This window comes from Cytobacillus firmus DS1 (assembly GCF_000565285.1).
Taxonomy (GTDB): Bacteria; Bacillota; Bacilli; order Bacillales; family Cytobacillaceae; genus Cytobacillus; species Cytobacillus firmus_A.
Genome location: NZ_APVL01000003.1, coordinates 173015 through 230685, shown reverse-complemented (window position 1 = coordinate 230685; position 57671 = coordinate 173015). Strand labels below are relative to the sequence as shown.

58 protein-coding genes (2 of these 58 running past the window's edge) are annotated in these 57671 nt (G+C 45.6%); 41 read left to right on the top strand and 17 right to left on the bottom strand.

Annotation, left to right across the window (positions count from 1 at the left end; genetic code table 11):
* Positions 1–35, bottom strand: the beginning of a protein-coding gene (locus PBF_RS05560; RefSeq protein ID WP_035328125.1) for a BCCT family transporter. It extends 1480 nt beyond the left edge of the window; the window shows 35 of its 1515 coding nt (coding positions 1–35); the start codon lies at positions 33–35; the stop codon falls past the left edge of the window.
* A gap of 210 nt (positions 36–245) precedes the next feature.
* Between PBF_RS05560 and PBF_RS05555 the strand changes: the two genes are divergently transcribed.
* The 3 genes from PBF_RS05555 to PBF_RS05545 all read left to right on the top strand — a co-directional run bounded on the left by PBF_RS05555 (position 246) and on the right by PBF_RS05545 (position 2966).
* Positions 246–908 carry a DNA alkylation repair protein gene (locus tag PBF_RS05555; protein WP_035328123.1) on the top strand — a complete coding sequence of 221 codons (663 nt, stop codon included), beginning with the start codon at positions 246–248 and terminating at the stop codon, positions 906–908.
* 89 nt (positions 909–997) lie between these two features.
* On the top strand, positions 998–1855 hold the full coding sequence (locus tag PBF_RS05550) for a Cof-type HAD-IIB family hydrolase (RefSeq protein ID WP_035328121.1): 858 nt from the start codon (positions 998–1000) through the stop codon (positions 1853–1855).
* A 25-nt stretch (positions 1856–1880) separates the two neighbouring features.
* Positions 1881–2966: a PQQ-dependent sugar dehydrogenase gene (locus PBF_RS05545; protein WP_035328113.1), complete on the top strand. Its 1086-nt coding sequence runs from the start codon at positions 1881–1883 to the stop codon at positions 2964–2966.
* Positions 2967–2990: 24 nt separating this feature from the next.
* On the opposite strand, the gene PBF_RS05540 is transcribed toward PBF_RS05545, so the two are convergent.
* The 3 genes from PBF_RS05540 to PBF_RS05530 form a co-directional block, all read right to left on the bottom strand.
* Positions 2991–3641, bottom strand: coding sequence for a TetR/AcrR family transcriptional regulator (locus PBF_RS05540; protein WP_035328111.1), 651 nt, complete (start codon positions 3639–3641; stop codon positions 2991–2993).
* A gap of 68 nt (positions 3642–3709) precedes the next feature.
* Complete coding sequence (locus tag PBF_RS05535) at positions 3710–4738, bottom strand: ABC transporter permease (RefSeq protein WP_035328109.1); 1029 nt, start codon at positions 4736–4738, stop codon at positions 3710–3712.
* Between the two features lies 1 nt (position 4739).
* On the bottom strand, positions 4740–5459 hold the full coding sequence (locus tag PBF_RS05530) for an ABC transporter ATP-binding protein (RefSeq protein ID WP_035328107.1): 720 nt from the start codon (positions 5457–5459) through the stop codon (positions 4740–4742).
* Positions 5460–5658: 199 nt separating this feature from the next.
* Between PBF_RS05530 and PBF_RS05525 the strand changes: the two genes are divergently transcribed.
* On the top strand, positions 5659–6375 hold the full coding sequence (locus tag PBF_RS05525; RefSeq protein ID WP_035328105.1) for a Crp/Fnr family transcriptional regulator: 717 nt from the start codon (positions 5659–5661) through the stop codon (positions 6373–6375).
* An 81-nt stretch (positions 6376–6456) separates the two neighbouring features.
* The gene (locus tag PBF_RS05520; protein WP_035328102.1) at positions 6457–6891 is read left to right on the top strand and encodes an SRPBCC family protein; all 435 of its coding nucleotides are present in this window, start codon (positions 6457–6459) and stop codon (positions 6889–6891) included.
* A 29-nt stretch (positions 6892–6920) separates the two neighbouring features.
* On the opposite strand, the gene bshB2 is transcribed toward PBF_RS05520, so the two are convergent.
* The 4 genes from bshB2 to PBF_RS05500 all read right to left on the bottom strand — a co-directional run bounded on the left by bshB2 (position 6921) and on the right by PBF_RS05500 (position 11306).
* Complete coding sequence (bshB2, locus tag PBF_RS05515; RefSeq protein ID WP_035328394.1) at positions 6921–7586, bottom strand: bacillithiol biosynthesis deacetylase BshB2; 666 nt, start codon at positions 7584–7586, stop codon at positions 6921–6923.
* Between the two features lie 31 nt (positions 7587–7617).
* Positions 7618–7965, bottom strand: a complete 348-nt coding sequence (locus PBF_RS05510) for a YojF family protein (protein ID WP_035328100.1) — start codon at positions 7963–7965, stop codon at positions 7618–7620.
* Positions 7966–8140: 175 nt separating this feature from the next.
* Entirely contained in the window at positions 8141–8968 is an 828-nt protein-coding gene (gene pdxK, locus PBF_RS05505; RefSeq protein ID WP_035328098.1) for a pyridoxine/pyridoxal/pyridoxamine kinase, read from the bottom strand.
* Between the two features lie 439 nt (positions 8969–9407).
* Complete coding sequence (locus PBF_RS05500; protein ID WP_235192201.1) at positions 9408–11306, bottom strand: N-acetylmuramoyl-L-alanine amidase; 1899 nt, start codon at positions 11304–11306, stop codon at positions 9408–9410.
* A gap of 277 nt (positions 11307–11583) precedes the next feature.
* Between PBF_RS05500 and mobA the strand changes: the two genes are divergently transcribed.
* The 5 genes from mobA to PBF_RS05475 all read left to right on the top strand — a co-directional run bounded on the left by mobA (position 11584) and on the right by PBF_RS05475 (position 14491).
* A complete protein-coding gene (gene mobA / locus PBF_RS05495; protein ID WP_035328094.1) occupies positions 11584–12195 on the top strand; it encodes a molybdenum cofactor guanylyltransferase in 612 nt (203 codons plus the stop codon).
* 89 nt (positions 12196–12284) lie between these two features.
* A complete protein-coding gene (locus tag PBF_RS05490) occupies positions 12285–12749 on the top strand; it encodes a molybdenum cofactor biosynthesis protein MoaE (RefSeq protein ID WP_035328092.1) in 465 nt (154 codons plus the stop codon).
* On the top strand, positions 12742–12972 hold the full coding sequence (gene moaD / locus PBF_RS05485; RefSeq protein ID WP_035328090.1) for a molybdopterin converting factor subunit 1: 231 nt from the start codon (positions 12742–12744) through the stop codon (positions 12970–12972). Before PBF_RS05490 ends, moaD begins: the two co-directional genes overlap by 8 nt.
* 22 nt (positions 12973–12994) lie before the next feature.
* Entirely contained in the window at positions 12995–14014 is a 1020-nt protein-coding gene (locus PBF_RS05480; protein ID WP_035328088.1) for a thiazole biosynthesis adenylyltransferase ThiF, read from the top strand.
* Positions 14015–14092: 78 nt separating this feature from the next.
* Positions 14093–14491: a hypothetical protein gene (locus PBF_RS05475; protein WP_035328086.1), complete on the top strand. Its 399-nt coding sequence runs from the start codon at positions 14093–14095 to the stop codon at positions 14489–14491.
* A 42-nt stretch (positions 14492–14533) separates the two neighbouring features.
* Here the strand turns inward: PBF_RS05475 and PBF_RS05470 are convergent, their stop codons facing one another.
* On the bottom strand, positions 14534–14863 hold the full coding sequence (locus PBF_RS05470) for a general stress protein (protein WP_035328084.1): 330 nt from the start codon (positions 14861–14863) through the stop codon (positions 14534–14536).
* Positions 14864–15045: 182 nt separating this feature from the next.
* On the opposite strand from PBF_RS05470, the gene PBF_RS05465 reads away from it, so the two are divergent.
* The 3 genes from PBF_RS05465 to PBF_RS05450 all read left to right on the top strand — a co-directional run bounded on the left by PBF_RS05465 (position 15046) and on the right by PBF_RS05450 (position 16755).
* Entirely contained in the window at positions 15046–15723 is a 678-nt protein-coding gene (locus PBF_RS05465; protein ID WP_035328082.1) for a uracil-DNA glycosylase, read from the top strand.
* Positions 15724–16081: 358 nt separating this feature from the next.
* Positions 16082–16357: a YwdI family protein gene (locus PBF_RS05455; RefSeq protein WP_035328077.1), complete on the top strand. Its 276-nt coding sequence runs from the start codon at positions 16082–16084 to the stop codon at positions 16355–16357.
* 26 nt (positions 16358–16383) lie between these two features.
* Complete coding sequence (locus PBF_RS05450; RefSeq protein WP_035328075.1) at positions 16384–16755, top strand: DUF423 domain-containing protein; 372 nt, start codon at positions 16384–16386, stop codon at positions 16753–16755.
* Between the two features lie 97 nt (positions 16756–16852).
* Here PBF_RS05450 and gerQ read toward each other — a convergent pair whose 3' ends face one another.
* Together gerQ and hemQ are read right to left on the bottom strand one after the other, a co-directional pair.
* Positions 16853–17350, bottom strand: a complete 498-nt coding sequence (gene gerQ / locus PBF_RS05445) for a spore coat protein GerQ (RefSeq protein WP_035328072.1) — start codon at positions 17348–17350, stop codon at positions 16853–16855.
* Between the two features lie 173 nt (positions 17351–17523).
* Positions 17524–18267 (bottom strand): hydrogen peroxide-dependent heme synthase, encoded by a 744-nt coding sequence (hemQ, locus tag PBF_RS05440; RefSeq protein WP_035328069.1) that lies wholly within the window; start codon positions 18265–18267, stop codon positions 17524–17526.
* A gap of 384 nt (positions 18268–18651) precedes the next feature.
* Between hemQ and pta the strand changes: the two genes are divergently transcribed.
* Together pta and PBF_RS05430 are read left to right on the top strand one after the other, a co-directional pair.
* Positions 18652–19629 carry a phosphate acetyltransferase gene (gene pta, locus PBF_RS05435; protein WP_035328064.1) on the top strand — a complete coding sequence of 326 codons (978 nt, stop codon included), beginning with the start codon at positions 18652–18654 and terminating at the stop codon, positions 19627–19629.
* 207 nt (positions 19630–19836) lie between these two features.
* Complete coding sequence (locus PBF_RS05430; RefSeq protein WP_035328062.1) at positions 19837–20679, top strand: lipoate--protein ligase family protein; 843 nt, start codon at positions 19837–19839, stop codon at positions 20677–20679.
* Positions 20680–20966: 287 nt separating this feature from the next.
* Here the strand turns inward: PBF_RS05430 and PBF_RS05425 are convergent, their stop codons facing one another.
* Positions 20967–21719 carry an RsfA family transcriptional regulator gene (locus PBF_RS05425; RefSeq protein WP_035328059.1) on the bottom strand — a complete coding sequence of 251 codons (753 nt, stop codon included), beginning with the start codon at positions 21717–21719 and terminating at the stop codon, positions 20967–20969.
* Positions 21720–22078: 359 nt separating this feature from the next.
* Here PBF_RS05425 and PBF_RS05420 point away from each other — a divergent pair, with 359 nt between their 5' ends.
* The 3 genes from PBF_RS05420 (at position 22079) to PBF_RS05410 (ending at position 24658) form a co-directional block, all read left to right on the top strand.
* A complete protein-coding gene (locus tag PBF_RS05420; protein ID WP_035328057.1) occupies positions 22079–22300 on the top strand; it encodes a DUF1450 domain-containing protein in 222 nt (73 codons plus the stop codon).
* A gap of 504 nt (positions 22301–22804) precedes the next feature.
* Positions 22805–24106: an HD domain-containing protein gene (locus PBF_RS05415; protein WP_035328055.1), complete on the top strand. Its 1302-nt coding sequence runs from the start codon at positions 22805–22807 to the stop codon at positions 24104–24106.
* Positions 24107–24148: 42 nt separating this feature from the next.
* Positions 24149–24658: a YwgA family protein gene (locus tag PBF_RS05410; protein ID WP_035328052.1), complete on the top strand. Its 510-nt coding sequence runs from the start codon at positions 24149–24151 to the stop codon at positions 24656–24658.
* Between the two features lie 221 nt (positions 24659–24879).
* On the opposite strand, the gene PBF_RS05405 is transcribed toward PBF_RS05410, so the two are convergent.
* Positions 24880–25065 carry a 2-hydroxymuconate tautomerase gene (locus tag PBF_RS05405; protein WP_009332324.1) on the bottom strand — a complete coding sequence of 62 codons (186 nt, stop codon included), beginning with the start codon at positions 25063–25065 and terminating at the stop codon, positions 24880–24882.
* A 184-nt stretch (positions 25066–25249) separates the two neighbouring features.
* Between PBF_RS05405 and PBF_RS05400 the strand changes: the two genes are divergently transcribed.
* Together PBF_RS05400 and PBF_RS05395 are read left to right on the top strand one after the other, a co-directional pair.
* A complete protein-coding gene (locus PBF_RS05400; RefSeq protein WP_035328049.1) occupies positions 25250–25909 on the top strand; it encodes a site-2 protease family protein in 660 nt (219 codons plus the stop codon).
* 37 nt (positions 25910–25946) lie between these two features.
* Positions 25947–26459 (top strand): YwhD family protein, encoded by a 513-nt coding sequence (locus PBF_RS05395; protein ID WP_035328046.1) that lies wholly within the window; start codon positions 25947–25949, stop codon positions 26457–26459.
* 222 nt (positions 26460–26681) lie between these two features.
* Here PBF_RS05395 and PBF_RS05390 read toward each other — a convergent pair whose 3' ends face one another.
* Positions 26682–28745 carry a transglycosylase domain-containing protein gene (locus PBF_RS05390; RefSeq protein ID WP_035328041.1) on the bottom strand — a complete coding sequence of 688 codons (2064 nt, stop codon included), beginning with the start codon at positions 28743–28745 and terminating at the stop codon, positions 26682–26684.
* A gap of 260 nt (positions 28746–29005) precedes the next feature.
* Here PBF_RS05390 and speE point away from each other — a divergent pair, with 260 nt between their 5' ends.
* The 7 genes from speE to PBF_RS05350 all read left to right on the top strand — a co-directional run bounded on the left by speE (position 29006) and on the right by PBF_RS05350 (position 35184).
* Positions 29006–29833, top strand: coding sequence for a spermidine synthase (speE, locus tag PBF_RS05385; protein WP_009332318.1), 828 nt, complete (start codon positions 29006–29008; stop codon positions 29831–29833).
* Between the two features lie 60 nt (positions 29834–29893).
* On the top strand, positions 29894–30772 hold the full coding sequence (gene speB, locus PBF_RS05380; protein WP_035328392.1) for an agmatinase: 879 nt from the start codon (positions 29894–29896) through the stop codon (positions 30770–30772).
* 105 nt (positions 30773–30877) lie between these two features.
* The gene (locus PBF_RS05375) at positions 30878–31330 is read left to right on the top strand and encodes a DUF1934 domain-containing protein (protein WP_035328037.1); all 453 of its coding nucleotides are present in this window, start codon (positions 30878–30880) and stop codon (positions 31328–31330) included.
* A complete protein-coding gene (gene argS / locus PBF_RS05370; protein ID WP_035328034.1) occupies positions 31317–32984 on the top strand; it encodes an arginine--tRNA ligase in 1668 nt (555 codons plus the stop codon). Before PBF_RS05375 ends, argS begins: the two co-directional genes overlap by 14 nt.
* 128 nt (positions 32985–33112) lie before the next feature.
* Positions 33113–33292, top strand: coding sequence for a XapX domain-containing protein (locus PBF_RS05365; protein WP_035328032.1), 180 nt, complete (start codon positions 33113–33115; stop codon positions 33290–33292).
* Between the two features lie 415 nt (positions 33293–33707).
* A complete protein-coding gene (locus tag PBF_RS05355) occupies positions 33708–34610 on the top strand; it encodes a DMT family transporter (RefSeq protein ID WP_035328390.1) in 903 nt (300 codons plus the stop codon).
* Between the two features lie 25 nt (positions 34611–34635).
* Entirely contained in the window at positions 34636–35184 is a 549-nt protein-coding gene (locus tag PBF_RS05350; RefSeq protein WP_035328028.1) for a cysteine dioxygenase, read from the top strand.
* A 29-nt stretch (positions 35185–35213) separates the two neighbouring features.
* Here PBF_RS05350 and uvsE read toward each other — a convergent pair whose 3' ends face one another.
* Both uvsE and cls read right to left on the bottom strand, forming a co-directional pair.
* Complete coding sequence (gene uvsE / locus PBF_RS05345) at positions 35214–36170, bottom strand: UV DNA damage repair endonuclease UvsE (protein ID WP_035328026.1); 957 nt, start codon at positions 36168–36170, stop codon at positions 35214–35216.
* A 248-nt stretch (positions 36171–36418) separates the two neighbouring features.
* The gene (gene cls / locus PBF_RS05335; protein ID WP_035328022.1) at positions 36419–37621 is read right to left on the bottom strand and encodes a cardiolipin synthase; all 1203 of its coding nucleotides are present in this window, start codon (positions 37619–37621) and stop codon (positions 36419–36421) included.
* 257 nt (positions 37622–37878) lie between these two features.
* Between cls and PBF_RS05330 the strand changes: the two genes are divergently transcribed.
* The 10 genes from PBF_RS05330 to PBF_RS05285 all read left to right on the top strand — a co-directional run bounded on the left by PBF_RS05330 (position 37879) and on the right by PBF_RS05285 (position 52603).
* On the top strand, positions 37879–39990 hold the full coding sequence (locus PBF_RS05330) for a heterodisulfide reductase-related iron-sulfur binding cluster (protein ID WP_035328020.1): 2112 nt from the start codon (positions 37879–37881) through the stop codon (positions 39988–39990).
* A gap of 324 nt (positions 39991–40314) precedes the next feature.
* Entirely contained in the window at positions 40315–41502 is a 1188-nt protein-coding gene (locus PBF_RS05325) for an acetyl-CoA C-acetyltransferase (protein WP_035328018.1), read from the top strand.
* A gap of 293 nt (positions 41503–41795) precedes the next feature.
* Entirely contained in the window at positions 41796–42647 is an 852-nt protein-coding gene (locus tag PBF_RS05320) for a 3-hydroxybutyryl-CoA dehydrogenase (protein WP_035328015.1), read from the top strand.
* Positions 42648–42695: 48 nt separating this feature from the next.
* Complete coding sequence (locus PBF_RS05315) at positions 42696–43826, top strand: acyl-CoA dehydrogenase (RefSeq protein ID WP_035328012.1); 1131 nt, start codon at positions 42696–42698, stop codon at positions 43824–43826.
* A 278-nt stretch (positions 43827–44104) separates the two neighbouring features.
* On the top strand, positions 44105–45244 hold the full coding sequence (locus tag PBF_RS05310) for an acyl-CoA dehydrogenase (protein WP_035328011.1): 1140 nt from the start codon (positions 44105–44107) through the stop codon (positions 45242–45244).
* Positions 45245–45276: 32 nt separating this feature from the next.
* Entirely contained in the window at positions 45277–45921 is a 645-nt protein-coding gene (locus tag PBF_RS05305) for a TetR/AcrR family transcriptional regulator (RefSeq protein WP_035328010.1), read from the top strand.
* A gap of 49 nt (positions 45922–45970) precedes the next feature.
* Positions 45971–49237, top strand: a complete 3267-nt coding sequence (gene icmF, locus PBF_RS05300) for a fused isobutyryl-CoA mutase/GTPase IcmF (RefSeq protein WP_035328009.1) — start codon at positions 45971–45973, stop codon at positions 49235–49237.
* A 489-nt stretch (positions 49238–49726) separates the two neighbouring features.
* A complete protein-coding gene (locus tag PBF_RS26400; protein WP_200870016.1) occupies positions 49727–49903 on the top strand; it encodes a hypothetical protein in 177 nt (58 codons plus the stop codon).
* 247 nt (positions 49904–50150) lie between these two features.
* Entirely contained in the window at positions 50151–50723 is a 573-nt protein-coding gene (gene rpoE / locus PBF_RS05290) for a DNA-directed RNA polymerase subunit delta (RefSeq protein ID WP_035328003.1), read from the top strand.
* Positions 50724–50995: 272 nt separating this feature from the next.
* Positions 50996–52603, top strand: coding sequence for a CTP synthase (locus PBF_RS05285; protein WP_035327999.1), 1608 nt, complete (start codon positions 50996–50998; stop codon positions 52601–52603).
* A gap of 126 nt (positions 52604–52729) precedes the next feature.
* Here PBF_RS05285 and PBF_RS05280 read toward each other — a convergent pair whose 3' ends face one another.
* The gene (locus PBF_RS05280; RefSeq protein ID WP_035327998.1) at positions 52730–53251 is read right to left on the bottom strand and encodes a DUF2529 domain-containing protein; all 522 of its coding nucleotides are present in this window, start codon (positions 53249–53251) and stop codon (positions 52730–52732) included.
* Between the two features lie 211 nt (positions 53252–53462).
* Between PBF_RS05280 and PBF_RS05275 the strand changes: the two genes are divergently transcribed.
* The 4 genes from PBF_RS05275 to PBF_RS05260 form a co-directional block, all read left to right on the top strand.
* Positions 53463–53837 carry a response regulator gene (locus PBF_RS05275; protein ID WP_172581936.1) on the top strand — a complete coding sequence of 125 codons (375 nt, stop codon included), beginning with the start codon at positions 53463–53465 and terminating at the stop codon, positions 53835–53837.
* 257 nt (positions 53838–54094) lie between these two features.
* On the top strand, positions 54095–54952 hold the full coding sequence (locus PBF_RS05270; protein ID WP_019380596.1) for a class II fructose-bisphosphate aldolase: 858 nt from the start codon (positions 54095–54097) through the stop codon (positions 54950–54952).
* A gap of 146 nt (positions 54953–55098) precedes the next feature.
* Positions 55099–55743, top strand: coding sequence for a fructose-6-phosphate aldolase (gene fsa, locus PBF_RS05265; protein WP_009332284.1), 645 nt, complete (start codon positions 55099–55101; stop codon positions 55741–55743).
* An 857-nt stretch (positions 55744–56600) separates the two neighbouring features.
* On the top strand, positions 56601–57671 hold the 5' portion of the coding sequence (locus PBF_RS05260) for a UDP-N-acetylglucosamine 1-carboxyvinyltransferase (protein WP_035327994.1). 216 nt of this gene lie beyond the right edge of the window; the window shows 1071 of its 1287 coding nt (coding positions 1–1071); the start codon lies at positions 56601–56603; the stop codon falls past the right edge of the window.

The window sequence follows — 57671 nt, the reverse complement described above, 5'->3', positions numbered from 1 at the left end:
AATACACTGTTTATACTGCCGGATTTATCATTCAATAAAAATCCCCCCCTAAATTTGTGAATCACATTTGTATTTTGGCCTTCTTTTCTGTCTAATCATTCATTGGGATTTGTAAAATGCAGGTAAAATGGGATTAAATAGAAGAGGAAAAGCTGTCCGAAAACGCAGAAAGCAACAAATCTCTACAATACCTTACCCTTAACATGATGACATAAACCCGTTTTGATGTAAAAAGGAGTGCTCATATGGATATCCAATTATTAATCGAGCTTTTTGAAGAAAACCGGGACACAGAAAAAGCGATCCCCATGCAAAACTATATGAAAAACCACTTTTCCTTCCTGGGAATTAAGGCACCTGAAAGAAGAGCCCTGCTAAAAGAATACTTCAATAAAACAGACCTGCTGAAGCAGGAGTTTAATCCGGCATTTGTGGAAGCCTTATGGGATATGGAAGAGCGTGAATACCAGGCTGCTGCCCTTGACTACATCGGGAAATTTACCAGGAAGCTGGACAAAAGCCATCTGGCATTAATCGAGAAGCTGATTACCTCAAAATCCTGGTGGGATACTGTTGACATGTTGGCCAGTCATGCAGTGGGAGCCATCGCCGCCAAAAACCCGGAAGTCATCCCCGAAAAGATAATGGGATGGGCGACAAGCGAAAACATGTGGCTCCGCAGAACCGCCATCCTATTCCAGCTGAAATACAAAACCAGCACAGACGAAGAGCTGCTATACCGCTGCATCCTTTTAAACAATGACAGCAAAGAATTTTTCATCCAAAAAGCCATCGGCTGGGCTCTCAGGGAATACTCGAAAACAAATCCCGAGTCAGTAAAAAGGTTTATTGAATCAAACACACTTGCAAAACTGAGCATCAGGGAAGGGAGCAAGTATGTTGGCTGAGAAAAGCAATTATTTAAAATAACCCTTAGAACATGATAGAATGGCAAATAAGTTTTTCAGAAAAATACTAATGCCAGAAGGTGAATTTAATGATCAAATGCATTGCCAGTGATATGGACGGAACGCTTTTAACCGCTACACAGAAAATAACGCCTGAAAATTTAGAAGCCATTAAAGCCGCACAGGAAAAAGGAGTTGAAGTGGTCATCGCGACCGGGCGCTCCTATTTCGAAGCAAGCTTTGTCCTCGATGAAGCCGGCATTTCCTGCCCGATTATTTGCGCAAATGGGGCAGAAGTAAGAGCCTCAGACGGGAAAGTCGTATCCTCCAGCCCGCTCGATAAGGACCTGGCCAAAAAAGCAGCCTATATCCTTGTTCAGAACAATGTGTATTTCGAGGTATACACCAACCAGGGTACATATACCATTGATGAAGACCGCGGCGTCTCCATTATTGTTGATATCTTTTTAAGCGGAAATCCGGAAGCGGATATTGATGAAGTGACCAAAGCGGCGGAAGAGCGCTTTACAAAAGGGCTTGTCCATAAAGTGAACAGCTATGATGAGCTTTTCAACAGTGACGAGCATCAAATTTACAAGCTGCTGGCCTTCTCGTTTGAACCGGATTTTCTTGTTTCCGCGAAAGAAGACCTGCTGAAGCTTGAAGGCATGGCCGTAAGTTCATCAGGGGATGAGAACCTGGAGCTGACCAGTGTGAACGCCCAAAAGGGAATTGCCCTTGAAGCATTTGTGAATGAAAAAGGAATCTCGCTTTTGGAAACCATGGCCATTGGCGATAATTATAATGATTTGTCCATGTTCAAACGCGCAGGAAGATCGGTTGCCATGGGAAATGCCGATGACATCATTAAAGCACAGTGTGATCTGGTGACATCCGCAAATGAAGACAGCGGTGTAGCCAAGGCAATCTGGGAAGTCCTGAAATAAAATTTTTAAGGGGGATGAAGGCTGGATGAAAAAGGTGTTAGGCTTAGGGCTGCTCGTTTTGGGCCTGCTGGCCGGGTGTTCTAGTGCAGGAGAGAATGGTAACGGGAAGCAAATCGAGGATCAGGAGGCCAGCCTTCCTGCCGGTGCTGAGCCGGAAATACTGGCAGATGAGCTCGATATTCCCTGGTCCATTGCCAAAACGGGCGAAACCTTTTACATGACCGAAAGACAAGGAAGCATTGTGAAGGTCGAGGACGGCAAGAAAGAACGCCAGAAGGTGGAGCTTGCAAAAAAGCTTTCTACCGCCTCTGAAGCAGGCTTGCTCGGCTTTGTGCCGGCACCCGATTTTTCACAATCAAACGAAGCGTATGCCTATTATACCTACGAAAACACCTCAGGACAGTTTAACCGAATTGTCATCCTCCAGCATCAGGATGGAACCTGGAAAGAAGAAAAGCTTCTGCTTGATAAAATTCCGAGCGGGCAGTACCATCATGGCGGCCGGCTTGAAATAGGCCCTGACGGAAAGCTTTATGCGACTGCAGGCGATGCTGCGACCGATCCCGAAATTGCTCAGGATGTGAATTCTCTCGGAGGAAAGATCCTAAGAATGAATCCCGATGGCAGCGTACCGGCGGATAATCCGTTCAGCGGCTCTTATGTCTATAGCTACGGCCACCGCAATCCGCAGGGACTTGCCTGGGCTGAGGATGGGACTTTGTATGAAAGTGAGCACGGCCCGTCTGCCAATGATGAAATCAATAAGATCCTTCCCGGGAAAAATTATGGGTGGCCCGTTATAAAAGGGACCGAGAAGAAGGAAGGCATGGAATCGCCGCTGTTTACCTCCGGTGATGATGAAACCTGGGCTCCGTCCGGGATGGCCTATTATAAAGGCAAGCTTTACACTGCCGCCTTAAGAGGCACTGCCGTTTTGGAGTTTGATCTGGAAACGAAGAATGTCAGAAAGGTTGTGTCGAATTTAGGCAGAATCCGTGACGTCTTCATTGAAGGGGATGTGCTTTATTTCATCAGCAACAATACAGATGGACGAGGCAATCCGCTTGAGAAGGATGATAAGCTCTATCAACTTCAGCTTTCCGAAATATAAAAAGCCTGGCAGCAGTGCCAGGCTTTAGTTTTTAGCTGAAAGTCCATGCATGATGAATTGAATGGTCAGCTCGATTTCTTTTTCATCATCCCAGTCGGCTTCGGGCAAAATTAAATACCTGGCGATAAGAAAGCCGAATATCGATGTAAAGGTCATTCGGACGGCACTGTAGGGCGGGATATCAATAATCTGCCCTTTTTTCTGATAGTATTCAGCCAAACTGGCAAAACGATCGAAGACTTTCATGGCAATATGCTCTTTAAACTGTTCCTTGAGTTCAGGGTGAAACGGAATTTCCTGGATCAGGATCTTGATAAGAGGCATATTGTTTTTAAGGAACTCAATCCGGTTTTCCATCATGGCTCTTAAAAAATCTTCAAAGTGTTCATATTCATGATTGATGACTTTATATAAGTCTTTAATGACAAATGGAGCAATCAGCTTCGCCATCATCGGCGAAACGATCCCCATCAGCAAATCCTTTTTTGTTTTATAGTGCCTGAAGATGGTTCCTTCGGCTACTCCTGCCTTCTTGGCGATTTCGCTTGTCGAAGTGGCTGCATAGCCCTTTTCAGAAAACGATTCAATCGCAGCCATGATAATTTTCTTCTGCTTCTCCGTAAGCTTTTCTTCTTCCTGAAATAACTCTTCTAAAATGGAATCCTGCTCTGGCATGGTAAACTCCTTTATACGTGCAAAATCTATAGCTTTATTATAAAGGAATGAAATTATAAAAAGAAATTTTATATTTTCCGGTACCTTCTTAAAGCAGCGATATTCAGAACCATAAAGAGCAGGGAGAAAGCGAGCAGCATCAGCAGATCTTTATATATCATATCCCATCCAAAGCCTCTCACCATTACATTTCGTAATGCTTCAGCCGCGTAGTATAAAGGTGTGAAAGGGCCGACCCAGCTGAGCCACTCTGAAATGGTCTCAAGATTGAACAGCCCCGAGAAAAAGATCTGCGGAACCACAATAAGCGGAATGAATTGGATCATCTGCAGCTCATTGTTGGCAAACGAAGACAGCAGGATTCCCAGAGTCAGTGCTGTCAGCGAAAGGAGCAGTGTGATCAGAAGGACATAGCCAAAAGCCCCCTCCATCAGCATGCCGAGCACATAGATCGCATACCAGGCAATGATGGCTGCCTGGATCATCGTGAAAATTCCAAATCCCATGATATACCCCGCAACGATTTCCCACTTCCTGAGCGGACTGGTCAAAAGCCGTTCGAGTGTTCCGGTGGTCCGTTCCCTTAAAAAGGATACGCCGGCAATCAGGAATACAAAGAAAAAGACAAAGAATCCAAGCAGCACCGGCCCGAAATAATCAAACTGCCCCATGTCCCCGGAGCCGAATAAGTAATCGGTTTTTATTTCCTGATTCCCGCCATTTGGCTGCAATGGCTTCAATGCACCCTGAATCCATCTCATCACAGCTCCGTTTACACTTGGATCGCTGCCTTCGAGAACCACTGACGGCGGCATTTGATCAAACACCAGATACGCATCCAGCTTCTTGGCTGATAAGTCCTTTTTCGCGAGCTTCTCTGTTTCATAGTGTTCGAGTTTGGCATTTTCCAGGTAAAGCTGAGTCTCTATTTTTTCAGACAGATCCACGAGGCCGACTTTTGGCGTATATTCATCTCCGTTAAACACAAGATGAAGCATGCTCATGACCAGGATCGGAGCAAGGATCAACAGAGCCATCGTCCGTTTATCTCTTACAATCTGGCGCAGTATTCGAATAACCAGTGCTGTAATCCTCATATTAAGCACCTCCATATGCCAGGAAGGCATCTTCTATATTGGCCGCGCCGGTTTGCTTCATTAATTCTTCCGGTGTTCCTGCTGCAATGAGCTGTCCGTCTCTAATCATTCCCAGCCTGTCGCACTTTCCTGCTTCATCCATGACATGAGTTGTCACAAGGATGGTGGTCCCATTCTCCTTCAGGCTTTTAAAAGATTCCCAGATGCTTTTTCTGAGGACTGGATCAATTCCAACAGTAGGTTCATCGAGAATGAGGAGGCCGGGATTATGAAGAAGGGAAATGGCAAGGGAAAGTCTTCTCTTCATTCCTCCTGAATAGTCGGAAACCATTTTATGCATGTGGTCTGTTAATGAAACCAATTCCATCACCTCAATCATCCGCTGCCTTTTTTCTTTGCCGCTTAACCCATACAGCGCCGCAAAGAATTCCAGATTTTCCTTTGCTGTTAAGTCGGTATACAGAGCATCGGATTGTGCCATGTAGCCGATTCGTTTGATCAGGTCCAGTCTGGGCATTTTTTCGCTGAAAATATAATTTTCGCCCTGTGCTGGCTCCTCCAGGCCTGCCAGCTGTTTAACAAGCGTCGTTTTGCCTGCTCCGGATGGGCCGAGCAGGCCGAAAATCTCACCTTCATAAATTTCAAGGCTGATGTCTTTTAGAACTTGCTGCTTTCCGTAATTTTTGGATACATGTTGAATGGAAACGATTGGACTATTCATTTGTTCACTCCCCTTTTATAAAAGTGAGTAATCACTCATTTATTATATTAAATGATTGCTGGGTTATTTGTAAAGTGAGTAATCACTCATTACGTGCTAGTATTCTGCGTGAGATGATCGTTTTGTGAGGTAAGTCACTTCATCCTAATCCGCACTTAGCTAAAATATTTCTTAAGAATGGTAAAAGCGGGGGATGGGAATGGAATATGAAAAGCAGGATCATAGGCCGTTAATCAATGAATTTTTAGGAAAGATTGAGATATTTAAAGAGCTCCCCATTGAATCTCTAGAGCGGATCGATAATCGGATTATTAAGAAAGCTTATTTAAAAGGCGAAAGAATTATGTCTGAATATGAGGTTGCCAAAGGAGTTTACTTTGTGCGCTCCGGCATTGTGAAGCTGACGAAGCAGGATGAACATGGAAATGAACTGATTGTCTGCATTAAGAAAAAGGGGGAGATTTTTGCTGAGGCAAACCTTTTTAATCAGGAGGGGCATACGTATCCTGCGACAGGTACAATGGTGCAGGATGGTGAAATCTTTTTTCTGAATACCGATGAACTGGAGCAGGAGCTTCTGTATTCGCCGGAAATGGCCGTACAGATTATCCGCTATATGAGTGAATCTCTGCGTGATATGACCTCCATTATGAGGGATATTGCGCTGCTTGATGTGTATACGAAAACAGTCCGGACTTTGGAAAGGCTCGCGGAAAAGTTCGGCGCCAACTACTGCAACCGGATGCATCTAGAGCTCCCCATAACCGTACAGGAATTCTCCACCCTTGTTGGAACATCCCGGGAAAGTGTCAGCCGTGTTTTTTCCAGGCTGAAAAAAGAAGGAATCATCGAAATTACAGGAAGGAAAATCGTCATTGTGGACTGGTGCAAATTTTGCTCCCTTTACCGCCAGTAGCTGTAGGGGACGCACCTTTACTCCGGCCTGCTTTTTTGTTATATAATAGAGTCATAGACTTATGATTCTGAGGTGCAAAGCATGGCTGATTTTCGTTCGAGTGAGATTATCAATAAACCTGTACATGAAGTATTTGATTATATGATTAAGATGGAAAATGTCCCTGAACTTATGCCGTTTGTCGTGAAAGTGGAAAAGCAGACCGAGGGTGAGACCGGCAAAGGAACAAAGTTTGTTGAAACACGTATGGTCAGAGGGAAAAAGATCAGCGCGGATGTTGAAATCATTGATTTTGAACAGGACAGAACCTATACCACCCGCAGCAATGCCAATGGACTGATAACCGAATATAAATATGATTTTCATGAAATAGAAGAAGGAACCCAGGTGGAGATGGAAGCAACCGTTAAAACCAGCGGGCTCGTTGCCAGATTGACGAAGCGTTTCATCGTGAATATTGTGAAGCGGGAAGACGGAAGCCAGCTTCAGTATTTGAAGGAAATGATGGAGAAGTAACAAAAAAGGGAGCGGGAGGCTCCCTTTTACTATATTTTGTAAGTCCAAAAGCGCTCTTTATACATTCTTGCCAGTACTTCCGGGTCCTGGTTTTTAATGCTTTCTTCCATGCTCGCTGCCATCAGCTGTGTCTGGGAGGCATGAGCCTTAATGGCTGCGATTTTCCGGTCGATAACCGCACTTACATCATTGACCACATCGGCCTGGCCGATTTCTTCCTCACAGTTATTCGAGAATGCGACACAGTGAACCTTCGGACGCTTGTCAGCAGGCAGCTCTCTTACCGCCCGGATGACGGCGGCTCCTGTCGCGTCATGGTCAGGGTGCACAGCGTAGCCCGGGTAGAACGTGATGATGAGGGAAGGGTTTGTCTCACCGATGATGACTCCCAGTCTGTTCGCGAGCTTTTCTTCATCCTCAAACTCCACGGTTTTATCCCGATACCCCAGCATTCTTAAGTCCTGGATGCCCAGAACCCTGGCTGCTTCCTCCAGCTCTTCCTTGCGGATTTTCGGCAGGGTTTCTCTGGTGGCAAAAGGGGGATTACCCATATTGCGCCCCATTTCTCCTAGCGTCAGGCATGCGTAGGTGACAGGTGTGCCATTATCGATATGTAAGGAAATCGTTCCTGATACGCCAAATGCTTCATCATCCGGATGAGGGAAGATGACGAGTACATGTCTTTCCTTTTCCATCATGGTCGTGCTCCTTTCATTTCATGTCCTCTTATTCAAAAGGAGATTCACTAATTTGCAGGGCGACTGCCAGCTTGCCGCTGAAATCATGGCCGGCTAAAAGGAGCCTGTTTTCTTCATCCACTTCAAAGTGGGTAATTCCTTCAGCATACACCCAGCCAAAATTCATTTTCAATCCAACCCGGTAAGGGCCTTTGCCGGTAACCTTTCCGTGTTCATAAACCAATTGGGCATTGCGGATATAGGCGCCTGAAGAAAAGAAGGTTTCATCAAAATGGGAAGCATACGCCCCATTCGTTGTTTCCAGATGAATAAAGACCTCTTTATTGGCAAGGCGGTCGATTTCTTTTTGCACATGTTCCTTCACTGCTGGTTCCACTCTATAGTCCCCCTTTCATGATATCTTTCTGTTTATCTTACTAAAAAAAGAAATGAAAAGCGAAAAAGTAATCTCAGCGAGGACCGCTAAGTTAATATCCCGAGAATTTATTTTTATCTGCTAAACCGCCCATAGCCAAAAGAACAGAGCCCGCCCGGACTCTGTTCCCTCATTTTTATTCTGATTCAGTACGGCCTGCGCCATATTTGCGGTATGCACCCGGCATGGTCGGGCCAACATACTCATTCAGCTTGAAGCCATGGTTAATGGCGGCAGTAATGAAGTCCTTCGCGGTTTGGACCGCTTCTTTGACAGGCTTGCCTTTTGCAATTTCTGCTGTGATGGCAGAAGAGTAGGTGCAGCCTGCGCCATGAGTGTAAGTCGTTTCAACACGTTCGCTCTCATAAAGAGTGAACTCTTGTCCATCATATAGAAGGTCGACGGCTTTTTCGTGCTGAAGCTTGCTGCCGCCCTTGATTAATACATACTTTGCACCAAGTTCATGAATTTTAACAGCTGCTTCCTTCATGTCTTCAACCGTCTTGATCGGACCGGTTTTAGCCAGCTGCCATGCTTCAAACAGGTTTGGTGTTACCACTGTTGCAAGAGGTACAAGCAAATCTCTTAATGCTTCGTTCAATTCAGGGTGAATCGGCTCATCTTCGCCCTTGCAGACCATAACCGGGTCGATGACAACGTGATCCAGGCTGTTCTCTTTAATGGTCTTTGCGGCAATCTTGATCACTTCTTCAGAACCGAGCATGCCTGTTTTCATTGCATCGATTCCCGTCGAGATAATCGTTTCGATCTGTGTTTCCAGAATATCTGTAGAAATCGGGAACACATTGTGGCTCCAGTTATTTTTGGGATCCATCGTCACGATCGTAGTCAGCGCGGTCATCCCATAAACGCCAAGCTCCTGGAATGTCTTAAGGTCAGCCTGGATGCCGGCGCCGCCGCTCGTATCCGAACCTGCGATAGTCATTACTTTTTTCATTGTCATATGCCTAATTCCTCCTTGCAGATATCTTTTACTAATTATAACAATAATTGAAAAGGGGAAAAACTATAACGGACCGATTAGATGATTTCTCAGCATTAAGTTGTCCGCTATTGTTTTCAAAAATACAAAAGAGATCAATGAAACAAAAAAGGAGCTATTCCTCAAAGAAGAATAACTCCAGGTCAGTCTTTTAATTAGGCTCTTTTCGTATAAATTGTTGTTTTTAACCTATTAATCTTGTCCGTTGATTTCCGCTACAGGATGCTCGCTTTCCGCGGGGTCTCACCTGTCCCGCTACTCCCGCAGGACGTTGAATAAGCTTTCCCGAAAAAACATCGCACGAAGAAAATGCGATAGCATTTTCGAGGATCTCGCACCTTCCGCTCCAATCAACTCAGTAAATATATACAAATAGCAACAAACCTTGCGAAAACAGCCTTTAATTTACAACTTCTACATCGCTTTTCTTCACGAATCCCAGGCGATGGTTGTAAAAAATCTGATAGTATTCATCATTTCCCTTTACAACCTTATTCGTAGCCGGGTCATTATAATACTTCGCATGATAGTAATCGGACTGAATTGGTTCTGTTGCTGTATAGATTTGGCCAGCCGGCATCTGATATAGAACCTGTGCTTTTCCTCTTGCCGATTCTGCAATTCCGGCCTCATCGTAAGCTGCGTCGTCAGGATAGGCGGCACCATATACAGGTATGGAATCAAGCCCTTCTTTTGGCGTAATGAGGGTCCCGCTGCCTGGGACGCTATTTCTATTGTTCGGATTATAGAACCAGGCTTCTTGGCCGCCGTAGTAAATAGCTGTCCAATCGCCTTCCTGCCCGGCTTTATAGAAACTCTGTCCAATGGCAGCTTTATTGCCCCAGTCATTAATATTTTTTGTGCTGGTGCCGCCAGGATGAAGCAGGGGATCACTGACCAATGGTGCCTCAAAGCTGGGTTCGCTGTATAAATGAATCAGGCTTGAAGACTCAGGTTCCTGTTTAATTCCTCTATACGTAAAGTCTGGCTGATTTGTATTGAAATTTGGGCGGATTGTGAGAATATTACTGTCTTTGTCTCCGCTGCTTGGATTAAAGGAAGCCCCAAGAAGGTCGAAAAAGTGTCCCCAATCCCAATAAGCGCCCGGGTCCCAGTGCATGCTCCTATGTTTTGCTGTTGTTAAGCCAGGTATCTCATCATGGCCGATAATGTGCTGTCTGTCCAAAGGAATGTTAAATCGGTCTGAAAGGTATCTTACAAGTTTTGCAGTAGAGCGGTACATTTGCTCACTGTACCAGTCTGCGCCTTCTGCAGCATACCCTTCATGCTCCAATCCGATCGAATGCATATTAAAATACCAGTTTCCTGCATGCCATGGCACATCTTCAGGACGTACCATCTGGGTGATTTTTCCGGTCTCTGAATCTATGACATAGTGTGCACTAACGTAGGACGGATTCTGGAAGTGGCTGATGGCGGATTCAGCCGTGCCCTCAATATCATGAATAATAATATAGCGAATATCTAAATCGTCCTTTGGCCGATTGGCGATATCGTAGTTGCCGTAATTACTTGTGCTGCTCGAAAATTGCTTATAAGCAGCAGGAATGAAAGTACAATCAAGGCCATTGGGACAGTCGGTATTTGTGTATTTGGTGTTGCGAAGAGGGATAGTGCCAGCTGTAGTCTTATTTGGTGTAATTTCCTTGGCGTTTAATACGACTCTTTGTCCATCAAGGTTTTTTCTGGCAGCACCTTGCTGAATGGTCTCAAAGACTTGATCTGCAAAGTCCTTAGCAATGACTTCCTGATCTGTTCCGCTGTATTTAACGACGGCACCGTACCAGTCTGCTGCATCGGAAGGGAGTTCCCCTGTCGTTTGGCGTGCAAACTCTGCTAAAAGAGCTGCTCCGGCCCGGATATTTTGTTCAGGGTCTTTTTTTAAGGCTTCCGGATTTTCATTTAGAAGGTTTGCGGCTGTTTTAAGCGTGCTATTCTCATTATCTGAAGCCTCAATGATTCCATCATCGTGCTTGCCCCTTGCGCTCATGTCGGCTGGCAAGTCTGCAAGATTCATAATGCCATAGCCTCCGACCTCACTATGGCCTTCATGGTGCTCCCAGCGTGACTGGTTATAAGCGACGGCGAGAAGGACAGATTCAGGTACTCCAAATTCCTTCGCCGCTTTTTCAAATGCCTTTTGCAAGTGGTGCGATTCAATGCTGTTTTCTGTTGATGCTGCAGAAGTTGCGCTTGGTGTAAAGTCAGCGGGGATAGCCAAGAGGCTTGCGGTTAAGGACAACGTTAAAATGGCTGATGATAGCTTTTTAAATCTCAATGTATTCCCTCCCGTATATAGAAATATAGGAAGTTCTTTCTAATAGCTGAAGGGTTATACCTGCACAATACATGTCAAATGATTCCATCGGTTTATAGGTTTTTCTAAAAAAAGGTAATTGGTAGCAGAATAGAGATAAGAAGAAAGTAGGAGGGATCCAAAGCGATCCGCACAACCAGCAGGCCTTTATCAAAGAAACACTTTGGATTAGATGGTAAAATAAAACGATAAGGATAGAATGACGCTGTTCCACATCACACAAAGTCAGGTGAAGAATATGAGTACAACAGGCATTATTTTGGCAGGAGGGCATTCGAGCCGTATGGGGGAGAATAAGGCTCTGCTAAAAATACAGGGAAAAACAGTGATTGAACGCATCGCAGATTCATTGGCTTCATATACATCCCAGGTGATCATCGTTGCGAATAAACAGGATGAATACCGGTTTCTTGGGCTTCCGATAGTCAGTGACAAATGGATAGAAAAAGGTCCGCTTGCAGGAATTCAAGCAGGGCTGTCAGCGTCATCAACCCAAAAAAATCTGATTGTTGCCTGTGATATGCCTTTCCTATCTGTGGATTTAGGGAGAATTCTTTTAGAAGAATTAAACAGCCGTCAGGCCGCTGTGCCGGAAATGGAAGGCCGCCTTCATCCTCTGTTTGCAGCTTACCGAAAAGATGCTAAAGAAGCCGCTGAACAAGCTTTGATGAATAATCAATTAAGAATCCGTGAATTTTTAAATGAAATAGACACTGCCATATTAAGAGATGAAGAACTGAAGAAGAGAGGTTTTCTAGCCAAGGATGACTATTTTTTTAATATGAATCATCCGGATGAGTACCAGCAGGCACTAAAAATGGCAGCTGAAGAGGAAGGGAAATCAAATTAAACAATCAGCCATTTCACTTCCGGCACAGGTTATGTCAAAATGAAACAAATAAGGCTAGAATAGGTTTTTTATATAAATGAGGTGATTCCATGAATTTTGAGATTTCAAAAGATCCGATCAATATTCAAAGTGTGATCGATAAAGTGGTGCAGCGGGAAGCAGGGGCGATTACGACCTTCATTGGGACCGTCCGCGAGCTGACTCACGGCAAGAAAACACTGTACTTAATCTATGAAGCATACGAGTCCATGGCTGTGAAAAAACTGGAGCAGATTGGAACCGAGATAAAAGAACGCTGGAACGGGGCGGAAGTGGCGATTACCCACCGCACAGGCAAGCTGGATATTACCGATGTAGCGGTGGTCATTGCCGTTTCTACTCCACACCGTGCCGATGCTTATGAAGCCAACCGCTATGCGATTGAAAGAATTAAAGAAATTGTGCCGATCTGGAAAAAGGAACATTGGGAAGACGGTGAAGAATGGATCGGCAACCAGCTGGAAACAGTGGCATATCCAAAAGGGAAACCGGAGGGGGAAGATTTAAATGAATAAAATCATGTTTTTTGCCCATTTGCGGGACCGTGTTGGAGAAGAGTCTGTAACAAGAGATGTCAGCGGCAAAACCATCGCTGAGCTGAAACAGCTGCTTGAGGAAGAATTCGGGCTGAAGCTTGATTCAGTCATGGCAGCGGTGAACGAGGAATTCGCTTCAGATGATGAAGTCATTCAGAACGGAGATGCGGTTGCGTTTATCCCTCCAGTCAGCGGCGGGTGATGCATAGAGAGGAGGGGCCCTATTGTCTGAAAGGTATTCACGCCAGACCCTGTTTGCGCCAATTGGAAAAGAGGGGCAGGAAAAAATCCGCTCGAAGCATGTGCTGATTATCGGTGCCGGCGCACTGGGCTCGGGAAACGCGGAGATGATGGCGCGCTCCGGGGCCGGCAAACTGACGATTATTGACCGTGATTATGTCGAGGAAAGCAATCTGCAGCGCCAGCAGCTTTTTGCAGAAAGCGATGCAGCGGAAAAAATGCCGAAAGCGGCCGCTGCCGAAAAACGGCTGAAACAGATTAATAGCGAGGTTGAAATCCGCTCGATTATTGGCGATGCTACTCCTGAAAAGCTGGAGGAGCTTGCCGATGGGGTGGATCTGATCCTCGATTCAACTGACAACTTTGAAACCAGAATGGCTATTAATGATATCTCCCAGAAATATACTATTCCGTGGATTTATGGAGCCTGTGTCGGCAGCTTTGGCATGAGCATGACCATCCTTCCGGGGAAAACGCCATGCATGAATTGCTTATTGAAAAAAATTCCGATCCAGGGGATGACCTGTGACACCGGCGGGATTATTGCGCCTGCTGTGCAAATGGTTGTCGCCCATCAGGCGGCAGAGGCACTGAAAATTCTGGCTGAGGACTGGGAAGCAGTAAGGACCGCCATGGTCAGTTTTGATTTATGGCGAAACCAGTACACAAGCATGAAGGTGTCAAAAGCGAAGGATGAAGGCTGCTTATCCTGCGGAAAAGACCGAACCTATCCTTATCTGCAGGCGGAAAACATGATGAAATCCACCATTCTCTGCGGAAGGGACACCGTTCAGATCCGCCCGCCGAAAGAACTCTTAATCGAGTTCACGGAAATCGCCCGGCAGCTGAAGTCACTCGGCTATCAGGTAAAAGGCAATCCATATCTGCTTTCCGTCGAGATGGAGGAGCAGCGGATGGTTCTTTTCAAAGACGGACGCGCCCTGATCCATGGCACAAAGGACTTAGCGCATGCGAAGTCCATTTACCAGCGGATTATGGGTTAGAAAACTAGTGCTTATTTATCATATATTACCCTTTGCCTTTTCTGTAAAATAAAGACAAAAGAACAGAAGAGGTAAATAATGATTACATTTATGTATTTTTTCGGGTATTTATTTGATCAGCTGCTGGTTAATTTTATTGGGTTCGTTCTGATTCTATATAGTTTTATCATGCCGGTTACGCCACTGTATAAAAACAAGCGTCCCGCCGATCTGATTGTTCATATCAGCCGCATTCTTTTCGCTATCATTCTCCCTTTCCTGAATTTCTTCTACTTTTTATTCAACAGCGGAGATTGGGCGACAGGGAACGGCATGATAGCGCCGGAGCATTTTTATACGTTCATCTGGCTTCAGGCTGGTCTGATTGTTTTGCCTGAACTGGTATTTTTCATCCTGTCAAAAGTCAATATAACCAGAGTATGGTGGTATGTATTATACCCGGTTCTGCTTATGGGGTTATGGGTTTGGATGTTTTAAGAGCACCAAAAAAGCGATGAAGAATCTTCATCGCTTTTTCATTTATTTTACTTCATCTGTACCCACAACAACTAACTTGCCTTCATCCAGTACTTTTTCATATTGTTCTGCTTCTACCGTTGTTAACCCAACAGATTCAAATTTTGAACGAAGCTCATCTCCGCGCTTTTTGAAAACATTTCCGACAGAATCGAATAAGCCCTGTTCCTTCATACCGACATCACCTGTATCTGTCGCGTCAGAAAGGTGCTCGGAGCGATCCTTGTCATGTGCGAAAATATAGATGTTTTCCTTATTGAATCCTTGGCTTTGCAGCATTCCAATCGCATCAGTAGCTTGTACACCATTTTCGACAACTTCAATTTTATACATATATAACATCCTCCTTATAAGATTTGCAGATTTATTTTTAAGGGCAGCTCTTCCTGCCCGTTCTATATATTACATATCCGCTCTGAGATTTTTTAAACATGTAGGCAAGAATGATAGATTATGGCATGATAGCCAATGGGTATAAGAATAACAGTTCAAATAAGAGGAGGGAGAGTTGGCAAATGAAGCGTATCTTAAGGAATGACTGGCAGGAGATTTTGGCAGAGGAGTTCGAGAAACCTTATTATCTTCATCTTCGTGCATTTTTGAAAAAAGAATTTGAGGAGCATACCATTTACCCGAAGCAGGAGGATATTTTTAATGCGCTCCAATATACAGCTTATAAAGATGTAAGGGCAGTGATATTGGGACAGGATCCTTATCATGGGCCGGGACAGGCACATGGATTAAGCTTTTCGGTTCAGCCTGATGTAAAGCTGCCTCCTTCACTGAAAAATATATTCAAGGAAATGCAGGATGATCTGGGCTTCGAAGTGCCAGATAATGGCTATCTATTAAAATGGGCCCAAGAAGGGGTACTGCTCCTCAATACCGTTCTGACCGTCCGCAAAGGGCTGGCGCATTCGCATAAAGGGCAAGGGTGGGAAACGTTCACCGACACGGTTATCCAAAAATTGAATGAGCGGGAAGAGCCCGTCATTTTTATATTGTGGGGCAAATCGGCACAGGAAAAAGAAGTGCTGATTGATGCTTCCAAACACTATATCATAAAATCGCCGCATCCCAGCCCGTTTTCGGCCAGAAAAGGGTTCTTTGGGAGCAGACCATTTTCAAGGACGAATGAAATCTTACAGAAGGTTGGAGAGGAGCCAATTGACTGGCAGATTCATAATCTCTGATTCTTTTCGCCATGTTTCACGTGAAACATACCGTTTTATGCAAGAAGTGCTCGAAATATGATCTGTGCACAAAGGAGAAAAACAAATGAGTTCAGAGAAAATCGATTGTTTTAAATGCAAATATTTCTATGTGACCTGGGACCGGAACCATCCGAAAGGCTGCAGAGCCTTTCAGTTTAAAACAAGGCATATGCCCTCTCTCGAAGTTTTCCGGGCATCCGGCCATCCCTGTTTGCGTTTTGAAAAGAAAACCTGATAAACTTGATATGCCGGTCATACTGGCTGCTTTTATTGAATTGTTTAGCGCAGGCAGTCTCCCTCTCTGAGGGCTGCTTTTTTACAGAAAGAGGTGTAGAGGGTGAATATCTCTGTTCAGAAGCTATTAGGGAAGATGGAAAAGGAATTGCTGGAAGCGAAAAGCAGCTCTTCCGACGCCAGAATCAGGGAAAGAGTGCAGGCGATCAAGTCGTTATGCGAGCTGGTTTTGGATGAGTCGGATGCAGGAAGTGCGGCTGCTGTTTCGTCTATTAGCCATACATACAGTGCGCCGCCGGCAGCTCAGCCAGCGAATCTGCAGCCAAAGAAAATGCAGATGGATGATGAGGCGAATGGCGATTCATTGTTCGATTTTTAATAAAAGGATAAGAGGTGCAGGGGACTATGAAGCTATTTATTATAATTGGGGCTATTAATGCCTTTTTATCAGTCGCATTGGGGGCTTTCGGAGCTCATGGACTTGAAGGAAGAGTGGAGCCGAAGTATTTGGAAACATGGCAAACAGGTGTAACCTACCAGATGTTCCATGCAACAGGCCTTTTAATCATTGGCGTTCTGCTTGGTAAGCTGCCGGCAACATCTTTATTATCCTGGTCAGGCTGGCTGATGGTGATCGGCATCATCCTGTTCTCAGGAAGCTTATATGTGCTGACCTTAACGAAAATCAGCGTGCTCGGTGCCATCACGCCGCTTGGCGGAGTCTCATTCCTTGCAGCCTGGGTGCTGCTGATCATTGCGGCAGTAAAATACTTATAAAAGGAAAGGAGCTTTGACTTGAGGTCAAAGCTCCTTTTTCTTGCGGCATCCGGCCAGTTCCAGACGTACTCAGCTGTCAGAAGCCGAGCTTTTCCTGTTACCTCGGCGAATATTGCGACATTCCCTGTCCTCCGCCAAATGGGTATTCATATTCGATTTCTTCATCAAACGTCACATAGTCTAAGTAGATCATCGGAAGGAGGATACGCTGGCCTGTTTGAGGATCGCTCAGTATCAGGTGATCCCGCCCGGCCGCCTCAATGAGGCCTTTGAATATTTTGGCGTTCCATTCCGTATTGTTCTCAAATGTGGCATATACTGTCGCAAGTTTCCCTTTGTTCAGGCGAAGAATGTTTTCGATATAGGATTGTTCAAGCGGGAGCATGCCTGGAATAGATGGAGCAGCTGCCGGTCCGCCCATTCCGGTGCCTGCACCTGGAAACATCCCGCCCGAACTTGCACCAGGCATGGCTCCGCCTGTTTGCGCCGGCTGAAACTGCGGCTGGCCTTGAAAGTTCTGCGGCATTTGAGTGCCGTCGCTGTAACGCTGCTGGTAACCATAATAAGGGTATTGACCATAATTTGATTGACTCAATTTAGTCCCTCCTAAGTATTAAAATCAGCATTTTCTATCCGCGTATTTGAGAATAGACTCCTGCGGGTTGGATTTAAAATAGAAACTCACTATTTCATTACTATGTAGGGGCATGTTTTTTTATAACCTGAAGAAAAAGAAAAACTCCCAGCCGAAGCCGGGAGCTTTCATCATTATATGTGAAGGAACTTTTCTACTTTGTCCTCTTCCAGGATGTTTCCAACGAAGAAAGAGCCGAATTCGCCGTAGCGGGCACTTACTTCATCAAAGCGCATTTCATAAACAAGCTTTTTGAATTGAAGAACATCATCAGAGAAAAGGGTAACGCCCCATTCGTAATCATCGAAGCCAACAGAGCCTGTGATGATCTGTTTTACCTTGCCGGCATACTGGCGGCCGATCATGCCATGGCTGCGCATCATATTGCGGCGGTCTTCCATCGGAAGCATGTACCAGTTGTCATTGCCCTGACGGCGCTTGTCCATCGGATAGAAGCAGACATGCTTCGCTTTTGGCAGTTCAGGATAAAGGCGTGCCAGGATTTGCGGATTCTGGTATGGATCTTCTCCTGCCGGCAGATAGTTGCTCAGCTCGACAACAGACACATATGAATGAACCGGAATCGTGAATTCAGCTAATTTTGATTTGTTGAATTCGTTTTCAATTTCATTCAGCTCTTCCATAGTAGGCCTTAAGATCATCATCATAAAATCAGCTTTTTGGCCGACAATTGTATAAAGGGCATGACTGCCGTTTTTCTCGCTTTGTGTTGTGTTCCACTTGTCCACTAGGGCCATAAATTCGTGGATCGCTGCCTGGCGCTCTTCGCTGGGTACCATTTTCCAAGTTGTCCAATCAACTGTGCGGAAGTCATGTAAACAATACCAGCCATCAAGCGTTACTGCTGCTTCACTCATTATAATCACTCCTAATATGTACTGAAATTCTCATCCCTACTATACCATAGTTTCTCCAATTAACATGTGTACAAAACTTGAAATGTAGGAATTCCTTATGGTGACAGGCACCTATACCAGTTCGCCTAAATGGTGAAGGTGCCTGTCACCGCAAAACCCCGTTTACAAAGAGGGCATTATGGATATCTTAAAAAAGGTATGAAGCTGCGCCAGCAGAAGGATATTTATTATTTAAAATTTACCGAAAACAAAAACATTTTATTTGTAAACGCTAACAGCGGGTGAACTCCTTGAAATTCTTAGGATGAAGAGTATTCTAAGGGAGTATATAGGAGAATTTCTATTAATTTGAACGGAAAAATTATGGCCGTAGGAGGAATTAGCATGAGTGACTTATTCACAGTATTGAAAGAAAAAGTAACAGGACAGAATTTACGAATCGTTTTTCCCGAAGGGCAGGATGAGCGCATTTTAGCGGCTGCAGGAAGATTGGCTGCGGAAAAAATCATCACACCGATCCTGATTGGAAACATCGCAGACATTGAAGCAAAAGCAAAGGACATGGATATCAGCCTGGATTCAGCTGAAATCTATGACCCAAACAGCTTTTTAATGATGGATGAGCTTGTGGCTGCATTTGTTGAAAGACGAAAAGGCAAAGCGACAGAAGAAGATGCACGCAGGATCCTTCTGGATGAAAACTATTTTGGAACCATGCTTGTCTACGCGAACAAAGCAGACGGCCTGGTGAGCGGCGCAGCGCATTCGACAGCTGATACGGTACGCCCGGCACTTCAAATCATTAAAACGAAAGAAGGCGTGCGCAAAACATCAGGTGTCTTCATCATGGTCCGTGATGATGAGAAATATGTTTTTGCCGATTGTGCCATCAACATCTCTCCTGACAGCCAGGACCTGGCGGAAATTGCGATTGAAAGCGCGAAGACAGCCAGAATGTTCGATATCGAACCGCGTGTCGCTATGCTGAGCTTCTCTACAAAGGGCTCTGCCAAGTCTCCTGAAACGGAAAAGGTTTCGGCAGCACTTGAAGCGGCTAAAGTTCGTGATCCGCTATTAATCATCGACGGGGAATTCCAATTTGATGCGGCATTTGTTCCATCTGTAGCAGAGAAAAAGGCTCCGGATTCACCAATCCAGGGGGATGCGAATGTATTTGTGTTCCCTAGCCTGGAAGCTGGCAACATCGGCTACAAAATTGCCCAGCGCCTTGGAAACTTTGAGGCAGTGGGACCAATCCTTCAAGGCTTGAACCGCCCGGTTAATGACCTTTCCCGCGGCTGCAACGAGGAAGATGTCTATAAGCTTGCTTTAATTACAGCAGCTCAGGCTTTAAATCAATAATACAGCATTTTAGAAGCCGGTCCCTTGTGACTGGCTTTTTTGCTATAATGTATCTGGATATGGCCATTGGCCGATAAAGTCTCGAGTTTGGCCGATAAAAAGTGATATTTGGCCGATAAACTAGCTGATTTGGCCGTTAAAACGGTTACTTAATAGATAAATTCTGCCTATTACCTGATAATATCGGCAAAAGGAGATCAAATAAAGATGAATTCGCAACAAGATTTGCTTTTTCAGGAAGAATGGCGGGTCATTGACCAGTCTGCTGCGGGAATCCACTTAAATGCCCTTCATTCTTTCGGAATGGATGATACGCTTTGTGCGTCTGTCGGTGCAGGTGCAGCTCCTGCCACTGCGAGGACATGGGTGCACCATAACACGATCGTGCTTGGCATCCAGGATACGAAGCTGCCTTTTTTGAATGAGGGCATTCACTTTTTAAAAAGCCGGGGGTATGAAGTGATCGTCCGAAACTCCGGCGGCCTGGCCGTTGTCCTGGATCAGGGAGTCCTGAATATTTCGCTGATTTTTCCTGAAAGGGAAAAGGGAATTGATATCAACCGCGGCTATGATGCGATGTGGCTCCTCATTCAGGAGATGTTTTCCGATTTTCATAAGGAAATAGAAGCCCGGGAAATTGTCGGCTCCTATTGCCCGGGAAGCTATGATTTAAGCATCGGGGGACAGAAGTTTGCCGGCATTTCGCAGAGGCGCCTCCGCAATGGGGTGGCTGTGCAAATCTATCTGTGTGTGGATGGCAGCGGAAGTGAGCGGGCCGATCTGATTGGCAAATTCTATTCTCTTGCTAAAAAAGAGGAACAGACGAAATTCCAATACCCTGAAATTCAGCCGGCTGTCATGGCATCATTGTCGGAATTGCTCGGGGCAGAGCTGACGGTTCAGGATGTAATGCTCCGCTTTCTGCAGGCCTTGAAAAAGAAATCCGGACGCCTTTATGCAGGGCAGCTGACAAATGAGGAAGCAGGCCTGTTTGAGGGCTATTATCGCCGTGTAATGGAGCGGAATGAGAAAGTGCTTGGCAGCGAATAAATAAAAGAAGAGCCGCAAGACTCTCGATCTGCGGCCCTCCTTGAAAGGAATTGCTGCCATTTTCTCCTGCTCCCGATGCCGGAAAGAGTTTTGAACTTTGATAACTGTCTAGCTCCAGCGCCTACCCCCTCGAGGTCATAAGCCAATCCTCCCAGCAAGGCAAAGAACGCCTTACCGTGAGGCTCGTCTTATGCTTGAGGCCCACAGGATGTGGGTCATGCAGACGTTGCCACAGGACGTGGCGTTCTTAGTCTGCGTTCCTTTGTGAGCAAGGCGCTTCCGCTTTTCTATTCCGCGACTCTCTCCAAATTGCCGTTGCGGTCCATTTTGAACTTGGATGCCGGCCTTTCTTCTTCATCAAACAGAACAAAATTGCGGGCTCTGTTCATGATTTTCATCAGTGTCTCGTAATCTTCCTGAATGGTTACCGTATTCTGCTCCAGCTTGCCGATTTTGCTCTCAAGCTCTTCATTTTGGCTTCGGAGATCCGCATTTTCGCGCTTCAATCTTTCATTCTCATTCTTTAGTATATCAACCTGAATTCCAGAATGATTCAATGTTTGCAAGTATGCGATAACGGTATCCATATCCAGCTGTGCGGGTGCCGTGTAAACCGGCTCTGAATAGGTGTAGGATGGAACGGATTCTGTCTGCACAGTCGCTTCATCCTCTGTGCGCTCCTCGTAAAAGTCTGCCGGTGACGGCGGTACGATTGCATTTGTCTGAACTGGCGCTGCTGAGACCTCCTGCATCGTCGGAACTGGCGGAGAGTATAAGAGTTTCTTCTTGCCTCCCTGATCCTTTCCCAGCATTCTTTGTCTCTGCTTGCGCTGTTTTTTGGCCAGCCCAAGCGCTTTTTCATATTGATGCCTCACCACAGCGTTCCAGCGGAATCCGCATGCTGCTGAGGTGCGGTTCAGCTTGTCTCCAACTTCCTCAAAAGCGTTTAACTGTGTGCTGCCTTCCCTCACATGCCGCAAAACGGTCTCTGCAAGCAATAAATCGTTTTCATCTGTCCAAGCGTCCTGACGTATTTTCATATAACCTCAACTCCCTAAATGATTACTTTTTGCTGTTGCCTTAATTAAAGGATGGACAAACCTTGCAGATTTTATACAAAGGTGATTAAAAGGATAGTAGATTATTTTAAAAATTTTTATTTTCGCTAGATACGTATGGCAGTTTTGTGAAGTTTACTAAGATTCACCACCCAAGTTAATGATTACAGCTTGCAATGAAGGTCGATTAGTTTTAAAATAGCCTGTAGCAGTTGGGCAGGACAGTCCTTTATTTTGAATAGGAATGCCGTGCAGCGGACATGCTTTAACGAAGAAGATACTCAGGCGCGAGATGCGCCGGAACCATATAATAGATTGACCGCAGAAAGGGTTGTACGAAGATGGCAAACGAATTCCGTGTTTGCGACGATTGTCAGGCAGTAAATCTGAAGACGTTAATACCGCGATTAAAAGAAATAGATCCAGAAGCAAAAATTGATGTCGGCTGCCAGTCCTATTGCGGACCAGGCCGCAAAAAAACATTTGCTTTCGTCAATAACCGTCCCCTTGCCGCACTGACGGAAGAGGAATTGATGGAGAAAATTAATAAAAAGCTGAAATAAGAAAAGCGTAAGGCGCCCGCCTATAAAGGAGCGCAGACTAAAACCGCCACGTCCTGTGGCAACGTCTGCATGACCCGCATCCTGCGGGCCTCAAGCATAAGACGAGCCGGCTGAAAGGTTGTTCTTTAACCTTTTGGCCGGATTGGCTTAGACCCGAGAGCCGATGGCGCCTGGAGCTGGACAGTTATCGACGTTCCAAACTTTATACCTAGATGTAAATAAAGATCACCCTGACTCCTGTCCTGAGGTGATTTTATTTTTTGCCTGAGTTTATGATGTAACTCTGATTGGTAAATAGACTTAGGAGGCAATATTGTTTTTAGAAAAGTCGAAAAATTTTTCCTGGCCAGATGATTGATGTATCGCGGTTTCTGTCGAACAGCCATGAAAAACGGTGAATTTTGTGATGAATTGACACTATAATCGGGATATAATAGGTATACGCCAGAAATTGGGAACAACAGGTTCGGAGTGCGTGGAAACAGGAAAAGCGGAGGGTACGGAATGGCATATTCAGCGGAAAAGTTAAATGAGGAAAAAGTATTCAAAGATCCCGTTCATCGGTACATACACGTCAGGGACAGAGTCATCTGGGATTTAATCGGGACAAAAGAGTTTCAGCGGCTCAGAAGAATTAAGCAGCTCGGAACAACTTATTTAACCTTCCATGGTGCTGAGCATAGCCGATTTAACCACTCGCTCGGAGTTTACGAGATTGTGCGCCGCATTTCAGATGATGTCTTTTTGGGAAGGCCGGAATGGGATGAAGAAGACCGCATCCTGACTTTATGCGCGGCACTTCTCCACGATTTGGGGCACGGTCCGTTCTCGCACTCCTTTGAAAAAGTATTCGACCTTGATCATGAACATTATACGAGGGCGATCATTCTCGGAGACACCGAGGTCCATCATGTGCTTACAAGGGTAAGTGCCGATTTTCCGCAGAAAGTGGCTGATGTGATTGCCAAAACCTCTAAAAATAAGCTGGTCGTCAGCCTGATTTCCAGCCAGATTGATGCGGACAGGATGGATTATCTGCAGCGGGACGCTTATTTTACCGGTGTCAGCTATGGCCATTTTGATATGGAGCGGATCCTGCGCGTCATGAGGCCGAGGGAGGATCAGGTCGTGATTAAGCAGAGCGGGATGCATGCCGTTGAGGATTACATAATGAGCCGCTACCAGATGTACTGGCAGGTTTATTTCCACCCGGTTACCCGCAGTGCAGAGGTCATCCTGACTAAAATCCTGCATCGCGCTAAAGATCTGCATGAACAGAAATACAAATTTAAATATGATCCTATCCATTTTTATTCTTTATTCAATGGGGAGATCACACTTGAGGATTATATAAAGCTTGATGAAGCTATTATTCTTTATTATTTTCAGATGTGGCAGGAGGAAGATGATCCGATTCTGAAGGATCTCTGCTGCCGCTTTATGGACAGAAATTTATATAAATACGTCGAATTCGACCCGGCGAAAGAATATAAGAAGCTGGCAGAGTTGTCGGTATTGTTTAAAAAGGCAGGTATGGATCCTGAATATTACCTGGTCGTCGATTCTTCATCGGATTTGCCTTATGACTTTTACCGTCCGGGCGAGGAAGAAGAAAGATTGCCGATTCATCTGCTGCTGAAAAATGGGGATATCCGCGAGCTTTCCCGTGAATCAGAGATCGTAGATGCTATTTCCGGGAAACGCCGAACGGATCATAAGTTGTACTTTCCGGCTGATTTTATTGCAGACGACAGTAAAAAGCAAAACATTAAAAAGCAGATTAAAATGCTGCTGGAAATCGAATAAGACTATAGATACGGGAAAAAACGGAGTAGGAGATGAAGAGCTTTGTTAAAGGATCACGCCAAACTAATGCACGCCATTGCAGTCTCTGAAGAAATCGTGGGACGGAAAAAGCTGCAGAAAATGATTTATATCGCCAAAAACATCGCATTTCCCTTTCAGGAAAGATTTCAATTTCACTTTTACGGGCCCTATTCGGAAGAATTGACACTGAGGGTGGAAGAGCTCTGCAACATGGGATTCTTAAACGAAGTAAAGGAAAAAAAGGGCGGCTATTATCAGTATCGGTACACACTCACTGAAACCGGCAAGGAATTTTTGGGCATCAACGCAGTCGATATGCCGAGCCTCCAGGAATGCCTGCTCGATATGAACGGCCAGAATGCAAGGTTTCTTGAACTCGTTTCAACGGTCCTTTATTTCAATGACCTGCCTAAGGAAGAAGTGAAAGAAAAAGTCTTTACCCTGAAAAGCAAACAGCGCTACACGGGTGAAGAAGTGGAACAGGCGTATCAATATATTGAAAACTTAAGAGAAAAAGCCGGGCTGCATTGAGTGCCTGGCTTTTGCTTTTTGCTGAAAAAAGTCGTACCGCACATAAATTTTTTTATGCGAAAGTAAAAACGTGCTATGTGCAAATAAATTTTTTTATCTGCAAGTAAAATCGGGGTATCCGCAAATAAATTTCTTTATCCGCAAATAAAACCTCTCATCATGCAAAAATCCATAAAAAAAGCAGTCTCCCGTTATGGAAAACTGCCTCTTTTTACGCAATTCTACTGGTCGCTTAAGCGTTTTCCGCCGACAGCATAGTGATTTTTGGACATTTCTTCGATAAATACGACGATTTTGTCTTCGGGTGCTCCAGTTGTTTCGCTTACTGCAGCTGTTACTTTTTCAGCGAGCGCTTTTTTCTGTTCTTCAGTGCGGCCTTCAAGCATTTTTACGGTTACGTATGGCATTTCTTTTCCTCCTCATTATGTATGCTTGCTTGTATTTTTCCACTTTTTCCTGCAATGTGCAAGCCTGATTCCCTTTGACCAGGCGTTCATGTATACTTTTAGGTAAATAGCAGCGGCTTTTCCTACATAGTATGTATAAATAAAGCCTGGCTTTTTTAGCCGGCAGGAGAGGGAGTTTTGGCTTTTGGAACAATTTTTGGCGTTTTCTCTCAGGGAGATTCCCTATGTGGCGGTAACATTGATGATTGCCTTTACGGTTCATGAATTTGCCCACGCCTATATGGCTTATAAGTTTGGGGATTCGACTGCAAAAAACCAGGGAAGGTTAACGTTAAATCCCATGCAGCATCTGGATCCGATTGGGACGATCCTGATTTTTATTGCCGGCTTCGGATGGGCCAGGCCAGTACCGGTCAACCGCTTCTTTTTCAAAAATCCGAGGCTTGCCGGGATCTCTGTCTCCATTGCGGGACCGATATCCAATCTGGTGATGGCTGTTCTGGGCTTTTTCATCTGGTATGCCCTTGCCGGAACCGGTCTCGCAGCTTCGTTTCCAGCGTTTGTGGCAGATTTCCTGAATATTTTTATTCAACTGAATTTAGTGCTGTTTGTATTCAACCTGCTGCCGTTTCCGCCGCTCGATGGCTACAGAATTATTGAGGATTTGGCGCCGGCCCATATTCGCCCGAAAATGACCCGGATTGAGGCATATGGCTCCGTTATTTTTCTGATTCTTGTCATTACCCCGCTGGATCAATACACCATCCAGCCGATTTTTAACACCGTATTGCCGGTTCTGGCGAGCGGCCTAAATGATTTTTTCTATGAATTATTTATGACATAATAATAAGAACCCAGTACTTGCATAGGAGGACGTGAAGATGGAAGAAAAAAAGAAAAAGAAAGTCGACTTTAATATTATCAAGAGCGATCCGACTGATGGACATGGCGGATTCGGGGTCGGGACTCTGAGCCTTGATAATGTGACACCGGTCATCATTGATGTGGATGCCGGGGAGGCGTCTATTGAAGTGGGTGCCATGCATGCGCGCAGTCCAGTGGAAAAGGGCATTAAGTTTTTGAAAAGCAAAGAGGAAGTGCCAAACGGAAAACCGTACTGGCTGATTTGGATTACCATTGACCGCAAAGAGGGAGGCGCCTACTATGCAGGCGTTACGGCATGCGAAATGACAGTCGACAGGGAGATCCGCAGAGGCTACAAATCGCTGCCCGAGCATGTGAACCGCATGGATAAATCGATTAAAAGACATATCATCGTGGATCATATGGACGGGAAATCCAAAAAAGTGCTGGCAGATTTCCTGAAAAATCATGACGCGGGCATGTGGGAAAGATCGGCGGAACAGTTAAAAACAGATTTACAAGCCATTTAGAAAAAAAATCTAATTTTGTGACGAAATTGTGACATTTTTTTGACGTGATTTTCTAACTACTTGTACAATTCCCGTAAAAAAAGTAAACTAATTAACAGTGTGAAGGCACAATATAGCACTAGGACACGAAAAACCCCGGGATTCGGACCCCGGGGTTTTTCATTTTTATTCATTAAAGTGACAGGCACCTATACCAGTTAAGGGAAGTGGTATAGGTACCTGTCACCACCGGAACAGTTTTTTATACCAGGGTGTCTCCTGCTTCTTTTCAGGCTGCTCTGTTTTTTTCTCTTCTTTGTGGCTCAGGTGGTCTGTACAGTATTCCGCTGGTTCTGTGCCTTTTGCGAAGTAGGCAAGGCGCTTGACGGGGCAGTTTTCCCCGGCAATTTTCCCGTTGGCTGGGTCAATGTAGACACCGACTGTATCTTTGGGCGCTTTGAATTCCTTGGCCGGCTTCCCTTTATGGGCTTCTTCCATGAACCGGATCCAAATGTTTTTGGCATACGTTTTGTCAACGGTTTTTGTAATAACCTGGCCTTTGTCATAGCCGGTCCATACCGCTGTAACCAGCTGCGGTGTAAAGCCGGCCATCCAGCTGTCCGTTTCGGTTGAACCGGACTTTCCTGCGTACGGGCGGGTCATATCATTGATGACGGTGCTGCCGGTTACCTGGGCATAGCCGTTCAGCTTCCGGTCAAAAATGCCCGTCATCATATGGGTCATAACGAAAGCCAGGTCCGGCTTCAGAACCTTCATCTGGAATGGCTCCTGCTCATAGATGACTTCGCCTTTATGATTTTCAACGCGCTTAATCAGCACCGGCGATACCTTTTTTCCTCCATTGGCAAACATGCTGTAGGCGTTCGCGAGCTCGATAACTCTCATACCGGATGTGCCGAGTGCAAGGGATGGTACCTTCGCCATTTTAGAGGTAATGCCAAATTTCTTGGCTGTATTGACAAGCGTTTCTTCTCCTAAAAATAAATGGGTTTTCACCGCGTATACATTGTCAGATAAAGCCAGGGCCTGTGCCATTGTGATATCATCATCTGCATATTTGCTGTTGAAATTATGCGGTGTATAATCTGGCGTACCATCTTCAAAGCGGAATGTCGTCTGCTCGCTCCGGATAGGAGTGGAAGGGGTGAATCCCTGCTCCAATGCCGCATAATAGAGAAGCGGCTTGATCGTCGATCCCGGCTGCCTGACTGCCTGGACTGCCCGGTTGAAGGGACTCTTCTCATAATCCCGGCCGCCGACCATCGCCTTGACGTAGCCGTTTTTCGGATTCATGGCCACAACCCCGACCTGAATCTCCGAGTCTTTTGAAATCATTTTATCTACCGTTTCTTCAGCGATTTCCTGCTCCTTCAGGTCCAATGTGGTATAAACCTTCAATCCGCCCAATTCAATGGTCCGGTCATCCAGCTTCAGCTGCGTTTTAAGAGCATTGCGGACAGCGTCCTGGAAATAGGGAGCCGTTTTCGCTCTCGGGTGCATGTGCTCTCCGACCAGGTCAAGCTCCTCTGCAGCAGCAAGATCCGCCTCTTTTTGACTGATCATCCCGTTCTTCACCATCGTCTGCAGAATCACTCTCTGCCGCTGTTCTGCTTTTTCTGCTGATGCAAATGGGGAATAAATGCCTGGCCCTTTGGGAATGCCGGATAAAATGGAAGCCTCAGCTAGTGACAGCTCACTCGCATCCTTCCCAAAATAAAACTGGCTTGCTGCCTGTGCTCCATAAGCTCCATTGCCGTAATAAATCGTATTTAAATAGCCTTCAAGGATTTCCTTCTTCGTATAATTCATCTCAAGCCTGATGGTGTAAAAAGCTTCAAGCAGCTTCCGCTTCCAGGTTTTTTCGTGCTCGAGAAACAGGTTGCGGGCATACTGCTGGCTGATGGTGCTGGCGCCCTGAACCTTAGCCATTGCTTTAAGGTCAGCGAGCGCAGCACCGGCAATTCTTTTATAATCAAAGCCATTGTGTTCGAAAAAATTCTTATCCTCAATCGAAACCGTCGCATCAACCAAATGCGGGCTGATATCATCCAGAGGTGCCCAGTAGCGCTTTTGCCCGTTGTGGCTTTCTCCGATCACCGTGCCATCTTCCGAGAAAAATAAAGTCGACTGCGGAACAGCGAGCGGCGGCGGTCCCAGAATTTTAGCATATGCCAATATGCCTCCAATCAACACGGCGGCTAAAGCCATTCCTATTAAGCTAATAATGAGAACTGCACGCAAATATTTCATTGTTTTTCTGAAACGCTGATCGGTCATTAACTCCAAGTGTGGCACCCCCCTGAATCTTTCTAAGTGCAATGCAAAAAATAAAATAATCATAAGGACATATCTTTAGTATTGAAAAAAGAGTCCGGTTTTAAACATCTTTCTCTACTAAAAAGCGAAATTTTTCTTGCAATTTTGCTAGATTCATCTATACTTTTTCTGTGTTTGTTATTTGCATGTTAGGGAAGTATAAAAGATGAAAATGCTTTTTGCTGCTCTTTAGTGATAATTCATTTTTTTATGGAAGGAATGATTAAAGAATGGGACTTTGGTTTACAGAGAAACAAACAGAGAACTTTGGCATTACGATGAAGGTGAAGCGTACTTTACATACAGAACAGACAGAATTCCAGAAGCTTGATATGGTGGAAACAGAAGAGTGGGGCAATATGCTGCTTCTTGATGACATGGTTATGACTTCAATCAAGGATGAGTTTGTGTACCATGAAATGGTTGCGCACATTCCTTTGTTCACACATCCAAACCCTGAAAACGTACTTGTAGTTGGCGGCGGGGACGGCGGCGTTATCCGTGAAGTCCTTAAGCACCCTAGCGTGAAAAAGGCGACTTTAGTGGATATCGATGGAAAGGTTATTGAATACTCTAAGAAATTCCTTCCTGAGATTGCAGGCAAGCTTGATGACCCGCGCGTGGATGTACAGGTGGGCGATGGCTTCATGCACATTGCTGAAAGCGAAAATGAGTATGATGTGATTATGGTGGACTCAACTGAGCCGGTAGGACCTGCGGTAAACCTATTCACTAAGGGATTCTATGCTGGCATCTCTAAAGCTCTAAAAGAAGACGGCATATTTGTGGCCCAGTCTGACAACCCTTGGTTCAAAGCGGACCTTATCCGCAACGTGCAGCGCGATGTGAAAGAAATTTTCCCAATCACCCGCCTGTACACGGCCAACATTCCTACGTACCCAAGCGGCATGTGGGCGTTCACAATCGGCTCAAAAAAATACGATCCATTAGAAGTAAGCGAAGACCGCTTCCATGAGATTGAAACAAAATACTATACGAAAGAATTGCATAAAGCGGCATTTGTATTGCCTAAATTTGTTGCAGATTTAGTGAAGTAAATGACAGGCTGCTTCTTAAAGCAGCCTTCCTGAATACATAAAAAGTGAGGGATGACCTTGGTGCGTTTTGATGAAGCCTATTCAGGCAATGTGTTTATTAAAAGCCATCCTAGTTATGAGGAAAGTGAAGCGGTCATTTATGGAATGCCGATGGACTGGACAGTCAGCTACCGTCCGGGCTCCCGTTTCGGCCCTGCCCGCATCCGCGAGGTGTCCATCGGGCTTGAAGAGTACAGCCCGTACCTGGACCGCGAGTTGGAAGAGGTAAAATATTATGATGCCGGCGATATTCCGCTGCCATTCGGAAATCCGCAAAAAAGCATCGATATGATTGAAGAGTTTATCGATCAGCTTCTCGCTGAGGGTAAATTCCCGCTTGGCATGGGAGGAGAGCATCTCGTTTCCTGGCCGGTCATCAAAGCGATGTATAAAAAATATCCGGATCTGGCGATTATCCACATGGATGCCCATACAGATCTTCGTGTGGATTATGAAGGGGAGCCATTATCCCACTCAACACCAATCCGCAAAGCAGCTGATTTGATTGGGCCAGGCAATGTGTATTCATTTGGCATCCGTTCCGGCATGAAAGAAGAATTCCAGTGGGCGAAGGAAGTCGGCATGCACATCTCCAAATTCGAAGTGCACCAGCCATTGAAAGAGATTCTGCCTAAGCTTACCGGACGTCCAGTCTATGTAACAATTGATATTGATGTACTGGACCCTGCCCATGCGCCTGGAACAGGCACAGTTGACGCAGGCGGCATCACTTCAAGAGAGCTTCTTGCTTCTATCCATGAAATTGCCCATTCAGATGTTAACGTGGTTGGAGCTGACCTTGTCGAGGTGGCGCCTATCTATGATCCATCTGAACAAACGGCCAATACAGCCAGCAAACTGATCCGGGAAATGATCCTTGGATGGGTGAATAAAAAATAACGGGGACCTCGGTCTCCGTTTTTTTTCGTTTTTCATCTTCTTGCACTTTCCCCATCGAGTATTTATACTTATATAGTTATATATGATGAAAAGGATGTGTTGCCGTTGTCCAGTCGCTCAGCGGAACAAATGCCTGTGAAGATTAATGTGAAGACAGATATTCGCAGTGGAGGCAGCAAAGAGACTTTTGAATTGACTGCTTTTGGCCGATACTATATAAAAGATTCCGCCCGTTTCCTTCAGTATGATGAAGTAATGGAAGAGGGAACCGTTAAGACAATTATTAAAATGTCCGATGCAGACGGACTGATTTTACGAAGCGGCGCCGTGAAAATGAGGCTCCCTTTCAGAATGAATAAAAAGCTCCGCGGCAGCTATGAGACGCCGTATGGAGTGTTTGAGATGGGTACGGTGACCAAGCGGATGGCCCATCAATATGATGGCGAATCCGGCGAAGGTTCGATTGATATTTTATACGACCTGAAAATGCAGGGATCCCAGGCAGGTACATACCATTTGGCGATTACGTTTGAGGAGGAGAACAATGAACATAGTTGAGCAGGTGCAAAGCAAATTAAAGCAGGAAATTAAGGATGCGGTTGTGAAAGCCGGTTTGGCAGCGGAAGAGCAGATTCCCGATGTGATTCTTGAAATCCCGAAGGAAAAGTCGCATGGCGATTATTCCACGAATATGGCGATGCAGCTGGCGCGAGTGGCAAAAAAGGCGCCAAGAATGATTGCAGAAGAGCTTATTGCTTCTTTTGACAGCTCAAAAGCTTCCATTGAAAAAATTGAAATCGCCGGACCTGGCTTTATCAATTTTTACATGAATAACTCATATCTGACTGATCTGATTCCGGCCGTTCTGGAAGCAGGAGATCAGTACGGAGAAACAACAGTCGGCAACAATCAGAAGATTCAGGTGGAGTTTGTTTCCGCTAACCCGACAGGGGACCTGCATCTTGGACATGCCCGCGGCGCAGCTGTCGGCGACTCCCTATGCAATATTTTAGACAAAGCTGGCTACGATGTGTCCCGTGAGTACTATATCAATGATGCCGGCAACCAGATCAACAATCTGGCTCTATCAGTTGAAGCCCGTTATTTCCAGGCTCTTGGCTTAGATAAGGAAATGCCTGCTGACGGCTATCATGGTGAAGACATTATCGGCATCGGCAAAAAGCTCGCTGAGGAGCACGGCGATAAATATGTAAATGCGGATGAGAAAGAGCGTTTTGACTTTTTCCGTGAATACGGCCTGAAATATGAAATGGCGAAACTTAAGCAGGATCTTGAAGATTTCCGCGTTCCATTCGATGTCTGGTATTCGGAAACATCCCTTTATCATAATGGCAAAATCGACACAGCCCTTCAGGCATTGAAGGATAATGGCCACATTTACGAGGAAGAGGGCGCAACCTGGTTCCGTTCCACCACTTTCGGTGATGACAAAGACCGTGTTCTTATTAAAAATGACGGCTCTTACACGTATCTGACTCCAGATATCGCTTACCATAAAGACAAGCTTGAAAGAGGCTTTGAAAAGCTGATCAACATTTGGGGCGCTGACCACCATGGATACATTCCGCGCATGAAGGCGGCTATCCAGGCGCTTGGCTATGACCGTGAGGCGCTCGAAGTCGAAATCATCCAGCTTGTACACTTATACAAAAACGGCGAAAAAATGAAGATGAGCAAACGTACCGGCAAAGCGGTAACAATGCGTGACCTTGTGGAAGAAGTAGGACTGGATGCAACACGCTATTTCTTCGCGATGAGAAGCGCAGATACACATCTTGATTTTGACCTTGACCTGGCTGTATCACAATCCAATGAAAATCCTGTTTACTATGCACAGTACGCACACGCGCGTATTTCCAGCATCCTGCGCCAGGGTGAAGACCAGGGCATGACTGCTGAAGCGGCAGATTACTCCCTGATTCAGGCGGAAAAGGAAATCGACGTCCTGAAGAAAATCGGCGAATTCCCGCAGGCTGTCGGCGAAGCAGCGCAAAAGCGCATGCCGCACAGAATTACGAACTATATTTATGAACTGGCTTCATCTTTCCACAGCTTCTATAATGCTGAAAAGGTATTGGATGCGGAAAACCCGGAAAGAACGAAAGCCCGTCTGGCACTGATCAAAGCGGTGCAGACTACTTTGAAGAACTCACTGAAATTAATCGGCGTATCTGCCCCGGAAAAAATGTAATGGAGGAAGCTGGCACTTAATGGTGCCGGCTTTTTTCATGTTTTAGAAAAAAAAGGGGAAGCTAAAGGCATATGTTTGAGGGTATAGTAAAACTGGTAAAACAAAGTAAGTCATTTTAGGAGGGTCTCATGAAAATCGTTCTTTTATCCATTCTTACAGGATTCGTAGTCGGATTCGTCTTTGCTTTCATGAAACTGCCGATTCCCGCTCCGCCAGCGCTTCCCGGGATTATGGGAATTGTCGGCATTTACCTCGGGTTTAAAGCATATGAAGTGGTTCTGCCTTGGCTGCAGGGGATATTGAGATAGATTGGGAAAGGATGTCCGAGTGAGGTGTGGGCATCCTTTTTGTCTGAGTGTGAACTTTGCAAATAGATCCGGAATGTTTGCAAATAAACCTGGGAAATCAGCAAATAGATCTGGAATGTTTGCAAATAAACCTTGAAAATCAGCAAATAGATCTGGAATGTTTGCAAATAAACCTTGAAAATCAGCAAATAGATTCGGAAAACTGCAAAGAACCCCCGCAAACAAACAGAAATCCGGACAGCAAACCAAAAGCTAAAGAGCAGCCCTCAAAAAAGTAGTCAGCAAACCAGCCAAATCAGCAGTCAAATGATAAATTTAGGAACTAACCTGTCAAAACTGCCAAAAAAAACACCGCATGTTACATCCGGACGAGCATATCATGGTAGAAACCCTTCCGGAAAGGACATGCCCGCCCATGAAGCCACAATTGGCAGCCTCACTTTATGCAACCATTTCGATCAGTTTTTGGGGAGTCTCTTTTGTCTCCACCAAAGCTGTTTTGGATAAGCTGGACCCTTATACATTAATCATGCTCCGGTTTGCCATCGGGGCCGCTTTTCTGCTCCTTGTGCTCCTCTTGAAAAGATATCCGCTTCAGATTCCGCTTAAATATATTCCCCATTTAATTGTTCTCGGTGTACTTGGCGTTTTCATCCATCAGGTCATCCAGGTTACAGCCTTAGAGACGATAGACGCCTCCTCTGCGGGATGGATTATTTCTTTTTCTCCTGTTTTTACAGTGCTTCTCTCGATGATCTTTCTTCATGAAAAATTGACATTCCTTAAGACACTGGGCATTATAACTGCGATTTCCGGCGTGCTCATGGTAACGGGAGCGAGGAGCGGCCAGACGCTGGGATTTGCTATGAATATTGGATATTTCCTCATGATCCTAAGTACACTGAATTGGGCCGTATATTCCATCCTGGTAAAAAAACTGCACATTAAGCTTCCGTCCCTTGTGGTCACTTTTTATATGAGTCTGCTTGGCTGCATGCTGACGATACCCTTTTTATATAGAGATAGGGGATGGGAGAAATTCCATGTATTATCTGGTCCTGAATGGGCCCATATATTATTTTTGGGCATATTTGTTTCAGGGATTGGCTATTGGTACTGGTCCAGGGCGCTCGAGGTTTTGGAAGCCTCCAAGGTATCCATGTTTATCTATATGGAGCCGCTATTTACCCTTATTGCGGCCATTCTTCTGCTTCGTGAAAAAATTTTCTTCATAAGCATCATAGGCGGAATCATAATTATTATAGGAGTGGTCCTGGTAAATGGTCAGCTGAAATATTTTTCATGGAAGAAACGATAATCCACACAAAAGGGGGAATCGTTTAGTGGCCTTGAAGGAACGGTTTAAAAAGAGTTTGGACTCATTGAAATCACCTTCTTCAGAAGAACTTAGAAAGGCTTTGGCATCACTTGATATCAAACTTGAAGATTTACTTCCCCACTTGCAGCCGGCAGATGGAAAACCCTATTACCGCAAGCTGCTCTATCAAAATGATGAAGTGGAGCTGCTCGTCATGAACTGGTCGGATATCGAATGCGCCCCGCATGATCATGGAAACTCAAAGGGGTGGATTCAAGTGTTAAATGGACATTCGGAAAATACTGTTTTTGAAGTGAAAGAAGACGTCCCAATTGAGCTTTTTGCTGAGGTTAAGTCCAAAGGCTCCTTCTTTTTTGCGCCCAAAAAAGGTGTGCACAAAATGAAGAGCGCAGGCAGGGAAAACCTTGTTACACTGCATCTTTATTCACCTCCGATAACGGGTATGAAGGTGTATGATCTGGAAAAATGCGCAGCCTGTGTAGTCTCTGAAGACTGCGGAGCCTGGTGGCCGGAGGAGCAGAGACAGAAGGTGAGGGAGATTCAGTTAAAATAAAAAGGCGTTCCGCACATGGAACGCCTTCACTATTTCCACTCAATCTCCGCCCCGCCAATCCTTTTCACTCCGCGGACGCTGCTGATATCCTCTGTCAGCTTAAGCGCAGCCTTGTCCTTGGCTTTCGCCTCGATCATAAAATCGACATCCCGGTTAAAGGGTTTCAGCACGTCGAGAAGGGGCCGGATAAAATCCAGGTCAACATAGTCGGCATGGGACCGAAAGGCTTTTTCCGATTTGGGCGAGGAAATATGAATTTTCGGCTTGAGTCCTGTTTTGTCCCACGTCTGAAAAATCTCCGGAAGCAGCTCTTCCAGCGGGCGGGTGCTGAGGTTCGCCATATGGTGATGATAATCAAATACAAGAGGGATGTTTTCCTTATGGCAGGCAAGGAGAGTTTCATCCGCATTATAGGTTTTATCATCATTTTCAAGTGTCATTTGCTCTTTAATATGTGACGGCAGCATCTTCAGGTTTTCATGGAACCGGTCAATGGTCGAGAGCTTGTCCCCATAAGCCCCGCCAATATGGATATTGATGATGCTTTTCTTTTCAATACCCATGGCTTCAAACATGCGGTAATGGTATTCCATATCTTTAACTGCATTCCGGGTCACATCCTCGCGCGGAGAAGTGAACAGGGTGAATTGATTAGGATGAAAGCTTACGCGGAGACCATGTTTTTTTATCAAATCGCCAATCTCAAGCCATTTTTCCTTGAAGGGGGTGACAAAATCCCATAAAACCTCCGGGTGTGTGGCCAGAGGCACGATGGAGCTTGAGAGCCGATACAGCTGAATTTCATGGGCGATATTAAAATAAAGCATTCTTAACGTATTTTGCAGATTTACTGCTGTGACGGCCTTCAGCTTGTCCAGCCTTTCCTCCTCAGGCAGCTGCTGATAGCGCGTAAACGTTAATGTCCTTGCAGGAGATGCCTCCCACAAGCTGATCGCATGGGAAACATACCCCAGTCTGATTTTCAATTTGCAGCACCTTCTTTTTTGCTGGTCTCTATTCTAACAGAATGTAAATCTTTGTATTTCGAGAGCTGTTTAGCTCCAGCGCCTACTCCCTCGAGGTCACAAGCCAATCCCTTCCGGAAGGAAAGAACACCTTCCTGCAGGGCTCGTCTTGTGCTTGGGGCCCCCAGGAAGGGGGTCATGCAGACGTTGCCACAGGACGTGGCGTTCTTAGTCTGAGCTCCTTCGTGGGCAAGGCGCTTCCGCTTTTCTTATAGGAAACTTGCCACAGACCGGGCAAGCATCTCTTTGAATGTCCGTAAAGGGTCCACCCGGTTTAATTCTTTTAGGGTCAATCTCTTTGCATTTAGTATGTCTTTGTCTACAACAGCCTGGATTTGCTTAATGAACTCTTTGTCATAAATAAAGCAATTGATTTCATAATTTAAAAACAGGCTCCGCTTATCAAAATTGGCTGTTCCGATATCACTGATCTCATCATCGATCAAAATCGCCTTTGCATGGTAAAATCCCTTTTTGTACTCATACACATAAGCGCCTTCTTTTATCAAGGTTCTAAGATAAAGATAAGAGGCTTCCTTTACAAGGATATGATCTGTCACGCATGGGACGAGGATCTTGACCGTGACGCCGCGTTCCAGGGCATGGAGTATATCCTGAAAAAGTCTCTTGCCCGGAATAAAATAAGGGGTCCCAATCGTAATGCTCGTTTTCGCATTCCGTATTAAGGAGGAGAAGCTTTCTTCCAGAAAAGCACCTTTATAAGCCGCAAACTGATGGCGGTATTCACCTGCATGAAGCTCAGGAAAATAGACGCTGTTTGCGAGCAGGTCGGTCTTCGTTGCTTTATACCAGTCAGTCAGAAACTCTCTTTGCAGATCCTGCACGCCTTCGCCACAAAATTTTAAATGGTAGTCACGCCACGGATTCAGCTTTTTATCCTGATTGATGTATTCTTTGCCGATGTTAAAACCGCCGCTGTACCCGATCTTTCCGTCAATTACAGTAATTTTCCGATGGTTCCTGGCCTGAAATGAGTAAAAGAGAAAAGGAAGCTTTGGCACATGCGCAAACGAAAATTTGATGCCGCTGCTTTTCAGTTCCTTAACGGTTTTTCTTTTGACAGGAAAGCTTCCTGCCCAATCCAGGAGAAGACGGACTTCCACTCCTTCTTTTGCTTTACCCATTAATATAGTTAAAAACTCCTTGCTGATTTTATCATCCTTCACAATATAAAATAAAACATGGATGTGCTTTTGCGCTTTTTTAAGCTCGGAGAATAAATTATCAAACAAAGCAGGCCCGTCTGCGAACAATTCCATATCAGACTGCCTGATGGGCAGGGTGGTCCGCTCAAGCTTTTTCATATGGCTTTTCCGGCCCAGTGTAAAATCAATATAGAGCCACAGGAATATGACGAGTAAAACGGCCATCATGATATTCCAGACAGTCATTGTGATCTTCCTCCCGACAGGATTTTCCTGTTAGTATTTCCTGCAATGCCATTTCTATCAGGGGTTCTTTCCAAATAGGGAGGACTTTTCCGCTTTAAAAAAGAAATTAATAAATGGAAATAATAAAATTTTTCGAACAAGTTTTAAGAAAAGTAGTTGACTGAATGCTCATTCATAATATAATGGGAGTAAGAGTAAATTCAGAAAATTATATTGTTTTTAAAATTTTCTAAGATGAGGAAAGGAGCACCATGCCCATGAACGGTTTATTATGGATCAACTTAATTGCATTCCTTCTTGTAACCGCTTACGCTGTCAGCTTGTTTGTCTATGTTGTGAAGACGCGGATTGAATATATTAAGCTTGGCAAAAAGGTGGAGTTTGACGGCAAGGTGAAAGAGCGCCTTGAAAAGATCTGGGTCAATGTTTTTGGCCAGAAAAAGCTTTTAAAGGATAAGAAAAGCGGCATCATTCACGTGATGTTTTTCTACGGCTTTATACTTGTCCAATTCGGAGCAATTGATTTTATTATCAAAGGAATTAAGCCAGGTGCACACCTGCCGCTTGGACCTTTATATCCCGGGTTCACCTTTTTTCAGGAAATTGTGACCCTGATGATCCTTGTTGCGGTAATCTGGGCTTTCTACCGCCGTTATGTGGAAAAGCTTGTCCGCTTAAAGCGCGGATTCAAATCAGGTCTCGTCCTTATTTTTATCGGCGGGCTCATGCTTTCGGTGCTGCTTGGCAATGGAATGGGCATGATTTGGCATGGCCATGAAGGAACCTGGACAGAGCCGGTTGCTTCCCTGATTGCCGGTGCATTCTCATGGATGGGTGAAACGGCTTCAATCGTTGTGTTTTACATCTCATGGTGGATTCACTTAGTATTCCTGCTCGCTTTCCTTGTGTACGTGCCGCAATCCAAGCACGCTCACTTAATCGCCGGACCGGCCAACGTATATTTCAACCGTCTGGATAATCCGGGGAAATTAAAAGCAATCGACTTTGAAGATGAATCACAGGAAAGCTTTGGTGTCGGAAAGATTGAAGATTTTACACAGCATCAGATGATCGATTTCTATGCGTGTGTGGAATGCGGACGCTGTACCAATATGTGTCCGGCAACCGGCACTGGAAAGATGCTTTCGCCGATGGATTTAATCCTGAAATTGCGTGATCATTTAACGAATCACGGAGCTGTTGTCACGTCGAAGCAGCCGTGGGTGCCGACATTCGCTTTTTCCAATACGAAAGGCAATCAGCTTGCTCTTGCAGCTGCCGGCCAGGGTGCAGAAGAAGCTGCGGCTGGCCTTGCTTACAGCCCAAGCCTGATTGGCGAAGTTATTACAGAAGAAGAAATCTGGGCCTGTACGACTTGCCGAAACTGTGAAGACCAATGTCCGGTAATGAATGAACATGTTGATAAAATTATTGATCTGCGCCGCTACCTTGTGTTAACTGAGGGTAAAATGGACGCTGACGCACAGCGCGCCATGACTAATATCGAGCGCCAGGGCAATCCTTGGGGACTGAACCGCAAGGAGCGCGAAGACTGGAGAGAAGCACGTGAAGATGTTCATGTGCCGACAGTGAAGGAAATGAAAAAGGCGGGCGAAGAGTTCGAATACTTATTCTGGGTTGGCTCAATGGGCTCTTACGACAACCGCAGCCAGAAGATCGCTCTTTCCTTTGCGAGACTAATGAATGAGGCCGGCGTCAAGTTCGCCATCCTTGGCAACAAGGAAAAGAACTCCGGTGACACGCCAAGACGTCTTGGAAACGAGTTCTTGTTCCAGGAGCTTGCCACAAAGAATATTGAAGAGTTTGAGAAAAATGAAGTGAAGAAGATCGTCACGATTGATCCCCATGCCTACAACATTTTTAAAAATGAATATCCGGATTTCGGATTAGAGGCAGAGGTTTATCACCATACTGAAGTTCTTGCCCGGCTTGTGGAAGAAGGCAAGCTGAAGCCGCAATATGCTGTGGAAGAAACGATTACCTTCCATGATTCCTGTTATCTGGGACGCTACAACGAAGTGTATGATCCTCCGCGTGAAATCCTTAAGAGCATCCCGGGCGTCAAGCTTGTGGAAATGGAAAGAAACCGCGAAACCGGCATGTGCTGTGGAGCGGGTGGCGGGCTGATGTGGATGGAAGAAGAAACCGGACACCGCATCAACGTATCACGCACAGAGCAGGCGCTGGCAGTGAATCCATCCGTGATCAGCTCAGGATGTCCATACTGCTTAACCATGCTGTCTGATGGAACGAAAGCTAAAGAAGTGGAAGAACAGGTTCATACGTATGATGTTGCTGAAATTCTCGAAAAGTCCGTTGTGGGCGAAAGCCGGAATGTAGCATCCTAGCATAGTGAAAGTGGAAATTGAAGCACTGCCGAAATTCCAGTAAAGCATTTTGACGAAAAATGTTTTTACCAGAATTTTGCGTAAAGTGTTTCAATTTCCGCTATTTTTCTAGTAAAATATAATATGATAAAGCGCTTACAATTTTTCTTGTCTGCTGATGAGGGAGAAAATCCTTTGATTTCGCGGTTTTTTCGAGCGAGCGTTCAGTCAGCCAACACACCTTCACTAGTATTTAACTTCAACCAGAACTGCTTCATAGACCCGATTTTTTTCAAATTAATTATTAGAACATTTTAAATTAATAGTACAAAGGAGCGATTCTTTATGGGGAAAACCGTAATTCTTAGCGGAGTAAGAACACCTTTTGGAAAATTTGCCGGCGGGCTCAGCAGCTTTTCAGCTTCTGATCTTGGCGGATTTGCAGTTAAAGAAGCGCTGAACCGTGCCGGCGTCAACCCGGGGGATGTAGATGAAGTGATTCTCGGAACAGTTCTCCAGGGAGGCCAGGGCCAGATCCCCTCACGTCAGGCTGCCAGAAAAGCAGGCTTGCCATGGGAAGTGAAAACGGAAACGATCAATAAAGTTTGTGCTTCCGGCATGCGAAGCGTCACTTTAGGAGATCAGATCATCCGGGCGGGTGACGAGGAAGTCATCGTAGCCGGCGGCATGGAGTCCATGAGCAACGCGCCATATATTTTGCCAAAAGCACGCTGGGGCCTGCGCATGGGTGATTCAACAGTCAAGGATTTAATGGTCCACGACGGTTTAAGCTGCAGCTTCACAGGCGTCCATATGGGAACTTACGGAAACTCGACAGCTAAAGAATTCGAAATCAGCCGTGAAGAGCAGGACAACTGGGCGCTGAGAAGCCATGAACGTGCACTTGCTGCAATCGAATCCGGCAAACTGGCAGAAGAAATCGTTCCCATTGAAGTGCCTCAGCGAAAAGGGGACCCGGTCGTTGTTTCTCAGGATGAGTCTCCTCGTAAAGATACTTCTTTAGAAAAGCTCGCCAAGCTCGGATCTGTTTTTAACTCCGACGGAACGATCACTGCCGGAAATGCGCCTGGCGTCAACGACGGGGCAGCAGCATTGGTATTGATGAGCGAAGAACGTGCAGAACGCGAAGGCAAAAAACCGGAAGCTTATATTCTCGGCCATACAGCTCTTGCGGTGGAAGCCAAAGACTTCCCGCAGACACCGGGCCTTGTCATTAATGCTCTTTTGAAAAAGACAGGAAAAACCCTGGAAGAGATTGATCTATTTGAAATAAATGAAGCATTTGCGGCCGTGGCTTTAACAAGCGGGAAAATTGCCGGTCTTGATGCAGAAAAGGTAAACGTCAACGGCGGGGCTGTGGCACTCGGCCACCCAATTGGCGCGAGCGGAGCAAGAATCATTCTGACCCTGATGCACGAACTGAAGCGCCGTGGAGGCGGAATCGGCATCGCGGCCATCTGCAGCGGCGGCGGCCAGGGCGATGCGGTGATGATTGAGGTTCCGAAGCAGTAATCTGTTTTTGGGACGGAGTGTGCAGCCGGAAAAGCATCGTTTTACCGGCTGAGAGATAGATGCAACTGATCACTTATCGGCCGGAATTAGGATTTTTACGGCCAAAATAATCAATTTATCGGCCAATCGGATAAATCGCAGGACTGAACAAACATTTACCGGCCGATTTCATAAAATTACCGGCCAAATCAGCAGAAATACCGGCCAAACTGAAAAACGATAGAGGCAGCTGATCATTTATTCGGACCAAATTAACAATTTACCGGCAAAACCCACGAACGGAGGATACAAAAATGAACGTAAAAAACATTATGGTAATCGGTGCTGGACAAATGGGTTCAGGCATCGCACAGGTATGTGCACAGGCAGGCTATAGCGTCATCTTAAATGACTTAAAACCGGAGTTTGTGGAACGCGGACTTGCTGTAATTAAGAAGAATCTTTCCCGCCAGGTGGAAAAAGAGCGCATGACAGCGGAAGAGATGGAAGCAGTACTCAAAAATGTAACCGCTTCAAGCAATCTTCAGGACGCCAAAAACGTAGAGCTCGTCATCGAAGCAGCGGTTGAAAACATGGAGATTAAAACAAAGATCTTCAGCCAGCTCGATGAAATTGCACCAGAGCATGCGATTCTGGCAAGCAACACGTCATCCCTTCCGATTACAGAAATCGCAGCAGCAACAAAGCGTCCGGAAAAAGTAATCGGCATGCATTTTATGAACCCGGTGCCGGTGATGAAGCTTGTGGAAATCATCCGCGGCCTTGCGACTGCAGACGAAGTGTACCAAACCATTGAAGACATCACAAAGACACTCAAAAAAGTGCCGGTTGAAGTAAATGACTTCCCAGGATTCGTATCCAACCGCATCCTGATGCCGATGATCAATGAAGCAATCTTCACGCTTTACGAAGGGGTCGCGACAAAAGAGGCCATTGATGAAGTGATGAAGCTTGGCATGAACCATCCAATGGGGCCGCTGACTTTGGCTGACTTCATTGGCCTGGACACATGCCTGTATATTATGGAAACCCTGCATGAAGGCTTTGGCGATGATAAATACCGCCCATGCCCGCTGTTAAGAAAATATGTAAAAGCCGGCTGGCTTGGCAAGAAGACAGGCAGAGGCTTCTACGTTTACGAATAAACCATTAGCCTTGGCCACCAGACCCAGGCAGCATCGGAGGGTATACAAATGAACCTGAGATTTACTGAAGAGCAGGAAATGATGAGAAAAATGGTGCGCGATTTTGCTCAGGCAGAAATCGCCCCTTTTGTTGAAAAAATGGAGCAGGGCGTGTTTCCAAGGGAGATTCTCCGCAAAATGGGCGAGCTTGGCTTGATGGGGATTCCGATTCCTGAAAAATACGGCGGATCTGAAATGGACTTTACCTCTTATATTATCGCCATCCATGAACTGTCCCGCGTAAGTGCGACGGTTGGCGTTATTTTATCGGTCCACACATCGGTTGGAACAAACCCAATCCTTTATTTCGGTACGGAAGAGCAAAAGCAGAAATATATTCCGAAGCTTGCTTCAGGCGAGTATCTCGGCGCTTTTTGCCTCACGGAACCGAGCGCAGGCTCAGATGCCGGAAGCTTAAAGTCCCGTGCGGTAAAAGACGGAGATCATTATGTCATTAATGGCTCAAAAGTGTTCATCACGAATGCCGGCGAAGCCGACGTATATATCGTATTTGCTTCCACAAATCCGGAGCTTGGCAGCAAAGGCATCTCTGCTTTCATTGTCGAGAAGGATACGCCAGGCCTTGTATTTGGAAAAGATGAGCACAAAATGGGTCTGCACGGCTCCAGAACGCTTCAGCTGACATTTGAAGATATGCGGGTTCCGGCTGAAAATCTCCTCGGCAATGAAGGAGAAGGCTTCAAGATTGCGATGGCTAATCTGGATGCCGGACGGATCGGGATTGCTTCACAGGCACTTGGAATCGCAGAAGCAGCTTTTGAAGCAGCCGCGGGTTATGCAAAGGAACGCGTACAGTTCGGCAAGCCGATTGCCGCTCAGCAGGGTGTCGGTTTTAAGCTTGCAGACATGGCGACAAGCGTTGAAGCAGCAAAACTATTAATCTATCGCGCAGCAGACATGCGCCAGCGCGGCATCAAGTGCGGACTCGAAGCCTCCATGGCAAAGCTGTTTGCATCCAAAACGGCAGTGGACGTGACAACAGAAGCTATCCAGGTATTCGGCGGCTACGGCTACACAGAGGACTACCCGGTTGAGCGCTACTTCCGCGATGCAAAAATTACCGAAATCTATGAAGGCACAAGCGAAATTCAGCGGATTGTCATCAGCAAACAGCTGTAAAAGAGCCTTGTTCAAAAGGCTGTTTTCGCAAAGGTTCTTACTATTTGTATTATATTTACTGAGTTGATTGCAGCGGAAGGTGCGAGACTCCTGCGGGAGTAGCGGGACAGGTGAGACCCCGCAGAGACGTAGCATCGAGGAGGCTCAACGCACGCCCCGCGGAAAGCGAGCATCCTGGAGCGGAAATCAACGGACAACATTGAAATCGAAAAAAACAATTTATACGAAAAGAGTCTTTCAAAAAAATCAACGAATCCATATAAAGCGAGGGACCAACAATGAATTTCCAATTAAGTGAAGAGCATGAAATGATCAGAAAAATGGTGCGCGATTTTGCCAGGAACGAAGTTGCACCGACAGCTGCAGAACGCGACGAAGAAGAGCGCTTTGACAGAGAGATTTTTGACAAAATGGCGGAGCTTGGCTTAACAGGGATTCCGTGGCCAGAAGAGTACGGCGGAATCGGCAGTGATTACCTGGCTTACTGCATCGCAGTTGAAGAGCTTTCCAGAGTATGTGCCTCTACAGGTGTAACTCTTTCTGCCCATACTTCCCTTGCAGGCTGGCCGATCTTCAAGTTCGGAAACGAAGAGCAAAAGCAAAAATACTTAAAGCCTATGGCACAAGGTGAAAAAATCGGCGCATACGGCCTTACTGAGCCGGGCAGTGGATCTGATGCCGGCGGAATGAGAACGACAGCACGTCTTGAGGGCGATCATTACGTCTTAAACGGCAGCAAAATATTCATCACAAACGGCGGAATCGCAGATATCTATGTCGTGTTTGCCCTGACAGATCCATCCTCCAAGCATAAAGGAACAACAGCGTTCATCGTGGAAGCCGGCTTTGAAGGCTTCTCTGTCGGCAAGAAGGAAAAGAAATTGGGAATCCGCTCCTCACCTACAACTGAGATTATCTTTGAAGAGTGTAAGGTGCCGGTTGAGAACGTGCTTGGCAATGTTGGCGAAGGCTTCAAAGTTGCCATGATGACACTTGACGGTGGCCGCAACGGCATAGCAGCCCAGGCAGTCGGGATCGCGCAGGGCGCACTGGATGCTTCAGTTGAATATGCAAAAGAACGCCAGCAGTTTGGCAAGCCTATTGCTGCCCAGCAGGGAATCGGATTTAAGCTGGCAGACATGGCCACAAGCATTGAAGCTTCAAGACTATTAACGTACCAGGCAGCATGGCTGGAATCAGAAGGACTTCCATACGGAAAAGAATCTGCCATGTCCAAACTTCTTGCTGGTGATACGGCTATGAAAGTAACAACAGATGCCGTCCAAATCTTTGGCGGGTACGGATATACAAAGGATTATCCGGTAGAACGCTTCATGCGTGACGCCAAAATTACGCAAATCTACGAAGGCACACAGGAAATCCAGAGACTCGTAATCTCTCGTATGGTAACAAAATAATAAGTCTGACTGGGGGAGGCGGTAGGTAAACAATGAAAAAACGGGAAGTGCAGGCTTCTGTTAAAGATGAGCGTCTTGTCAAAAAAAGACGCGATCAGATGATTAAAGGTGCCGTCACCCTTTTTATCCAAAAAGGGTTCCATCGTACAACAACTAGAGAAATCGCAAAGGCATCTGGTTTTAGTATTGGAACACTTTATGAATACATCCGGACAAAGGAAGACGTCCTATACCTGGTATGTGACAGCATTTACGATCAGGTTGCAGAACGGCTTCAAAAAGGCCTTGATACGAAGCAGGGCACGCTTGAGAGCCTGAAGCAGGGCATCGCTGATTACTTCAAAGTTGTGGACGAAATGCAGGATGAAGTGCTTGTCATGTACCAGGAAGTAAAGGCGCTGACAAAGGACGCTCTTCCATATGTGCTCAAGAAAGAAATTGAAATGGTTGGCATGTTCGAGCATGTCATTACCCTTTGCGTGGAGAACGGGGAACTGGACCTGCCGGAGGAAAAAATCAAAATGATCGCCCATAACATTTTTGTCCAGGGGCAAATGTGGGCATTCCGCCGCTGGTCCCTGCAGAAAATGTACAGCATCGAGGAATATATCCAGCTGCAGACCAATCTTCTTTTTCAGGGAATAAAGGATTCGGGCAAGGTCTCGGAAAAAGCTTAAGAATAGTGCGCAGGGATTAGCCTTGCGTTTACGGACAAGGGGGAGAACGATGAGCAATCCAGAAGTCTATAAGCCGAAAAATCATATTCGTTTTGTGACTGCTTCCAGCCTATTTGACGGGCATGATGCTTCCATCAACATTATGCGCCGCATCATCCAGGCAAGCGGGGCAGAGGTCATCCACCTCGGGCATAACCGTTCTGTGGAGGAAGTCGTAAATGCTGCGATTCAGGAAGATGTGCAGGGAATCGCCATTTCCTCTTATCAGGGAGGACATGTGGAGTACTTCAAATATATGTATGATCTTCTGAAGGAAAGAGGCGCTTCCCACATCCGCATTTATGGCGGAGGGGGCGGTGTCATTATCCCGAAGGAAATCAAAGAATTGCATGACTACGGAATCGCGAGGATTTTCTCGCCGGAAGACGGCCGTCTGTACGGTCTTCAGGGCATGATTGATCAAATGATCAAGGAATGTGATTTCCCGACGTTCACAGCTGAAGCATCCGAGCAGATTGAAAAGCTTCAGGATGGGGAAACCAATGCCATTGCCAAGCTGATTACACTGGCAGAGCACCAGGTAACAGTAGGCAAAGAAGCGGCAGCTGCGCTTGAGCCGGTCATGGAGAGAGTGAAGTCACTGGAAAAGCAAGTTCCTGTGGTGGGAATTACGGGTACAGGCGGTGCCGGAAAAAGCTCGCTGACTGACGAATTAATCCGCCGTTTCATAAATGAAATTCCGGAGAAAAAGGTTGCGATTCTTTCAGTGGATCCGACAAAACAAAAAACGGGCGGTGCGCTTCTTGGCGACCGTATCCGCATGAACGCCATCTTTAATCCGCGTGTCTACATGCGCAGCCTGGCAACAAGAAATTCCCGCAGTGAGCTGTCGCTGGCGATTCAGGATGCGATTTCTGTTGTCAAAGCAGCCGGTTTTGATTTGATTATTGTGGAAACAAGCGGAATCGGGCAGGGAGATGCCGGCATTACGGAAATTTGTGATGCCTCCATGTATGTCATGACAAGTGAATTCGGTGCGCCTTCCCAGCTTGAAAAAATTGATATGATCGATTATGCAGATTTGATCGTCATTAATAAATTTGAGCGTAAAGGCTCTGAGGATGCGATGCGCCAGGTGCAAAAGCAGTACCAGCGCAGCCGGATGCTTTTTGAAAAAGAGCTTGAAGACATGCCTGTCTACGGAACTATTGCGAGCCAGTTCAATGATCCTGGCACAAATGCGGTGTTTGCGGCACTGGTGGAAACGATTAATGAAAAAGCAGGCACAGACTGGAAGACAAGTTTTACAAAGAACGCAAAAGTTGAAAAGCAGAATGTCATTATTCCGAATGAACAGCGCTATTATCTGCGCGAAGTTTCTGAAACAGTCCGCGGCTATCACAAGAAAGCGGAGGAGCAGGCTGATCTTGCCCGCAAACTGTTCCAGCTGGAAGGGGCTCTGCTTGCTGTGAAAGAACAAGGAGGAAATGAAGAAGCCATTGCTTCTCTTGAAGCCATTAAATCGGCGGCAGAAGAAAAGCTGACGGCTGAAACAAAGAACATTCTTGCAGGCTGGGAAGATCTGAAGGAAAAATACTCAGGCGAGCAATTTGTAACAAAAATCCGCGATAAAGAAATCGTGACGGTTTTAAAAACAAAGAGCTTATCCGGACTGTCCATTCCAAAAGTGGCACTGCCTAAGTACAAGGATTACGGAGAAATCATCCGCTGGGTATACAGAGAAAACGTGCCGGGTTCCTTCCCTTATACAGCCGGTGTTTTCCCATTCAAACGCGAGGGTGAAGATCCGAAAAGACAGTTTGCCGGAGAAGGGACACCTGAACGGACAAACCGCCGCTTTCATTATCTGTCCAAAGATGATGCCGCAAAGCGCTTGAGCACAGCATTTGATTCTGTAACCTTATATGGGGAAGATCCTGACTACCGCCCGGACATTTACGGAAAAGTCGGGGAGAGCGGAGTCAGCATCTGTACGCTGGATGATATGAAGAAGCTGTATGCCGGTTTTGACCTGTGCCATCCATCTACATCGGTTTCGATGACGATTAATGGGCCGGCGCCGATTATTTTGGCGATGTTCATGAATACGGCGATTGAACAGCAGATTGAGGCAAAAGAGCAGGAGCTTGGCCGCGTGCTGACACCAGAGGAATTCTCAGAAGTAAGGGCGAACACGCTGCAGACGGTCCGTGGAACGGTTCAGGCTGACATTTTAAAAGAAGACCAGGGACAGAATACATGTATCTTCTCGACAGAATTCGCTTTGAGAATGATGGGGGATATTCAGCAGTACTTCATTGACCATAAAGTAAGGAATTACTACTCTGTATCCATTTCCGGCTACCATATCGCAGAAGCGGGCGCCAACCCGATTTCACAGCTTGCCTTTACACTGGCAAATGGCTTTACGTATGTGGAGTACTATTTGAGCAGAGGCATGAACATCAACGATTTTGCACCAAACCTTTCATTCTTCTTCTCGAATGGACTGGATCCGGAGTATACGGTGCTTGGCCGTGTAGCGCGCCGCATCTGGGCAACGGTTATGAGAGATAAATATGGTGCGAACGAAAGAAGCCAGAAGCTGAAGTACCATATCCAGACCTCAGGACGTTCCCTGCATGCACAGGAAATAGACTTTAACGATATCCGCACTACTCTGCAGGCGTTAATGGCGCTTCAGGATAACTGCAACTCGCTTCATACCAATGCGTATGATGAAGCGATTACAACACCGACGGAAGAGTCTGTCCGCCGGGCGATGGCCATCCAGATGATCATTACAAAAGAGCATGGCTTGTCGAAAAATGAAAATCCGCTTCAGGGCGCCTTTATCGTGGATGAGCTCACAGACCTAGTGGAAGAACAGGTACTGAGAGAGTTCGAACGCATCAATGACCGCGGCGGCGTGCTTGGCGCCATGGAAACGCAATATCAGCGCGGAAAAATCCAGGATGAATCCATGTACTATGAAATGAAAAAGCATACCGGCGAGCTTCCAATCATCGGAGTCAACACTTACTTGAACCCTAATCCTCCATCAGAAGATGAAATGAACAACATGGAGCTTGCAAGGGCAACGAAGGAAGAAAAAGAAACGCAAATCCGCAACCTGCGCAGCTTCCAGGAACGGAACAAAGACAAATCGGAAGAGGCACTGAAACAATTGAAGGAAGCAGCAGTCAGCGGCGGAAACATTTTCGCCGCACTGATGGAAACCGTCAAAGTGGCAAGCCTCGGCCAAATCACCCGTGCATTATACGAAGTGGGCGGGCAGTACCGGCGGAATATGTAAAAAGAAATGCGGAAGCGCCTTGCCCACAAAGGAACGCAGACTAAGAACGCCACGTCCTGTGGCAACGTCTGCATGACCCGCATCCTGCGGGCCTCAAGCACAAGACGAGCCTTCCGGAAAGGCGTTCTTTGCCTTTTTGGGAGGATTGTCCGAAATGTGGAGGCGACTGCACAGGGACGACAAGTATAAGACGAGCCCTGCAAGAAGGTGTTCTTTCCTTCTGGAAGGGATTGGCTTATGTCTCGAGTCCCTAGGAGCCGAAACAAGACAAGCTTGTGACCTCGAGGGGGTAGGCGCTGGAGCTAGACAGTTCGCGAAGTTCAACAAAATAAATTCTGTTATTTGCACCATTAAAACAGGGTCTGCAGCTGCAGACCCTTGTTTTCTGCACTATTATTTAACATAGAATTAATATAAAATACATCCATATCCTATATAATGGAATTAATACATAGCAGTGCACTTCGGGGAATCTGAGGATGTGAAAATATGAAAAAAATCTTGCTCTACGCAGCCACACTTGGAGCTGCTGCAGGTGTTTATTTTTTATATGGAAAACAGCTGGGAGCCATAGCATTCTTCCTGCTCTCCATCTACTTCACCTGGCTCGCCTATAAAAAATGGGACCGGCCGCTGAGGGGCAGGAGACGGCGAAGGGCAGATTAGGTAAATCGAACCCACATGGTTTTTGCCTGCTGCCATTTGACGCTGAACAAATCTAATAATAATCTGCATAAAAATGTAGAGAACAGCAGATATAACTGGCATAAACCGTAAAAATTTGTTTATAATGAAGAATATGCCTTCTTGCAGGCTGTCCGCATGCATTTGCAGGGCCCTGCGGAAATTCAACTTATATAGTTTATAATTTGCGCGTTTATGAGCGTTTACATAGGGAAAGGAAGTGCTGATATTGAGTTTGGAACAGTTCTCAAAAGAAGAATTGCAGGAAATGTCCTTAATCGAAGTGGCGTATGAACTTCTGACAAGCAAAAAAGAACCAATGGCCTTTAATGACATCATGAATGAAGTAGCTAAACTTATGAACCTTTCAGAGGAACAAGTCAAGGGGAAAATTGCACAGTTCTATACAGATTTAAATATAGATGGCCATTTTATCGGATTGGGCGATAACCGCTGGGGTCTTCGATCATGGTATCCGGTTGACCAATATGAAGAAGAAGTCGTAACAGTAATCAAGCCTAAGAAGAAAAAGGCGAAGAAAAAGGACGACGATGATCTCGATCTTGAAGATTATGATGAGCTGGATGAAGAGGATATCGACTACGACGATATCGACGGATTCGATGATGATGATCTGACTGAAGACGATGATGACGATCTTCTAGACGATGACGATGATCTTGAAGATGATGATGATTTCGAAGATGATGATATCGTGGAAAAAGATGAAGAATTCGATCTTGGCGATGATGACGAAGAGCTTGAGGAAGATGACCTCGACGAAGACGAAGAAGATTTATAACCTTGACTTTTCGTTTCAGGGCTTGTAGAATACTTTTTGGGCTCCTTAAAAAAGGACGATTCGTTTAGACGCTAATAGCGCTCCCTTACTTACTTAAGTAAGAGGAGCGCTTTTTATTTTTTTACAGGCCATGTGCCTTTTTAAAAGAGCTAAACCATCCCTTTGCGATAAGCTTCCGCTGAAATAGCCGGAGGCTGAACAATAGAATTTTTATCATCAAGTCTTTAAACCGGCATCATTATGCACAAACTGATATCAAGGGGGAATTTTTCATGACTAAGTATATTTTTGTTACGGGCGGAGTTGTTTCGTCACTGGGAAAAGGAATCACGGCAGCATCGCTTGGTCGCCTGCTGAAAAACAGAGGGTTAACGGTTACGATTCAGAAATTCGATCCTTACATAAATGTGGATCCGGGAACAATGAGCCCGTACCAGCATGGTGAGGTGTTTGTAACAGGAGACGGGGCAGAGACTGACCTGGACTTAGGCCACTATGAGCGTTTTGTTGATATTAACCTGACAAAGTACAGCAGTGTAACGACTGGTAAAATTTACTCCACTGTCCTTAGAAAAGAGCGCCGCGGCGACTATAACGGCGGAACGGTACAGGTTATTCCGCATATCACAAATGAAATCAAGGATAAAGTTTTCCGTGCTGGCCATGAAACGAATTCTGATGTGGTCATCACAGAAATCGGCGGAACAGTAGGGGATATTGAGTCACTTCCATTCCTTGAAGCGATCCGCCAGATTAAGAGCGATATCGGCCGCGATAATGTAATGTACATTCACTGTACACTGGTTCCTTACATCAAGGCAGCAGGGGAAATGAAAACAAAGCCGACACAGCACAGTGTTAAAGAACTAAGAAGCCTTGGCATTCAGCCAAACGTCATCGTTCTCCGTACAGAAATGCCAATTTCCCAGGATATGAAGGACAAAATTGCGCTATTCTGTGATATTGATAAAGAAGCAGTTATTGAAGCAACAGATGCGGATACTTTATATTCTATACCGCTATCCCTTCAAGATCAGAAGCTTGATGAAATCGTCTGCAAGCATTTGAAGCTGAATTGCGGAGAAGCGGACATGACTGAGTGGAAGCAGCTGGTTGACAAGGTTTTAAACCTTTCAAGGAAAACCAAGATTGGCCTTGTCGGTAAATATGTTGAATTGCAGGATGCTTACATTTCTGTTGTTGAAGCCTTAAAACATGCAGGTTATGCCTTCGATTCTGATATTGAGATCAAATGGATCAACTCTGAAGAAGTGGACAGCACGAACGTGAATGAACTGCTTCAGGACGTGGACGGAATCCTGGTTCCGGGCGGATTTGGAGACCGCGGCATTGAGGGGAAAATCCTTGCGATTCAATATGCACGCGAAAACAAAAAGCCATTCCTTGGCATCTGCCTGGGCATGCAGCTGGCATCCATTGAATTTGCAAGAAACGTACTGGGTCTAGAAGGGGCGCACTCAGCAGAAATTGCTCCTGAAACACCGCATCCAATTATTGACCTTCTGCCTGAGCAAAAGGATATTGAAGATTTAGGCGGAACTCTAAGGCTTGGACTGCAAGCCTGCAAATTGAATGAAGATACAAAAGCATTTGAAGCTTACCAGGATGAAGTGGTATATGAGCGTCACCGCCATCGCTATGAGTTCAACAACCACTACCGTCAGGATATGGAAAAAGCAGGCTTTGTCTTCTCTGGTACAAGCCCGGACGGCCGCTTAGTGGAAATCATCGAAGTCAAGGATCACCCTTGGTTCGTCGCTTCCCAGTTCCATCCTGAATTCATCTCAAGACCAACTCGCCCTCAGCCATTATTCCGTGAATTTGTCGGGGCATCATTGAAGTTTAGCGAGAAACTATAATGTATGAAAGATCCCTCCGGATTCGGAGGGATCTTTTGTTTGTCCTTACGCACGCAAACCGGCTGTATTTGGTGCATAAATAGTAAATGCCTTTGCGCACCCGAGGCACAGTGAAACCCGCAAAATCTACTCAAACTCCGCCAAAATTTCATCAATCGTAAACTTAATTCCGTAATACACAAACAAAGCAGCCATGGAGGCCGGATAGCCGAAGCGATTGCCCTCTTCGTCAGGCAAAAGGCCTTTCGCAAGCTTTAAATCTATATGAACATCAGCCAAATCAGCCAGGCTGCCGCCGCTTTCAGTCCTTAAAGTGCTTACTGCCACAAAGGGGATCCCTTTTTCGGATAAAGATTTTGCCAGAGCGGCTGCGTCTTCGTCATCCGAATATCTTGAAAAAATGATGACTCTGTCTGTTTCTGAGACTTCCGACTCTTTCTCCAATATCGCTGCATCTCTAAGCGGTTCCTGGCTTTGAACGGCTTCATAGCCGATTGCAGCCATTTCTTTAGTTCCATAAATATATATTTTCCCATCACCGGCAGCGGCCTGGGCCAAAAGGCGGGCGCTATCCTCTATGGAAAATTCCTCTTTTTCCTGAAGTCTTTTAAATAAGCCTGTCAGCTGGGTAGAAAACATCTTCAGCAAATCCGTTCACTCCTTCATCTCTTCCTGCGGTTCTATTATAGAGAATAGAGAAAGAAAGGTAAAATATTCAAAGGTAATTGCTAAAATAAGAAGGAATAATCATGTTTTACAGAGAAATTAGCTGTAGGAGAATGTATAGTTAAGTGACCTGCAGTCATAATTCAGTATGGTTTTAAACCTAAGTGCTTTTAATACGACAGAAAGAGGTGGCTTGATGAAAGGGAAAATTTTAATCGTAGATGATCAGTTCGGAATCCGTATTTTGCTTAATGAGGTACTGCAGAAAGAAGGGTACGACACGTACCAGGCTGCCAATGGAGTCCAGGCACTCGACATTGTTTCCAAGCATTCGCCTGACCTTGTTCTTCTTGATATGAAAATACCGGGAATGGACGGGATAGAAATTTTAAAAAGAATGAGAGTAGTGGATAAAGATATCCGTGTCATTATCATGACGGCTTACGGTGAACTCGATATGATTCAGGAAGCAAAGGATCTGGGTGCTCTTACTCACTTTGCGAAGCCATTCGATATCGATGACATCAGGGCGGCAGTAAAGAAATATTTGCTTGTCCCTAACTCGTAATAAGCCAAAATTACCCGTTTTTAACCTGAAATTCCAACACTATAAAAATGATAGCGTTTGCTTTATGACAATTCATAAAAACGCGCTGGAATAATGGCTTTTCTAAGTCCTTTTTGGTATGATAACAAATGAATTCCAAAGGGTCGTCTCAGTTTAGCGGACTATTTTAAGGGTACATATTCGATAGTGTTAAGGGGAAAACTTTAACAGTATTTAGTCTGTTGAACTTAAACGATTATCAATAAGGAGGAAGAAAAATGCCTTTAGTTTCTATGACTGAAATGCTTAATAAAGCAAAATCAGAAGGCTATGCAGTAGGTCAATTTAACTTAAACAACCTTGAGTTCACTCAAGCGATCCTGCAGGCGGCAGAAGAAGAAAAATCACCGGTTATCCTTGGTGTTTCCGAAGGTGCTGCACGCTACATGGGCGGTTTTAAAACGGTTGTAAAAATGGTTGAAGGACTGCTTGAAGATTACAAAATTACCGTTCCTGTGGCTATCCACTTAGACCACGGTTCAAGTTTTGATAAATGTAAAGAAGCAATCGATGCCGGATTCACATCTGTTATGATCGATGCTTCCCATGATCCATTCGAACAAAACGTGGAGACTACTTCAAAAGTAGTTGAATATGCACACTCAAAAGGCGTTTCAGTAGAAGCTGAGCTGGGAACTGTCGGCGGACAGGAAGACGATGTTGTGGCTGATGGCGTTATTTATGCTGATGCTAAAGAATGTGAAGAGCTGGTTAAGCGCACAGGCATCGATTGCCTTGCTCCGGCACTGGGTTCTGTTCATGGACCATACAAAGGCGAGCCTAACCTTGGCTTTGCTGAAATGGAAGAGATCGGAAGCCTTACAGGTGTTCCTTTAGTTCTACATGGAGGAACTGGAATCCCAACAAAGGATATCCAAAAGTCCATCTCTTTAGGAACTGCAAAAATCAATGTAAACACTGAGAACCAAATTGCTTCTGCTAAACGCGTTCGCGAAGTATTGGCAGCAGATACAGAAGTATACGATCCGCGCAAATACTTAGGACCGGCACGCGAAGCGATTAAAGAAACTGTAATCGGCAAAATGCGCGAATTCGGTTCTTCAAACAAAGCATAATAAATAACTGCACGAGAAACCGCTTCTAGATATAGGGGCGGTTTGCCTTATTTATTGAGGCGCACCCCCATGTAAGGCTTTACAGAATCACAGCTTTATTTAATAATACATTGATATTAGAATAATTTTATAAGGTGGGATTTTATATGAAGTTTTTCATCGATACAGCGAACATGGACGAAATTAAAGAAGCATATGCCCTTGGGGTAGTTGCAGGAGTCACAACCAACCCTTCATTGGTGGCAAAGGAAAAGAATGTATCCTTCCCTGACCGTCTTCGTGAAATCACGGATTTGGTGCCGGGCTCAGTTAGCGCCGAGGTCATCGCTCTTGATGCTGAAGGCATGATTAAAGAAGGAAGAGAGCTTGCTGCGATTGCGCCGAACATTACAATCAAGGTGCCAATGACGCCGGATGGCCTGAAAGCAGTAAGTGCTTTTTCAAAAGAAGGCATTAAAACAAATGTAACCCTGATCTTCAGTGCAAACCAGGCGCTGCTTGCTGCAAGAGCAGGTGCGACATACGTTTCTCCATTCCTTGGACGTTTGGACGATATTGGCCACAACGGTCTTGATCTGATCTCCACAATCGCAGAGATCTTCGCGATTCATGATATTGATACAGAAATCATTGCGGCTTCCATCAGACATCCTCAGCATGTGACGGATGCAGCATTAAGAGGAGCTCATATCGCGACAGTTCCATATAAAGTCATCCAGCAATTATTCAACCATCCTCTGACAGATAAGGGAATCGAAGCATTCCTCGCAGACTGGAACTCAAGAGGATAATTGATTCTTCGGAAAAATAACTCTAGGAAACTGGCTTTGTTTATTTTTACTTTGAGAGCTGTTTAGCGCAAGCAGCCTACCCCCTCGAGGTCACAAGCCGATCCACCTAAAAAGGCAAAGGACGCCTCTCCAGGTGGCCCGTCTTGTGCTTGAGGCCCACAGGATGTGCGTCCTTAGTCTGCGTTCCTTAGGTGGGAAAGGCGCTTGCGCTTTTCTTGATCAAAGCCAGCCCCATTAACTTGTACCCCGGCTTTTTAGTGCATCTTTCTTAATTTTAACTTTTTTTGAATACAATACATGAGATTTGATTTTTCGTGTAAACTATAAGATAAAGATAATGTCGGAATCTGTAAAAAACATATGGAAAATTGTTCCTTATGCAAGTTGCAATGTTGCAAAATGCAGATACATGATAATATGAAAGTGCATATTTTCCCAAAGACTATATTTTTCCGATATTAAAAAAAGACAAGCCTATATTCAAACTATTAACGCCGATAACTGTCTAGCTGCAGCGCCTACCCCCTCGAGGTCACAAGCCGCTCCTCCCAAAAAGGCAAAGGACGCCTTTCTTTGAGGATCGTCTTGTGCTTGAGGCCCACAGGACAAGGAAGGCTATGTCAGCATAAACATCGCACGACCAAAAGCGGCAGCTTTTGGGAGGACGTGGCGCTCTTAGTCTGCGTTCCTTAGGTGGGCAAGGCGCTTCAGCTTTTCTTTAGAAGCTATGGCTATTTCCTGCCAAAGTTGGTTAAAAAAGTAGTGTGTAGCTTTTGCTGTAAGGGCTATCAATTTTTTAAATATTGAAGTCAAATTCCAGCATATGTGTTTAACAACGGCTTAGAAGGGAGTTACAAATGGAAAAGCTAATGATTGCAGGTGGATATCCTTTAAAAGGCACTGTCCGGATCAGCGGAGCGAAGAATAGTGCAGTCGCACTGATACCAGCTACCATTTTAGCGGAATCACCTGTAACAATTGAAGGTTTGCCGGATATTTCGGATGTACAAATTCTAAAAGATTTGCTTGAAGAAATAGGGGGCACTGTCGAATTCTCTGAAAATGATATGACAGTTGATCCCTCTTCCATGATTTCCATGCCTTTGCCGAACGGAAAAGTAAAAAAACTGCGTGCTTCCTATTATTTAATGGGAGCGATGCTCGGCCGATTTAAAAAAGCGGTTATTGGACTTCCCGGAGGATGCCACCTCGGACCAAGGCCGATCGACCAGCATATAAAAGGGTTTGAAGCTCTTGGCGCACGTGTGACCAATGAGCAGGGAGCCATTTACCTTCGTGCCGATGAACTGCGCGGAGCCCGTATTTATCTCGATGTTGTCAGTGTGGGAGCAACCATTAATATCATGCTGGCAGCTGTCAGGGCAAAAGGCAGAACCATTATCGAAAATGCAGCAAAAGAGCCTGAAATCATTGATGTTGCTACGCTTTTGACCAATATGGGCGCGAAAATCAAAGGTGCCGGCACAGATGTGATCCGCATTGATGGCGTGGACAACCTGCACGGATGCCAGCATACGATCATCCCGGACCGGATTGAAGCGGGAACGTATATGATCGTGGGTGCAGCGGCCGGAGAAGGCGTGCTGATTGACAATGTCATTCCGCATCATCTTGAGTCCTTAATTGCCAAGCTGCGCGAAATGGGCGTTCAAATTGAAACGAATGACGACCAGGTTTTTGTCGGGCCAGCAGAGAAAATGAAAGCTGTGGATATTAAAACACTTGTTTATCCGGGCTTCCCTACAGACCTGCAGCAGCCGCTGACTTCATTGTTAACGGGTGCTGAAGGGACAAGCATGGTCACTGATACTATTTATAGTGCCCGTTTCAAGCATATTGATGAGCTGCGCAGAATGAATGCCAACATTAAAGTGGAAGGACGCTCTGCGATCATCAATGGGCCTGTG

What these genes read in the sequence shown, in the direction of transcription:
- PBF_RS05520 (WP_035328102.1), top strand. Translation starts at nt 6,457, where the DNA reads ATGGCTGATTTTCGTTCGAGTGAGATTATCAATAAACCTGTACATGAA.
- PBF_RS05555 (WP_035328123.1), top strand. Translation starts at nt 246, where the DNA reads ATGGATATCCAATTATTAATCGAGCTTTTTGAAGAAAACCGGGACACA.
- mobA (WP_035328094.1), top strand. Translation starts at nt 11,584, where the DNA reads ATGAGTACAACAGGCATTATTTTGGCAGGAGGGCATTCGAGCCGTATG.
- PBF_RS05540 (WP_035328111.1), bottom strand. Translation starts at nt 3,641, where the DNA reads ATGCCAGAGCAGGATTCCATTTTAGAAGAGTTATTTCAGGAAGAAGAA.
- PBF_RS05415 (WP_035328055.1), top strand. Translation starts at nt 22,805, where the DNA reads ATGGCATATTCAGCGGAAAAGTTAAATGAGGAAAAAGTATTCAAAGAT.
- PBF_RS05330 (WP_035328020.1), top strand. Translation starts at nt 37,879, where the DNA reads ATGAACGGTTTATTATGGATCAACTTAATTGCATTCCTTCTTGTAACC.
- argS (WP_035328034.1), top strand. Translation starts at nt 31,317, where the DNA reads ATGAACATAGTTGAGCAGGTGCAAAGCAAATTAAAGCAGGAAATTAAG.
- PBF_RS05320 (WP_035328015.1), top strand. Translation starts at nt 41,796, where the DNA reads ATGAACGTAAAAAACATTATGGTAATCGGTGCTGGACAAATGGGTTCA.
- PBF_RS05535 (WP_035328109.1), bottom strand. Translation starts at nt 4,738, where the DNA reads ATGAGGATTACAGCACTGGTTATTCGAATACTGCGCCAGATTGTAAGA.
- PBF_RS05490 (WP_035328092.1), top strand. Translation starts at nt 12,285, where the DNA reads ATGAATTTTGAGATTTCAAAAGATCCGATCAATATTCAAAGTGTGATC.
- PBF_RS05315 (WP_035328012.1), top strand. Translation starts at nt 42,696, where the DNA reads ATGAACCTGAGATTTACTGAAGAGCAGGAAATGATGAGAAAAATGGTG.
- PBF_RS05405 (WP_009332324.1), bottom strand. Translation starts at nt 25,065, where the DNA reads ATGCCATACGTAACCGTAAAAATGCTTGAAGGCCGCACTGAAGAACAG.
- speE (WP_009332318.1), top strand. Translation starts at nt 29,006, where the DNA reads ATGGGACTTTGGTTTACAGAGAAACAAACAGAGAACTTTGGCATTACG.
- PBF_RS05310 (WP_035328011.1), top strand. Translation starts at nt 44,105, where the DNA reads ATGAATTTCCAATTAAGTGAAGAGCATGAAATGATCAGAAAAATGGTG.
- PBF_RS05325 (WP_035328018.1), top strand. Translation starts at nt 40,315, where the DNA reads ATGGGGAAAACCGTAATTCTTAGCGGAGTAAGAACACCTTTTGGAAAA.
- PBF_RS05430 (WP_035328062.1), top strand. Translation starts at nt 19,837, where the DNA reads ATGAATTCGCAACAAGATTTGCTTTTTCAGGAAGAATGGCGGGTCATT.
- PBF_RS05550 (WP_035328121.1), top strand. Translation starts at nt 998, where the DNA reads ATGATCAAATGCATTGCCAGTGATATGGACGGAACGCTTTTAACCGCT.
- PBF_RS05420 (WP_035328057.1), top strand. Translation starts at nt 22,079, where the DNA reads ATGGCAAACGAATTCCGTGTTTGCGACGATTGTCAGGCAGTAAATCTG.
- hemQ (WP_035328069.1), bottom strand. Translation starts at nt 18,267, where the DNA reads ATGAGTGAAGCAGCAGTAACGCTTGATGGCTGGTATTGTTTACATGAC.
- pdxK (WP_035328098.1), bottom strand. Translation starts at nt 8,968, where the DNA reads ATGACAATGAAAAAAGTAATGACTATCGCAGGTTCGGATACGAGCGGC.
- PBF_RS05475 (WP_035328086.1), top strand. Translation starts at nt 14,093, where the DNA reads ATGATTACATTTATGTATTTTTTCGGGTATTTATTTGATCAGCTGCTG.
- PBF_RS05365 (WP_035328032.1), top strand. Translation starts at nt 33,113, where the DNA reads ATGAAAATCGTTCTTTTATCCATTCTTACAGGATTCGTAGTCGGATTC.
- PBF_RS05425 (WP_035328059.1), bottom strand. Translation starts at nt 21,719, where the DNA reads ATGAAAATACGTCAGGACGCTTGGACAGATGAAAACGATTTATTGCTT.
- PBF_RS05355 (WP_035328390.1), top strand. Translation starts at nt 33,708, where the DNA reads ATGAAGCCACAATTGGCAGCCTCACTTTATGCAACCATTTCGATCAGT.
- fsa (WP_009332284.1), top strand. Translation starts at nt 55,099, where the DNA reads ATGAAGTTTTTCATCGATACAGCGAACATGGACGAAATTAAAGAAGCA.
- PBF_RS05530 (WP_035328107.1), bottom strand. Translation starts at nt 5,459, where the DNA reads ATGAATAGTCCAATCGTTTCCATTCAACATGTATCCAAAAATTACGGA.
- PBF_RS05525 (WP_035328105.1), top strand. Translation starts at nt 5,659, where the DNA reads ATGGAATATGAAAAGCAGGATCATAGGCCGTTAATCAATGAATTTTTA.
- moaD (WP_035328090.1), top strand. Translation starts at nt 12,742, where the DNA reads ATGAATAAAATCATGTTTTTTGCCCATTTGCGGGACCGTGTTGGAGAA.
- PBF_RS26400 (WP_200870016.1), top strand. Translation starts at nt 49,727, where the DNA reads ATGAAAAAAATCTTGCTCTACGCAGCCACACTTGGAGCTGCTGCAGGT.
- PBF_RS05270 (WP_019380596.1), top strand. Translation starts at nt 54,095, where the DNA reads ATGCCTTTAGTTTCTATGACTGAAATGCTTAATAAAGCAAAATCAGAA.
- PBF_RS05465 (WP_035328082.1), top strand. Translation starts at nt 15,046, where the DNA reads ATGAAGCGTATCTTAAGGAATGACTGGCAGGAGATTTTGGCAGAGGAG.
- PBF_RS05450 (WP_035328075.1), top strand. Translation starts at nt 16,384, where the DNA reads ATGAAGCTATTTATTATAATTGGGGCTATTAATGCCTTTTTATCAGTC.
- cls (WP_035328022.1), bottom strand. Translation starts at nt 37,621, where the DNA reads ATGACTGTCTGGAATATCATGATGGCCGTTTTACTCGTCATATTCCTG.
- PBF_RS05470 (WP_035328084.1), bottom strand. Translation starts at nt 14,863, where the DNA reads ATGTATAAAATTGAAGTTGTCGAAAATGGTGTACAAGCTACTGATGCG.
- PBF_RS05395 (WP_035328046.1), top strand. Translation starts at nt 25,947, where the DNA reads ATGGAAGAAAAAAAGAAAAAGAAAGTCGACTTTAATATTATCAAGAGC.
- PBF_RS05545 (WP_035328113.1), top strand. Translation starts at nt 1,881, where the DNA reads ATGAAAAAGGTGTTAGGCTTAGGGCTGCTCGTTTTGGGCCTGCTGGCC.
- icmF (WP_035328009.1), top strand. Translation starts at nt 45,971, where the DNA reads ATGAGCAATCCAGAAGTCTATAAGCCGAAAAATCATATTCGTTTTGTG.
- PBF_RS05305 (WP_035328010.1), top strand. Translation starts at nt 45,277, where the DNA reads ATGAAAAAACGGGAAGTGCAGGCTTCTGTTAAAGATGAGCGTCTTGTC.
- PBF_RS05285 (WP_035327999.1), top strand. Translation starts at nt 50,996, where the DNA reads ATGACTAAGTATATTTTTGTTACGGGCGGAGTTGTTTCGTCACTGGGA.
- bshB2 (WP_035328394.1), bottom strand. Translation starts at nt 7,586, where the DNA reads ATGGAAAAGGAAAGACATGTACTCGTCATCTTCCCTCATCCGGATGAT.
- pta (WP_035328064.1), top strand. Translation starts at nt 18,652, where the DNA reads ATGAGTGACTTATTCACAGTATTGAAAGAAAAAGTAACAGGACAGAAT.